At 34.4% G+C, this 57,671-nt stretch carries 57 protein-coding genes and 2 other annotated features (1 of these 59 running past the window's edge); of the genes, 9 read left to right on the top strand and 48 right to left on the bottom strand.

The annotated features are described in order from the left end of the window. The 10 genes from CQ058_RS12200 to CQ058_RS12155 all read right to left on the bottom strand — a co-directional run. On the bottom strand, positions 1-296 hold the 5' end (the start) of the coding sequence (locus tag CQ058_RS12200) for a sensor histidine kinase (RefSeq protein ID WP_002189312.1). Its footprint begins 1,066 nt before the window's first position; the window shows 296 of its 1,362 coding nt (coding positions 1-296); it begins with the start codon at positions 294-296; its stop codon lies off the left edge, out of view. After that, positions 293-982 (bottom strand): response regulator transcription factor, encoded by a 690-nt coding sequence (locus tag CQ058_RS12195; RefSeq protein ID WP_002189311.1) that lies wholly within the window; start codon positions 980-982, stop codon positions 293-295. The genes CQ058_RS12200 and CQ058_RS12195 overlap by 4 nt, the downstream gene beginning before the upstream one ends. A 13-nt stretch (positions 983-995) precedes the next feature. After that, positions 996-2,243 (bottom strand): hypothetical protein, encoded by a 1,248-nt coding sequence (locus CQ058_RS12190; RefSeq protein WP_002189310.1) that lies wholly within the window; start codon positions 2,241-2,243, stop codon positions 996-998. A 162-nt stretch (positions 2,244-2,405) separates the two neighbouring features. Next, positions 2,406-3,407 carry an LCP family protein gene (locus CQ058_RS12185; protein WP_002189306.1) on the bottom strand — a complete coding sequence of 334 codons (1,002 nt, stop codon included), beginning with the start codon at positions 3,405-3,407 and terminating at the stop codon, positions 2,406-2,408. A gap of 358 nt (positions 3,408-3,765) precedes the next feature. Beyond that, positions 3,766-6,069: a glycoside hydrolase gene (locus CQ058_RS12180; RefSeq protein WP_105589715.1), complete on the bottom strand. Its 2,304-nt coding sequence runs from the start codon at positions 6,067-6,069 to the stop codon at positions 3,766-3,768. Positions 6,070-6,286: 217 nt separating this feature from the next. Further along, entirely contained in the window at positions 6,287-6,499 is a 213-nt protein-coding gene (locus CQ058_RS12175; protein WP_002031378.1) for a DUF6366 family protein, read from the bottom strand. Between the two features lie 92 nt (positions 6,500-6,591). Further along, positions 6,592-7,485 (bottom strand): homoserine kinase, encoded by an 894-nt coding sequence (gene thrB / locus CQ058_RS12170; RefSeq protein WP_002189304.1) that lies wholly within the window; start codon positions 7,483-7,485, stop codon positions 6,592-6,594. Then, positions 7,482-8,540 carry a threonine synthase gene (gene thrC / locus CQ058_RS12165; RefSeq protein ID WP_105589714.1) on the bottom strand — a complete coding sequence of 353 codons (1,059 nt, stop codon included), beginning with the start codon at positions 8,538-8,540 and terminating at the stop codon, positions 7,482-7,484. Before thrC ends, thrB begins: the two co-directional genes overlap by 4 nt. Beyond that, positions 8,533-9,828, bottom strand: coding sequence for a homoserine dehydrogenase (locus CQ058_RS12160; protein WP_002031370.1), 1,296 nt, complete (start codon positions 9,826-9,828; stop codon positions 8,533-8,535). Before CQ058_RS12160 ends, thrC begins: the two co-directional genes overlap by 8 nt. 307 nt (positions 9,829-10,135) lie before the next feature. Further along, positions 10,136-10,367: a binding site (T-box leader), on the bottom strand. Positions 10,368-10,481: 114 nt separating this feature from the next. Then, positions 10,482-10,713, bottom strand: a binding site (T-box leader). A gap of 236 nt (positions 10,714-10,949) precedes the next feature. Continuing rightward, the gene (locus CQ058_RS12155; RefSeq protein ID WP_002012360.1) at positions 10,950-11,588 is read right to left on the bottom strand and encodes a pyridoxamine 5'-phosphate oxidase family protein; all 639 of its coding nucleotides are present in this window, start codon (positions 11,586-11,588) and stop codon (positions 10,950-10,952) included. An 81-nt stretch (positions 11,589-11,669) separates the two neighbouring features. On the opposite strand from CQ058_RS12155, the gene CQ058_RS12150 reads away from it, so the two are divergent. Next, positions 11,670-12,278: an NUDIX hydrolase gene (locus CQ058_RS12150; RefSeq protein ID WP_105589713.1), complete on the top strand. Its 609-nt coding sequence runs from the start codon at positions 11,670-11,672 to the stop codon at positions 12,276-12,278. A 44-nt stretch (positions 12,279-12,322) separates the two neighbouring features. Here CQ058_RS12150 and CQ058_RS12145 read toward each other — a convergent pair whose 3' ends face one another. From CQ058_RS12145 to CQ058_RS12110, 8 genes are all read right to left on the bottom strand, one after another. Further along, positions 12,323-12,661, bottom strand: coding sequence for an SdpI family protein (locus tag CQ058_RS12145; RefSeq protein WP_002141354.1), 339 nt, complete (start codon positions 12,659-12,661; stop codon positions 12,323-12,325). 71 nt (positions 12,662-12,732) lie between these two features. Next, on the bottom strand, positions 12,733-13,563 hold the full coding sequence (locus CQ058_RS12140; protein ID WP_002141353.1) for a peptidoglycan-N-acetylglucosamine deacetylase: 831 nt from the start codon (positions 13,561-13,563) through the stop codon (positions 12,733-12,735). A 160-nt stretch (positions 13,564-13,723) separates the two neighbouring features. Further along, positions 13,724-14,602 carry an aminoglycoside 6-adenylyltransferase gene (locus CQ058_RS12135; RefSeq protein ID WP_002189293.1) on the bottom strand — a complete coding sequence of 293 codons (879 nt, stop codon included), beginning with the start codon at positions 14,600-14,602 and terminating at the stop codon, positions 13,724-13,726. Between the two features lie 133 nt (positions 14,603-14,735). Further along, complete coding sequence (locus tag CQ058_RS12130) at positions 14,736-15,407, bottom strand: O-methyltransferase (protein WP_033728224.1); 672 nt, start codon at positions 15,405-15,407, stop codon at positions 14,736-14,738. A 149-nt stretch (positions 15,408-15,556) separates the two neighbouring features. After that, entirely contained in the window at positions 15,557-16,276 is a 720-nt protein-coding gene (locus CQ058_RS12125; protein WP_000818985.1) for a 3-ketoacyl-ACP reductase, read from the bottom strand. Positions 16,277-16,374: 98 nt separating this feature from the next. Next, complete coding sequence (gene hitS / locus CQ058_RS12120; protein ID WP_002189290.1) at positions 16,375-17,475, bottom strand: envelope stress sensor histidine kinase HitS; 1,101 nt, start codon at positions 17,473-17,475, stop codon at positions 16,375-16,377. Then, a complete protein-coding gene (hitR, locus tag CQ058_RS12115) occupies positions 17,472-18,149 on the bottom strand; it encodes an envelope stress response regulator transcription factor HitR (RefSeq protein WP_002189289.1) in 678 nt (225 codons plus the stop codon). The genes hitS and hitR overlap by 4 nt, the downstream gene beginning before the upstream one ends. An 86-nt stretch (positions 18,150-18,235) precedes the next feature. Next, positions 18,236-19,996, bottom strand: coding sequence for an ABC transporter ATP-binding protein (locus CQ058_RS12110; protein ID WP_002189288.1), 1,761 nt, complete (start codon positions 19,994-19,996; stop codon positions 18,236-18,238). A 275-nt stretch (positions 19,997-20,271) separates the two neighbouring features. Between CQ058_RS12110 and CQ058_RS12105 the strand changes: the two genes are divergently transcribed. Then, complete coding sequence (locus tag CQ058_RS12105; RefSeq protein ID WP_002135756.1) at positions 20,272-21,036, top strand: alpha/beta fold hydrolase; 765 nt, start codon at positions 20,272-20,274, stop codon at positions 21,034-21,036. A gap of 168 nt (positions 21,037-21,204) precedes the next feature. Here the strand turns inward: CQ058_RS12105 and entFM are convergent, their stop codons facing one another. After that, positions 21,205-22,494, bottom strand: a complete 1,290-nt coding sequence (gene entFM / locus CQ058_RS12100; protein ID WP_002193092.1) for an enterotoxin EntFM — start codon at positions 22,492-22,494, stop codon at positions 21,205-21,207. Positions 22,495-23,210: 716 nt separating this feature from the next. Here entFM and CQ058_RS12095 point away from each other — a divergent pair. Further along, a complete protein-coding gene (locus tag CQ058_RS12095; RefSeq protein ID WP_002086168.1) occupies positions 23,211-23,381 on the top strand; it encodes a hypothetical protein in 171 nt (56 codons plus the stop codon). Positions 23,382-23,424: 43 nt separating this feature from the next. On the opposite strand, the gene CQ058_RS12090 is transcribed toward CQ058_RS12095, so the two are convergent. Continuing rightward, positions 23,425-24,024: a nitroreductase family protein gene (locus tag CQ058_RS12090; protein ID WP_002141347.1), complete on the bottom strand. Its 600-nt coding sequence runs from the start codon at positions 24,022-24,024 to the stop codon at positions 23,425-23,427. Positions 24,025-24,272: 248 nt separating this feature from the next. Beyond that, entirely contained in the window at positions 24,273-25,226 is a 954-nt protein-coding gene (locus CQ058_RS12085; RefSeq protein WP_002189284.1) for a D-alanyl-D-alanine carboxypeptidase family protein, read from the bottom strand. Positions 25,227-25,445: 219 nt separating this feature from the next. Between CQ058_RS12085 and CQ058_RS12080 the strand changes: the two genes are divergently transcribed. From CQ058_RS12080 to CQ058_RS12070, 3 genes are all read left to right on the top strand, one after another. Further along, positions 25,446-26,447 (top strand): S66 family peptidase, encoded by a 1,002-nt coding sequence (locus CQ058_RS12080; protein ID WP_002189282.1) that lies wholly within the window; start codon positions 25,446-25,448, stop codon positions 26,445-26,447. A 273-nt stretch (positions 26,448-26,720) separates the two neighbouring features. Then, positions 26,721-27,062, top strand: coding sequence for an EamA family transporter (locus CQ058_RS12075; protein WP_002168607.1), 342 nt, complete (start codon positions 26,721-26,723; stop codon positions 27,060-27,062). Then, positions 27,055-27,393, top strand: coding sequence for an EamA family transporter (locus CQ058_RS12070; protein ID WP_002189281.1), 339 nt, complete (start codon positions 27,055-27,057; stop codon positions 27,391-27,393). Before CQ058_RS12075 ends, CQ058_RS12070 begins: the two co-directional genes overlap by 8 nt. Before the next feature lie 35 nt (positions 27,394-27,428). Here CQ058_RS12070 and CQ058_RS12065 read toward each other — a convergent pair whose 3' ends face one another. From CQ058_RS12065 to CQ058_RS12010, 12 genes are all read right to left on the bottom strand, one after another. Next, a complete protein-coding gene (locus tag CQ058_RS12065; RefSeq protein WP_002189280.1) occupies positions 27,429-27,878 on the bottom strand; it encodes a DUF6376 family protein in 450 nt (149 codons plus the stop codon). Positions 27,879-28,122: 244 nt separating this feature from the next. Beyond that, positions 28,123-28,344 carry a hypothetical protein gene (locus CQ058_RS12060; RefSeq protein WP_002031341.1) on the bottom strand — a complete coding sequence of 74 codons (222 nt, stop codon included), beginning with the start codon at positions 28,342-28,344 and terminating at the stop codon, positions 28,123-28,125. A gap of 195 nt (positions 28,345-28,539) precedes the next feature. After that, positions 28,540-30,264, bottom strand: coding sequence for a thiol reductant ABC exporter subunit CydC (gene cydC / locus CQ058_RS12055; RefSeq protein ID WP_002189277.1), 1,725 nt, complete (start codon positions 30,262-30,264; stop codon positions 28,540-28,542). Beyond that, the gene (gene cydD / locus CQ058_RS12050) at positions 30,261-31,982 is read right to left on the bottom strand and encodes a thiol reductant ABC exporter subunit CydD (RefSeq protein ID WP_002189276.1); all 1,722 of its coding nucleotides are present in this window, start codon (positions 31,980-31,982) and stop codon (positions 30,261-30,263) included. The genes cydC and cydD overlap by 4 nt, the downstream gene beginning before the upstream one ends. After that, positions 31,982-32,998 carry a cytochrome d ubiquinol oxidase subunit II gene (gene cydB, locus CQ058_RS12045; protein ID WP_002141342.1) on the bottom strand — a complete coding sequence of 339 codons (1,017 nt, stop codon included), beginning with the start codon at positions 32,996-32,998 and terminating at the stop codon, positions 31,982-31,984. Before cydB ends, cydD begins: the two co-directional genes overlap by 1 nt. Further along, positions 32,985-34,388 carry a cytochrome ubiquinol oxidase subunit I gene (cydA, locus tag CQ058_RS12040; RefSeq protein WP_002012335.1) on the bottom strand — a complete coding sequence of 468 codons (1,404 nt, stop codon included), beginning with the start codon at positions 34,386-34,388 and terminating at the stop codon, positions 32,985-32,987. Before cydA ends, cydB begins: the two co-directional genes overlap by 14 nt. A 625-nt stretch (positions 34,389-35,013) precedes the next feature. Continuing rightward, positions 35,014-36,069, bottom strand: a complete 1,056-nt coding sequence (locus tag CQ058_RS12035) for an LLM class flavin-dependent oxidoreductase (protein ID WP_105589712.1) — start codon at positions 36,067-36,069, stop codon at positions 35,014-35,016. A 16-nt stretch (positions 36,070-36,085) separates the two neighbouring features. After that, positions 36,086-37,027, bottom strand: coding sequence for a ring-cleaving dioxygenase (locus tag CQ058_RS12030; protein ID WP_002189274.1), 942 nt, complete (start codon positions 37,025-37,027; stop codon positions 36,086-36,088). Positions 37,028-37,079: 52 nt separating this feature from the next. Then, positions 37,080-37,523 carry a MarR family winged helix-turn-helix transcriptional regulator gene (locus tag CQ058_RS12025; RefSeq protein ID WP_002012331.1) on the bottom strand — a complete coding sequence of 148 codons (444 nt, stop codon included), beginning with the start codon at positions 37,521-37,523 and terminating at the stop codon, positions 37,080-37,082. 101 nt (positions 37,524-37,624) lie between these two features. Beyond that, positions 37,625-37,948 (bottom strand): carboxymuconolactone decarboxylase family protein, encoded by a 324-nt coding sequence (locus CQ058_RS12020; RefSeq protein WP_033709001.1) that lies wholly within the window; start codon positions 37,946-37,948, stop codon positions 37,625-37,627. Then, entirely contained in the window at positions 37,945-38,355 is a 411-nt protein-coding gene (locus CQ058_RS12015) for a tautomerase family protein (RefSeq protein WP_002031325.1), read from the bottom strand. The genes CQ058_RS12020 and CQ058_RS12015 overlap by 4 nt, the downstream gene beginning before the upstream one ends. 24 nt (positions 38,356-38,379) lie before the next feature. Further along, positions 38,380-38,946 carry a DUF4865 family protein gene (locus tag CQ058_RS12010; protein ID WP_002012326.1) on the bottom strand — a complete coding sequence of 189 codons (567 nt, stop codon included), beginning with the start codon at positions 38,944-38,946 and terminating at the stop codon, positions 38,380-38,382. 120 nt (positions 38,947-39,066) lie between these two features. Here CQ058_RS12010 and CQ058_RS12005 point away from each other — a divergent pair, with 120 nt between their 5' ends. Further along, the gene (locus tag CQ058_RS12005; protein WP_002031321.1) at positions 39,067-39,855 is read left to right on the top strand and encodes a LysR family transcriptional regulator; all 789 of its coding nucleotides are present in this window, start codon (positions 39,067-39,069) and stop codon (positions 39,853-39,855) included. A 165-nt stretch (positions 39,856-40,020) separates the two neighbouring features. Here CQ058_RS12005 and CQ058_RS12000 read toward each other — a convergent pair whose 3' ends face one another. From CQ058_RS12000 to CQ058_RS11945, 12 genes are all read right to left on the bottom strand, one after another. After that, positions 40,021-40,974: a branched-chain amino acid ABC transporter permease gene (locus CQ058_RS12000; RefSeq protein WP_002126891.1), complete on the bottom strand. Its 954-nt coding sequence runs from the start codon at positions 40,972-40,974 to the stop codon at positions 40,021-40,023. A gap of 49 nt (positions 40,975-41,023) precedes the next feature. Beyond that, the gene (locus tag CQ058_RS11995; RefSeq protein WP_000382784.1) at positions 41,024-41,884 is read right to left on the bottom strand and encodes a branched-chain amino acid ABC transporter permease; all 861 of its coding nucleotides are present in this window, start codon (positions 41,882-41,884) and stop codon (positions 41,024-41,026) included. Positions 41,885-41,905: 21 nt separating this feature from the next. Next, positions 41,906-42,607 (bottom strand): branched-chain amino acid ABC transporter ATP-binding protein, encoded by a 702-nt coding sequence (locus CQ058_RS11990; RefSeq protein ID WP_105589711.1) that lies wholly within the window; start codon positions 42,605-42,607, stop codon positions 41,906-41,908. Next, positions 42,585-43,358: an ABC transporter ATP-binding protein gene (locus CQ058_RS11985; RefSeq protein WP_000149306.1), complete on the bottom strand. Its 774-nt coding sequence runs from the start codon at positions 43,356-43,358 to the stop codon at positions 42,585-42,587. Before CQ058_RS11985 ends, CQ058_RS11990 begins: the two co-directional genes overlap by 23 nt. A 91-nt stretch (positions 43,359-43,449) precedes the next feature. Beyond that, positions 43,450-44,667, bottom strand: coding sequence for a substrate-binding domain-containing protein (locus CQ058_RS11980; RefSeq protein ID WP_002189273.1), 1,218 nt, complete (start codon positions 44,665-44,667; stop codon positions 43,450-43,452). A gap of 234 nt (positions 44,668-44,901) precedes the next feature. Continuing rightward, positions 44,902-46,698 (bottom strand): 6-bladed beta-propeller, encoded by a 1,797-nt coding sequence (locus CQ058_RS11975; RefSeq protein WP_105589743.1) that lies wholly within the window; start codon positions 46,696-46,698, stop codon positions 44,902-44,904. Positions 46,699-46,760: 62 nt separating this feature from the next. Continuing rightward, positions 46,761-47,756: a 3-oxoacyl-ACP synthase gene (locus CQ058_RS11970; RefSeq protein WP_002189269.1), complete on the bottom strand. Its 996-nt coding sequence runs from the start codon at positions 47,754-47,756 to the stop codon at positions 46,761-46,763. Further along, complete coding sequence (locus CQ058_RS11965; RefSeq protein ID WP_000606188.1) at positions 47,756-48,172, bottom strand: MaoC family dehydratase; 417 nt, start codon at positions 48,170-48,172, stop codon at positions 47,756-47,758. Before CQ058_RS11965 ends, CQ058_RS11970 begins: the two co-directional genes overlap by 1 nt. Positions 48,173-48,176: 4 nt before the next feature. After that, the gene (locus tag CQ058_RS11960; protein ID WP_002189266.1) at positions 48,177-49,667 is read right to left on the bottom strand and encodes an o-succinylbenzoate--CoA ligase; all 1,491 of its coding nucleotides are present in this window, start codon (positions 49,665-49,667) and stop codon (positions 48,177-48,179) included. A gap of 15 nt (positions 49,668-49,682) precedes the next feature. Next, the gene (locus CQ058_RS11955; protein WP_001290796.1) at positions 49,683-50,288 is read right to left on the bottom strand and encodes a TetR/AcrR family transcriptional regulator; all 606 of its coding nucleotides are present in this window, start codon (positions 50,286-50,288) and stop codon (positions 49,683-49,685) included. Positions 50,289-50,418: 130 nt separating this feature from the next. Beyond that, positions 50,419-51,342 carry a CobW family GTP-binding protein gene (locus tag CQ058_RS11950; protein WP_181150763.1) on the bottom strand — a complete coding sequence of 308 codons (924 nt, stop codon included), beginning with the start codon at positions 51,340-51,342 and terminating at the stop codon, positions 50,419-50,421. Between the two features lie 104 nt (positions 51,343-51,446). Continuing rightward, the gene (locus tag CQ058_RS11945; RefSeq protein WP_002189263.1) at positions 51,447-52,895 is read right to left on the bottom strand and encodes a flavin monoamine oxidase family protein; all 1,449 of its coding nucleotides are present in this window, start codon (positions 52,893-52,895) and stop codon (positions 51,447-51,449) included. 200 nt (positions 52,896-53,095) lie between these two features. On the opposite strand from CQ058_RS11945, the gene CQ058_RS11940 reads away from it, so the two are divergent. Next, entirely contained in the window at positions 53,096-54,040 is a 945-nt protein-coding gene (locus CQ058_RS11940) for an L-lactate dehydrogenase (protein WP_002012312.1), read from the top strand. A gap of 112 nt (positions 54,041-54,152) precedes the next feature. After that, entirely contained in the window at positions 54,153-54,437 is a 285-nt protein-coding gene (locus CQ058_RS11935; protein ID WP_002189262.1) for a YesK family protein, read from the top strand. Between the two features lie 46 nt (positions 54,438-54,483). Here CQ058_RS11935 and CQ058_RS11930 read toward each other — a convergent pair whose 3' ends face one another. The 3 genes from CQ058_RS11930 to CQ058_RS11915 form a co-directional block, all read right to left on the bottom strand. Then, entirely contained in the window at positions 54,484-55,503 is a 1,020-nt protein-coding gene (locus tag CQ058_RS11930) for an AI-2E family transporter (protein ID WP_002031308.1), read from the bottom strand. Positions 55,504-55,778: 275 nt separating this feature from the next. Next, positions 55,779-55,913: a hypothetical protein gene (locus CQ058_RS32285; RefSeq protein WP_002086208.1), complete on the bottom strand. Its 135-nt coding sequence runs from the start codon at positions 55,911-55,913 to the stop codon at positions 55,779-55,781. A 342-nt stretch (positions 55,914-56,255) separates the two neighbouring features. Further along, entirely contained in the window at positions 56,256-57,611 is a 1,356-nt protein-coding gene (locus CQ058_RS11915; protein ID WP_002193096.1) for an RNA-guided endonuclease TnpB family protein, read from the bottom strand. Positions 57,612-57,671 lie beyond the last annotated feature (60 nt).

The following is a 57,671-nucleotide window of genomic DNA, read 5'->3' as shown; positions in this document are numbered from 1 at the left end:
TCAACCTTTTGCCCACTTGACGATTGTATAATTGTACCGTGACGATCAATCAATTGTAATTCCGTTCCTTCTAATTGGAAACTCTCAATTATTTCTCCGCTATATTCTTGCAAACGAATAAAATATAGTGAATTGTATTCCGAGAAAAAACGTGTACTGGTCTTTGCATGAGATTCAACATATTGCACAATGCCGTTATAATAATATCGATAAATAGAAACTGAAAATGCTACTTCAAATAATACAAGCATTAGTGTAATGACCGTCATAAAATATAAAGTCACTTTCCGTCTCATCTTATAGTTTCCTTCCACACATATCCTTTTCCCCACACAGTATGGATAAACTCTGGTTCTGACGGATTACATTCTATCTTTTGACGTAATCGTCTCATATTTACATCGACTACTTTCGTCTCGCCTACGTAATTGGTTCCCCAAATCATATTTAGAATTTCATCACGCGAGACTGGCTTTGAAGCCTGATTCATTAAATACTGTAATATCATGTACTCTGTAGGGGTTAAATCAACTAATTGTCCACCTTTATATAATCTTTCTTCTATAATATTTAACGAAAACGGACCAGACGTGATTGTATTCGTTTTTTCTTCATGTACTTCTATTCTTCTTAATAAAGATTGTATACGTGCAGTTAACTCTACTGGACTAAACGGCTTTGCGATATAATCATCTGCACCAATTCCTAACCCTTGTACTTTATCTTCATCTTGTACACGTGCGGTTAACATAATAATACCCATTTTTTTATTTTCTTCTCGGATAGCTTTACAAACTTGAAAACCATCAATCCCTGGTAACATAACATCAAGTAACGCTACATCAACAATATGTTCACTTAAAATCTGTAACGCTTCTTCTCCAGTACTAGCTTCTAATACATAAAATCCAGCATGTTTCAAATTTAAGACAATAAAGCTACGGATTGGTATTTCATCTTCTAAAACTAAAATTGTTGACATAATTCCCACCTCCCTACTCTTGTTGATAATCCGCTAGCGGTTTTATATATGCTTTTACCTTTTCAAATTTTGATTGCTTCGGTACTGCATATACATGAGAAGCCGTTTTAACTGCTGCCTCGTATCCTTTTATTTTGAACCATTCTTTCCGCTTAAAAATATGGACTTCAAGCCATGTTTCATTTGTAGTTGCATCTATAAATTTTTGAACATCCGGTGCTTCTTGCTGAACTGGGACAGTTATTTTTCCAATTAGCGCTTGAGGGATTTTGACAAAATAACCTTTCTCTATATTGACATATCTTTCTTCTATCAGTTTAATTCCCTCTTCACTCCACTGTATATAACGCTCAAACATCGTGCTCTCTCCGTACGATACCTCCTCCCAACCTTTTGGACGCACAGTACGAACAAATTCAATAATGCCGTCTTCATTAACGTCTTTACTTTCCACAACATAATCATTGAATAAATCTTCTTTCCCGTCTATAGGCAGCCCCTCATAATGATCCTGATCAAATTTTGCTACATATGTTATACCTGAATGAGCCCCAACTCCTGCATCAATTACAACTGCCTTTGACTTGTTAGAAATACGTCCCATTTGTATTCGTTGGATACTATTTATATATGGATCAAATGTAACTTCAGACATAGTGTTAAACTGTTCAATGAACTCAACTTTCAATTGCTCATCTTTTTTATAAGTAACAAGGCTTATATCATTAAGGCCATTTTTATTTAAATCCTCTATAAATAACTTCGTATATTGCCGATTATAAATCTCCTTCATATCATCATTTTCTTCCGAAAAGACATACATTACATGTTCTAAAGATTCACGACTTACAGAGATTCCAATTAATAACTCTCGCTTCCCGTTCCCTGTAAAATCACCGACTTTAACGATATCTATATTCTCACCATCAAATGTATGAGTGGACTTTAATTTCCAGCCATTGCTGCTTTCCGCATAAATAGCTAAATATATACTCCGATCTTCATTCGGTACTTTATAAAATACGATCGCTTCTTTCTTATTATCTTGTTTAAAATCCATTGACCAAATCATCTGTTTATCTTTATTAGACATTGGAGTAAGCAACCGATAATTAACTGGCAAATCTTTATCTATTTGCTCTTTTAATTCATTAATCCACTTTTCATTTGCAGGAGCTCCCATTAAACTTGTTGGAGCTTCAGACATTTTACATCCAGTCAATATAAAAATGATTCCCAAAATGCTTATCCATTTCTGCATATGATATCTTTCCTTACTACAAATTTTAAGTATTTTTTATACTATGTGCCTCTCCAATATTCTCATACATATGAGTATAGTTTTTCTAATATAAAAAATCGTTACAGAAAAGTTACAACTATATTTCCATAAAAAAAGATTGGCAAAGGCCAATCTTTTTTACTATTCGTTTCGAGCTGGTTTTGGTGTTATACCCAAATGATCATTTAATTTTTTTGAAATATCTTTTACATTTTTTTCGTTTGGACTGTAATAATAAATACCACCAATACGTTTATCAGTACCTTCAATTTGCATTTTTTCCATTTGCAGGTCAGATCCAGCCATATTTTTCGTAATAGCAAGCATATCATCAAACGTTAAGTTTGTTTTCATGTTGTTATCCACTGCATCAAGTAAAGAGCCCATTTTACTAATTGATTGAACAGACATTGCTTTTTTCGCAATTGCTTCAATTACAAGTTGTTGCCTTTGACCACGCATTGCGTCACTATCAATTTTACGCGTTCTAGCAAGTGCAAGGGCTTGTTCACCATTTAAATGTTGGTAACCTTTTTCTAAATGGATCATACCTGCTTGGTCTTTACTATCTTGTTCTGTGAAAGTAACCGGTACATCAATATCAATACCACCAATTGAATCTACAATTTGTACAAATGACTCAAAGTTAAACTTCACATAATAATCAACTGGAACATTTAAAAATCTTTCCACTGTATCTCTTGTACTTTCAACACCGCCAAATACGTGTGCGTGTGTAATTTTATCTAATTTCTTTCTAGATGGAATATAAACGCGTGAATCACGCGGAATACTTACTAATTTAACGGATTTATCATCTTTATTAATTGTCGCTAATAAAAGTGCATCTGTCCGAACTGCTTCGCCGTATTGGCTTTTTCTCATTTCACTTCCGTCTACACCCATGATTAAAATCGAAATATTATCCTTTAAAGGTTCCACTTCTTTGTCCCTTTTTGATGACTTATCAATTTTTGCATATGCATCACTTACAACCGCTTTTGCTTTGTTATATATAAACGATCCATATCCTACTCCTCCAAAAATAAGTAGGAAAAATGGAATTAAAATGAACCATTTTATTGACTTTCGTTTAGAACGTTTTTTATTGCTTCTCGTATTTTGTTCTAATTCAGAGCTCATACCCATTCGCCTCTCTTTCTCTTTCCCTAGTATAATGTAAGTCTATTAATCTTCATATTGAATTTCCTTTCAATTACCTTACATTTTTGTAAGGTTACTTCATGAATCCAACATGTATTCCATTTCACATTATACTCTTGTGCTTATTTTTGGCAAGTCACTATTTATCAACTTAAAAAATCCAATACTTCGGAATATTAGAATTTACATATTTATTATTCTGTTATTTGCAGGTAGTAAGATTTTCACCTCACAATTTAGCAAGAATAAAGAGTCAAGTTTGTGCCGTACCATCTTGATTGGTGATGACTAATAATCAGTGAGGGATAAATCCCCCACTGATTAAAGTTTCACTTTATTATTTCTCATTTGGTGTGTATATCATTTGCTTCCCATTATTATTAATTAAAGCTGACTTTGCTTTTATTTTCGTTTTTTCTATTTCTACATCTTTATTTGAGAAATTCACAATGATTTTAATATCTTTTCCATATGAAGTAGATTGTACTAGCTTATCTTCTGACAGATATGCAAAGTTCGTCATTTCTTCTTTTACTGCCTTTTCATGAACTTCATTCCAAACTTTCAGATGCTCTGTAATTTCTTTTTTATGCTTATTCCACTCTACTTCATCTAAATGGTACAACGGAGGAACATTATACAATAACTCATATAACATACGATTTCCAACCTCGTCCTTTACCTTCAAACTTCCCCATTCCCAGTGGTGCGTTGTAATAACCGAATCATTGTATACTAGTTTATATAATGGCACCGAATATACTGGATTTAAATATACTTGCTTATATTCTTCTTTTAACGGTACTTGTTTTGCATATTTTTCTGGAACATTTTGATTTGGTGACCAATATCCACCGACATAATACGGGCTTGTTTTATTTTTTCTCATATCTTCATCGTCCCACTTAATAACTGGTGTTTCAATTCCATGAGCAAATGCAATCGTACTACTTGCAAAATCATTTCCGCCCTCAGAGCCAACTACCATACCTTTTTCTTGTGCAATATAATCCATTCGTTTTAATCTTGCTTGTAAATCTTGTTCTTGTGTCGTTAAATGTTTTGTTGAATAATCATCATAAATTTCGCCCGTCGCGTCACAATCAATAAACCATGAATTATATTTAGGGCCATTTTGTAATATATCGTTCATTCGTTCTTTTACACTAGGAAGTGATAATGTCGGATTTAATTTTCGGCCTCTCCCTAAAAACCCTTGCACTTTCTCACCATTTTTCTTCGTTACAGTGGCTTCTTCATATAACGATGGGTCATTAAAAGAAGCTGTGTTCCAATTTTTATCACCTTTTTCGTGAATAGAATGGTAAGAATCATACGGACCAACTAAATATCCCATTTCCTTAGCTTCTGTAACGAAATTAGGCTGCATAAATCCTTGTTCCCAGTTCGGTAGACCAATCCACGCTTTGTCTATCCCTACTTTTTTCATTTCCTTTATTATATCCGTTCCATCTGCTTTACCCCATTTACTTACTTCTTCAACTGCATCACCGAGTACTGACTTTAATAAATGTTTATTTAAGCTATACAGCTCTGTCTTCGATAAGTGATCTACACCTTTCTTTAATAACACACTAGCTTCCTGATTAACTTTCGGGAAAATATCCTCTTTATACAATTCCTTCATAGATAATACTTCGTTTGTATAGCGTAAAATAACATTTTTTTGGTACTTATCGATAAAGTCTTGTTTACTCACCTGCTCAAATACATTCAATTCCCCAGGCTCTGAACTATTCTTTTGAATAAGGTCTTTTATATGGCTAAACACCGGGCTATTTATTTGCTCTCTTAGCTTCGGCCAATTCACGTTACTTTCTGATAAACCATTTTGATTCCAAAAGTAAAATTGAGCTGCCCCGTAAAGTTTTTCGATTTCTTTATTTTTTCTTGCCTTTTCTTGTAATGTTTTAAATTCACCTTTTCGAGCAATATTATCCTTATACAGTTTAGCAATACTTACTGCATCATTATTTGTCACATATAATTGAAATCCATATGTTTTATTTTTATTTATACTCGGGAATTCATGTGTAAAATCAAACCCTATTTTCGGATCTGAATGAAATTTCAATTCATTATTAAACATATTGTTCGCAATATATACGATCGAATATTTAGAACCATTTAATGCAAAAAACTTCATAGAAAATGATTCAGCAAATGAATATGCATCATCCTTTAAAAACTTCTTCCAATTCTCATCATTACTCGGAATTTGCTTACCTTCCCATAACGGAAGTGTATAATTTTCAGCTTGCACTTTTGGCCATGTAAAACTTTCTGCACCAGTCGATTCCACTTCAATATTTAAGTGGTCTTTTTTCTTTTCTAAATTTACTTTTACTTTTTGATCCGGATATTCCCATGATGTATGATCCTTGTCTTTTTTCAAATTCGATACCTTCATTTTTGGTAACGGTTGTGATGCCTGTTCTTTTACATCATCATGTTCTACAGTTAACGTAAAAGTCTCAGGATTTACATCGTAAGTAAAATCTTTATACGTCGCTTTCTTTATTTTAGACTCTTGTAAAGCATCATTACCTTTTACATCACACCCGACTAAAGTCGAAAGTGACAATGTTGTAAGAAGACATATCGCTATCATTTTTTTCATCTTCTGCACCTCCACCACTGAATATACAGGAGGTTTGTTACAGGAATATGGCAAAAAATAATAGAGCTAGCATTATGCTAGCTCTATTATGAGCAAAAAAAATTTACGTATTACTATAATCTGTTTAAAGAAAATATGTAATACAGGGGGACTTTAATCCTTTTTTTATTCTCACTAATAATTAGATCAAGCAAATCTAAATTCCATCAAGCTTTCCTTAACTGAAAAAGTAACTATATATAATATATCCTAAAACTAACACTAAAATTAATATCCCTGTACCTTTCCAATTCATACCACCTGTCATATCAGCGGGGCTACCTGATTCCGCCCTGTTGAGTCCATCATTCAAAGAACCGGTAGGATTATTTTTCAATTCACTTTGTCTCATGCGTTCTCTTTTTTCTTCTGGTGACTCTTTTGAACTCATATAATCACCTCTAAAATTAATGTTTATTCCGAAAAATCCCCTTTAAAATAGATTCTCCATAACGTAAAGAAAGCTAGCGATGCTAGCTTTCTTTATAATCCAATATGTTCTTCCTTATTTACAGTAATCCCTTTATGATCAATTTCAAGCTCACATACTTTCATAGCTGCAAATACTCTCGCTAATTGGTCAGCTATTTCTTTACGCTTCTCGTACGGAGTTAAAATAAAAATGGATGGTCCCGCACCACTAAGCGCTGTTCCATATGCTCCGAATTCTTTTGCACATTTACGAATTGATGGTAATAACGGTACAAGTTCTAAACGATATGGCTCGTGGAAATGATCTCTTTCCATCATTTCACCTACAACTTCCCACTTCTTTTGACATAACGCAGCTACTAATACGTTACTTATCGCACTAGCCTTAACCGCTTCATGAAACGGAAACATCTCTGGTAATACAGATCGACTTTCATCCGTATTTAGCTCTTCATTCGGAATAAGAGAAATTACGCCTAATTCCTTACTTTCAATCCTTACAACCGAAACATTTTTTCCATCAAGTGCTCCGATTACAGTTCCACCTAAAATAGAAGCAGCGACATTATCTGGATGTCCTTCAAAGTTTGTAGCAATTTGAACCTTTTGATCAGTTGTTAAATATAAATTTCCAAGTTGATTCGCAAGCTCTATTCCTGCTACAATCGCTGATGCGCTACTTCCTAGCCCTCTTGTCAGCGGAATATTACTAGTAACTTCTATTATATGGGGTGATAAAGAAGGACATACTTTACATGCCGTGCTAACAATTAAATTTTTATCGTCTTTTGGAATTGAATCGTCAAAAGAATGTATCACTTGCCACTTATCAGCTTCTTCCTTTACACTTACTTCTAAATATAATGACAAAGCTATTCCAACAGAATCAAATCCTGGTCCAACATTCGCTGTACTAGCAGGAACACGAACTCTTAATGGTATCACGACATAATCACCCCTTTAATATGATCTTTAATTTGTTCTATATCATTTGACACACTTGCAATATCAAATTTATTAGAAGAAATTGCGATATCAGGATCTTTTAAACCATTTCCAGTTAAAACTGCAACAACTGTTTCGCCTTTTTTAATTTTTCCAGATTGAACATGTTTAATTACACCCGCTAATGAAGCATTTGATCCTGGCTCTGCGAAAACTCCTTCAGTTTTTGCTAACAATCTATACGCATGTAAAATCTCCTCATCTGACACCATATCTATTTCACCATTAGACTGTTCGGCAGCCTCTACTGCATACGACCAACTTGCCGGATTACCGATGCGAATCGCTGTTGCAATCGTTTCAGGTGCCTCAATGACATGTCCTTTTACAATTGCCGCCGCTCCTTCCGCTTCAAAGCCGTGAATTCTGGGCTTCTTATAGCCTTTTTCTTTCTCGTATTCACAGAACCCTTTCCAATATGCTGTAATATTCCCAGCATTTCCAACAGGGATAGCTAGAACATCTGGTGCGTTTTGCAACTGGTCACAAATTTCAAATGCCGCTGTTTTTTGCCCTTCAATTCGGTAAGGATTTACTGAGTTTACTAATGTAATCGGCTCTTCTGCAGCAATATTTCTTACAGCCTTAAGTCCATCATCGAAATTCCCTTCTATTGAAATGATCTCCGCTCCATAAGCAACTGCTTGCGCTAATTTCCCATGCGCAATCTTTCCTTCTGGTATTACGATAATACATTTCATTCCGAGGCGTGCCGCATATGCGGCAGCTGATGCCGATGTATTACCTGTAGATGCACAAATAATTGCCTCTGCCCCTTCTTCTTTCGCCTTTGCAACTGCCATTACCATGCCACGGTCTTTAAAAGAACCTGTTGGATTCGCTCCTTCATATTTCCCGTATAACTGAATTCCTAATTGCTTTGATATATTTAATAATGGAATCAGAGGTGTATTCCCTTCCATTAAGCTGACATCAGGTGTGTTTTCATTCACTGGTAAATAAGAAGCATACTGTTTTAATAGTCCTTTATACATATTGTTTTTCCTCCTCAATAATGTAGTAACTGTTTATTTCACTTGCGACATCTTCTATCGCCCCTAAAACTTGTTCGAATTGATATTTTGAAGTTCGATGCGTCACAACAACGACTTCTGCAAGTTCGCGATTTAAAGGTAATTGAATAACTTCTTTTAAACTTACAGAGTAATTAACGAAACATTCCGTTACTTTTTGCAACATCCCTGGCTCATCTCGTAATGAAATACGTAAGAAATATTTCGAAACTACTTCTTCATCTCCTTGTAATTCGTAAGGCTCTGGTTCTTTTAACGCACTTTTATTTTTCGGAACTTGATTCATATTTTTAACGATTGAAATAATATCACTTACTACAGCAGAACCAGTTGGTAACTTCCCAGCTCCAGGTCCGTAAAACATCACTTCCCCTACTGCTTGACCGTGAACATACACCGCATTGAATTCATTATTTACATTCGATAACGGATGATGCCTTGGTAATAAAGTCGGTTCTACACTTAAATGAATGGCTGATCCTTGTTTCTCTGCTTTACCAATTAATTTCATTGTAAATCCTAATTTTTCGGCCATCTCTAAATCTTCTTTTTCAACCTTTCGAATACCTCTAACTTGAACATCATCTAAAGAAACATTCATCGAAAAACCTAAGTTTGCAAGAATTGCTACCTTTCTCGCAGCGTCTAGTCCATCTACATCCGCTGTCGGATCTGATTCTGCAAACCCTAATTTTTGCGCTTCCTGTAAAGCCTCTTCATACGACCATCCATTTTGACTCATCTTTGTTAACATATAATTTGTTGTTCCATTTACGATTCCCATTATTTTTTCAATTTGATCTGAAGCTAGCCCGTCTGATAATCCTCTTAATATTGGAATCCCACCGGCTACACTCGCTTCGTAACATAGGTCACATTCATTTTTATTTGCCAGTTGCAAAAGCTCCGCACCGTATACGGCCATTAAATCTTTATTTGCTGTTACAACATGTTTTTTATTTTGTAAAGCCGTAACAATATGCTGTTTTGCTTCTTCAATTCCGCCCATTACCTCTACTACAATATCAATATTTGAATCATTTAGAACTTCATCTACATTACTTGTTACTACGATTCCATCAATGCAAACATCACGTTCCTTTTCCAAATCACGTACAACGACTGTCTTTACCTTTACTTCATATCCTGTATCAAGAGCGATCTTTCGATAATGTTCTTTCAAAATATGGACAACACCACTTCCGACAGTACCTAATCCTAATACCCCAACATTAATAACGTTATTCATTTTCTAATCTCCTCCTAAATAGTTTAATTGTTACACCTGTGAATCACCTTACTCTGCTTTTTAATCATGCAGGTGGTGGTTATTTCCGTACGTACTAATCGTTTCATGTTACCGCACCTCCTTTCAAAGTAATAAAGTGAAACTTTAATCAGTGGGGATTTTGTCCATTCCTCACTGATTATTAGTTGAACCAATCGGGCTTTTACGGACAGTTGATCTCCCGTCTTACTCCCTCGCATCCGCCAAATTTTGAGATGGGAATCTTACTGACCGTTAATGCGGGATAAAAAAACACACTCATCCCTAGGAAAGGGACGAATGTGTTTTCGTGGTTCCACCCTTGTTCCAACCTAGACTTACTTTCTTCTAGATTGCTCAAGTTCAGATAACGGCTGATACCGTCAATAATTACTAGATTACTCGTTCACTATTGAAGTTCAAAGGTGGTAAGATCATTTCTCGTGTTAGGAAGCTCACAGCCTTGGCCTCCCTCTCTGTAAACCGTAAAAATGTTCTCATGTCCTTATCGTTACTTTTTCGCTCATGTTTATTTGTTAACTCATTATACTCGCATAAAAAACAAAATCAATGCTGTTTTTTAATTATTTTAAATTTTCAATCTTAAAAACTATAAAAAACACACTCATCCCTAGGAAAGGGACGAATGTGTTTTCGTGGTTCCACCCTTGTTCCAACCTAGACTTACTTTCTTCTAGATTGCTCAAGTTCAGATAACGGCTGATACCGTCAATAATTACTAGATTACTCGTTCACTATTGAAGTTCAAAGGTGGTAAGATCATTTTTCGTGTTAGGAAGCTCACAGCCTTGTCTTCCCTCTCTGTAAACCGTAAAAATCATCTCATGTCCTTATCGTTACTTTTTCGTTCATGTCTATTTGTTAACTTATTATAGTTATCAACTTTTTAAAAAGCAAGCCTATTTTTCTTCACAATTTTTAAGAATATGAATAATTATATTTTAAAATAATAAATCATCTAATACAGATGTATTCTCTTGCACATATATTCATCACATACAAATTAACAATATTCATAGTTAAAGTCTCACTCTAAAACGTTTAGAGTTTCATACTTCAACACTATATTTAAAAAATAATTTTTAATACAATCTTTCCCTATAACTTTCTTCTAAAGAACGTGCAACTTCCTCTTCTGAAGCATTCACTTTCGCATGCTCCATTAACATTTTCGGTGCTGAAGGTAGCTCTGTTTTATTTAACCATGACTCTGGATCCCACATTTTTGAACGAATAAAAGCTTTTGCACAATGAATATAGCATTCTTCTATTTCAACAACAATTCCAAGTAACGGATTGCGTCCATTCGCCTGCATTTCTTTCAAAATTTCTTCATCGTTCGTAATATATGCTTTACCGTTTATTCGGAGTGTTTCCCCAAGGCCCGGAATAAAAAAGATTAACCCTACGTGCGAATTTGAAATTATATTTAAAATAGAGTCTATACGACGATTACCCGGTCTTTCTGGGATGATAATTTTATTTTCATTTAATACATATACAAATCCAGGTGCGTCTCCCCTCGGCGAAGCATCACACTCTCCGAATTTATTTGCAGTAGATAATACTAGAAAAGGCGATTTAGACAGGAAATCTACACAATGGTGATCAAGTGATGAAATAACTTTTTTCAAAGCCCGTTCACTTGGTTGCCCCAATATTTGTCGTAATTCTTCCTCAGTTGAAATTATTGATTTTATTTCCTTATTCTCTATCTTCACTAATAATCACTCCTTTTTCTTTATTTTCCCAAAATTCAATACAAATATTGTATAATAAAATTTGCAGAAAGGGGAATTAAAATGACAGAGTGGTTAACAATATTTGATCCTGAAAGAAATACACTTGGAAAGAAATTACGTGATGACGTGCATCGTGACGGTGATTGGCACGAAACATTTCATTGCTGGTTTGTAGAAAAAGATGCTGGGGATATGTTCTTATATTTCCAATTACGCTCTAATAATAAAAAAGAAGCTCCGGGTATATGGGATATTACATCCGCCGGACATATTATGCATGATGAAGATGTACTAATTGGCGGTCTACGTGAAATTGAGGAAGAACTGGGTCTTTCCTTCCAAACGAATGATTTAACATACAAAGGAATCTATAAAATAGATTATGAAATTTCAAGCCTTACTGATCGTGAGTTTTGTCATATGTATTTCCACAATGTAATAAAACCACTTCCATTTGCACCAGGTGAAGAAGTAGACGATATGATGAAAGTACATGCGACTTCTTTTCTACAACTATTAAGAAGAGAGATTTCATCTTTAACGACTAATTCTGTTTTAAACAATAATCCGATAACGATAGCATTTGAAGATATTTATCCTTATGATCTTGAATACTATGAATTTGTTATAGTGCAAGGACAAGAATCGCTAAACAAAAATAGTTTATAAAAAAATAGGACTCCCAGCTTACTTTATTCGGGAGTCTTATTTTTTTATTGCTCAAGTATCTTTAATTTTTTCTCTACTCGTATAAATAATCGTATAATTAACAACAGCATAACAATCATAATCGCTATCATTGTATGTGGATATCTAAACAGTATACTAATAACACTTCCAATTAACATCATAATGAATCCATTTTGTTTCATCACTTCTGCACTATACTTGTTACCTGCATCCCATAATTCCTTATTTTCCATAGACCGTTTCGTACGGTAACCATATGCTGCGTTAATATCCGTCGGTGGATTTTTTTGAAGAATAAGTGCCGCAAGTATAAATATAATACCAATCAATATGCTCATTCCTACGTTTACTAGTGCATCCATCAATTATATCCCCCCCTAACTTACACCTTCATTATACTATACAACTTTTAAAATTCCAATTATTAACATTTTTATTTTCTCTCTTTAGATGTCTGGAACATACTTGGAAGTGTTACAAAACGTGCCCCTTTCGTTTTTAACTGTGGAATGATTTTGTCTAGCGCATCTACAGATCCTTGTAAGTGTCCACCTGGAGTTGAATGCTGAAGTATGACACTTCCTGGAAATGAATTCCCTAGCACATTATTTGTAATCGTATCCGCACTTACCCCTTTCCAATCAACTGTATCAACACTCCACTGTACAATCATAAAATTTTGCTCCGTCGCCCACTTCAATTGATTTTCAAGTATTTCACCATACGGTGGACGTATAAATTTAGGAGCATAACCAGCTAAACGATTTAATATTTCTTCCGTTTTTATAATTTGATTACGGTACTCAGCCTCATTTACTTTCGCTAAATTCGGATGATTATACGTATGATTACCAATTACATGCCCTTCATTCGCGATACGCTTTACTACATTCGGAAACTTTTCTGCATTTTCACCAAGTAAGAAAAAAGTAGCTTTTACATTATATTGTTTTAACTTATCTAAAATTTTTGGCGTAAATACTAAATCTGGTCCATCATCAAATGTAAGAGCTACTTCCGCTTTATTGTATGGTCCTGAAAATGCATACGCATATTTTTCAACCCATGAAAAAGGTGTCCATGACCCCCGATTCTCTTCCTTCACTTTGACTTGATCATTTTGCGGAACATTTAATACATACGGCACTGCGTCTATATAGTTTCCATAATAAAATGAATGATATGGCATATAAGCATACGAAACATTTCGTTCTAGTCCCCAATGAAATGGAACGAACATTTCTGGTGCGTAAAAATAATACATGATAAAAACCTCCCTAAAATTTCATATGTGATTCATCTGTACTTTGTTAGAGAAATTCTTATTCATGAACAAAAATAAGACTGTCCGTAATTAGGACAGTCTTACTGCTTTATACAATTAATAAAGTGAAACTTTAATCAGTGGGGGTTTTACTGCCCGTTTATGCGGGATAAATCGATGTACTACCTTTCGGCAAAACTTTCACATGTTTTAAATAGCTTGTCACTTTGTCATCATCATCTTGCGGGTATTGATATCCATATGTGTTAGCAATTTCGTTCGCAACTTCCCTAAACAGATCTCCCATTACAAAAAATGACTGCCATATATTTTCATATTCTGCATTTGAAAATGTCTTTCTAAATTGCTCCCACGTATCTTTTTCAACATATTGCTCGAAATGCTTACCAAACTTTCCGGTATTCACTGTAAAATTTGTTTTCATGCCAATATGCCATTCTATCATTACGATTAACATATCTCGCATTGGGCCTTCAAGCATTCCTTTCGCATAAGAAAGTTCCTCTCTCCATAACCCTTTCCCTACATTTGTGCTGCACCACCAAAATTCATTACAGCAATCGAAAAACTCTTTTTCTGTAGGATTTTTTATAACGTAATCTTTATCACTTGCTGGCGGAAATTCTCCAATACAATTGTCTTTATCCAGTAGTAATTTACTTAAACTATCCTGTCCAATAAATTTATTTATTAAATCAACTGGAACTAGCATTAAATCAATTCGATTCCCATCCATGAACTGCATTAAATACGGAAATTTCCCGTCTTTATCAGCTGGAAGTAACGACATTTCTTCCGGCATTTGCACAATCATTATTTCTCCAAATCTATTAATCCAACTATGATTACACGTAAAAGATTGTATATCTTTTACAACATAAATAATATCATAGTCTTGAAAACAATCTTTTTTCACATTTGGATTCACACGTGACCCATTCATGATGACAGCTCGAATTCTTTCATCCTCTTTTGCTGTATTTATAATTAAGTCTAACATTTCTTTTTCAGTTCTCATCTTCTTATAGCCTCCAATTTTTTAATATATAATATAAAGCTATGTAAATTGGAGGTCCACGAGCTAAATTCGTTGTACAAGATACACGTTATAATTTTTGAAACTTCTTTTTCATCCCTTTTTCCTCCTTACATTACTCTGTTACGACTGCCATTACAAACCCATCGTACCCTTTACTTCCTACAGTTTGAAGCGCAGTAGCACTTACACGTGGCTCAGTAGCTATTAATTCATAGAATCGGCGTATCCCTTGCACACGAGGGTCGCTACTAGTATTGTCAATAACTTCTCCTTCACGTACTACATTATCCCCAATAATTACAGTACCCGGTCGTGATAGTTTCAGTGCCCATTCAAAATAAGCAGGGTTATTTTGTTTATCAGCATCTATGAAAATAAAATCAAATGGTTCATACTTCTCATTTTCTATTTGTTTTAAAGAATCTAACGCTAATCCTAATCGTATTTCAATTTTATCATTCAAATTGGCACGCTCAATATTGCTACGTGCAATTTCAGCATGCTTTTCACTTGCTTCTAATGTAACAACTCGGCCTCCCGATGGCAATGCTCTTGCAAGCCATATAGTGCTATATCCGCCTAGAGTGCCAATCTCTAAAATGTTACGCGCTCCTTGAATTTGTACTAATAGTTGTAAAAACTTCCCTTGAGTTGGCGATACATCATGTGCCGGCAAATTAGCTGAAGCATTTGCTTGAAGAACTTCTTCTAATGTAGAGTCTTTCGGTATTAATACATCACTCATATATTGATCAACAGCCGTCCATTTCTCAATCATACTCATGGAAATACCATCCCCTTCAAGTTTTTCATGATTTTCTACCATTCACTTCTCATTATACCGACAATTCTGCTTTACATACAAAAAAATAAAAAAGGGACACCCATTCCATTACAGAATAGATGTCCCTTCTTTGTTTATAAATTTATCCCTTACGGATTAGTAGACCAAAGTCCTGCTGATTTAATAAATGTACGTTTATTTAATTTCAGCTGCGCTACGATAAACTCTGCAATATCTTCTGCTTGCATTACTTTATCAGGATTTCCATCAGTTAATCCTAAATCTACAGCCATGTCAGTTGCTACTGTACTTGGAGTTAAAGCTGTTACACGAATGTTATGTTTACGAACTTCCATCGCTAACGATTCTGTTAAACCAAGAACACCAAATTTAGACGCACTATATGCACTTGTTACAGGTGCGCCTTTTTGTCCTGCTGTAGATGAAATATTAATAATATCACCAGATTGTTGTTCAATCATACTTGGTAAAGCTGCACGAGTTGCATAGTATACACCCATTAAGTTTACTTGAATGATTTTTTCCCAATCAGCAACGTCTAATTCTAAAAACTTACCGAATTTAGAAATACCAGCGTTATTAATTAAAATATCGATAGATCCTAAACCGTTTTTTAATGTTTCAATTGCAGTAGTTACCTCTTCATATGAAGATACGTCAGCAGTCGCAATAACAGCTTTTACGCCTTCTGCTTCTACTTCTTTCGCAACTGCTTTTAAGTTTTCTTCTGAACGAGCTAAAAGACCAACATTTACGCCTTCTTTCGCTAATGCGATCGCTACAGCGCGACCAATCCCTCTACCTGCTCCTGTAATTAAAGCATTTTTTCCTTGTAATAATTCTGCCAAGTGTAACACTCCTTAATCTTCTCAGTTGTTTATTATATTAAAAGTGTATCTATGTTTATGTAAAAAGGCAATGATGCACTTTTATGTGCGTAGGTTACTTATAGGTAACTATAGTAATGGTAAATGCATTTTTCTTCATGATTTGGAATACGCACAATAAATTCTGTACCATTTCCTTCTACACTCTCAACTTTTATTTTTCCTTGATGAAGGTCGAGTACTTTTTTTACAATTGCTAGACCTAATCCACTTCCTCCATAAGCACGGTTTCGTGAAGAATCCGCTTTATAAAAACGTTCAAAAATATGTTGTTTCTGTTCTTCGGATATACCAATTCCCGTATCATGAATACTTACTTCCAGGAATTCCTTATGTTCTTTTAAATGAATTGTAATCGTGCCACCATTTGGTGTGAATTTAATACTGTTATGAATTAAATTAATCCATACTTGACTCATACTTTCTTTGTCTGCAGTAACACACACTTTATCCATATCAAGATCTAGCTCAAGTCCTTTTTCATCCCAAAGAGGCTCACTATTTAACACAATTTGTTTCAACTGTTGATCTAATCGATAAGTAGCTCTTTCTGGTGAATACTCCTCTGACTCTAAAAGTGTTAGCTTCAATAAATTTTGACTCAATTTAGATAATCGCGTTGTTTCAGTTTCAATAATAGTAAGATAATGTTTTCTTTTTTCAACTGGTAGATTATCATCTTGTAGCGCTCGAGCAAATCCCTTAATAGATGTTAATGGCGACTGTATTTCATGAGAAACATTCGATACAAATTCTTGTCTCATTTTCTCCATTGCATTAAGTTCATCCGTCATATCGTTAATACTTTTTACAAGCACACCAATTTCGCCATCATACTTTTCTTCATTCCGTATTTTTACAGAGAAGTCCCCTTTTGCAATTTTTTGTATCGGTTCAATGATCGTCCAAATCATCGCCTCTCGCTTCGGTCTCATTAAAATTCCGATTAATGTCCAAATAAGAACGATAAAAACAAAGCCGACCATATCACTAATTAGAAAACTAATAAAAGGCGATACGTTTATTTCAAAAGCTTTCATTACACTAGACGATACAAAAAAGGCTATTGACCAAATTATAGTAAGAAAAGCAAAGAGCGCTACTATCGCCCCTATTACTTTTAACACCTTCATCTTACTCATTCTTTCTCTTTTTCTCATTTACTTACCTCTAAGCGATACCCTAAGCCCCTTATCGTCCTTATACTAAACTTTGATAGCTCTTCTTGAAACTTTTCACGCAACCGATTAATATGAACGTCTAGCGTGCGTTCATTCCCTTCAAAATCATATCCCCATACGTCTTCTATTAATTGCTCTCTTGAACAAGTTCTCCCCGCTTTAGATCCTAATGTAAAGAGCAACTCAAATTCTTTTAGCGGCAGCGTCACCGTTTGTTCTCCAACGTTAACTTCAAATGTTTTACGATTTAACAGTACATTCCCAACTTGAATAGATTGCGATACTGTAATTTGGTAACGTTTCAATAATGCCTTCACTCTCACAACTAATTCTAAAGGATCAAATGGTTTTACAAGATAATCATCTGTTCCGAGGTGAAATCCTTTTACTTTTTGAGATGTTTCACCTTTAGCAGTCAGCATAAGAATTGGGATATCATAGTATTTTCTTAATTCATAACATAAATCAAACCCATCCATATTTGGCATCATAATATCAATAATCGACATATCGACTTTCACTTCTTCTATTTTTCGAAGAGCATCTAATCCATCAACGGCCTCATATGTTTGAAAACCTTCTCGTTCCAAAAATACAGAAACAAGTTCTCTAATGTGCGGATCATCATCTACAATTAAAATTTTGGGTATCAAGGAATCATATCCTTTCTGCTTAACATACTTTTTAGCACTCTAAAATCAACAATCAGTGAAGTGCCCCTTCACTGATTGTTTTCATTCTATAATGCTCCTTCTTTAATTTTCAATTGTTGCATTGCAAATTCACGGTACATGTCATGTGTCCGTAATAACTCATCATGTGAGCCACTTCCTGTAAGATTCCCTTTTTCAATAAAGATAATTTTATCTGCATCTACAACAGTAGAAAGTCTATGCGCAATAACTAAAGTTGTTCTACCTTTCATTAAGTTATTTAACGCCTTCTGAACAACCGATTCCGATTTACTATCAAGACTTGACGTCGCTTCATCTAACATAAGGATTTGCGGGTTTCGTAGTAACGCTCGAGCAATCGCAATTCGTTGTCTTTGCCCTCCAGAAAGCTTCACACCACGCTCTCCAACTTCTGTTGCGTATCCACTTGGTAAATCATGAATAAACGCATCCACATACGCCATCGCTGCTACTTTTTCAATTTCTTCATCCGTCACTTCACCCTCAACACCGTAGCAAATATTATCACGAATCGTTCCATCAATTAACGGACTATCTTGTGAAACGTAACCAATTTGACGTCGCCATGATTGTAATGAATATGCTGTAATTGGTTCTTTCCCTAATTTTATGAAACCACTAGTTGGCTCATAAAAACGTTCTAACAGCGAGAATAAAGTTGTTTTTCCACTACCACTTGGTCCTACAATCGCTGTTACTTTTCCAGATTCAATCGTAAAGTCGATATTTTTCAACACTTTCTCTTCTTCGTTATACTCAAAATGTACATTTTCAATAACGATCGACTGCTTCGCATTTGTAACATTCATACCTGTCTCATGATCTTCTACTTCATATTCTAAAATCGTATTAATTCTTTCGGTTGCACCAATTGCTTTTTGGAACTGAGTAAAGAACATTGATAACTGACTCATTGGCATAATAATTTGAACCAAATACAAAATAAATGCTACAAGTTCACCTGTTGTTAATGCACCGCTAGAAACTCGCATTCCACCATACCCTACGATAATAACAAGCAATGCCATTAAAACAAACGACATAACAGGTGAAATTAATGCTTGCACTTTTCCTTCTTTCAAACCAAATTGCAATAATTTTTGGATACCTGTATTACCTGTTTCATATTCTTTTTTTTCCGTATTTGAAGATTTTACTAAACGAATTTCTGATAGTACTTGTGTTAATACACTAGTAAAAGAAGCCGTTTCATCTTGAAGTGCTTTTGAAATCTTATACATTTTCCGTCCAAGTGGAACTAAAATTAGTACCGATAATGGAATAACCGTTAAAAGTAAAATTGTCATTTTCCAGTCTAAAACAAATAATACAATTAATGACCCAATAATTGAGATACCGCCTGTTAATAAGTTTGACAAATGCTCAGAAATTAATGTTTTAACAACACCTGTATCATTTGTCATACGACTAATTGTATCTCCCGTTCTGTTTTGATCATAATAAGACACTGGTAAAATAAGTACCTTTTTCCACAATCGTTCCCTAAGTCCAGCCACAATTTTTTGTCCAATATAATTCAGTAAATAAATTGACAATCCCGCAGCAATTGTTTGAATAATAAAGAATGCAATTAATCCAACAATTTGTCCCGTACTAATTGAAGAAAGTGAAAAATTATCAACTAAACCTTTTGTCAGCATTGGAATAAACAAACTCGCTCCAGTAGAAAGTAAGCTCATTATTAATGCAAAAATAAGAATGCCTTTCGGTGGATTTGTATCTTGAATGAGACGTAAAAACTGCCTCCAATTCCCTTTTTTCTTTTCTGTATTCCTAACTTCCATTGTCGTTCATCTCCTCGTTATAAACAAAACTATTCTTTCTAAAACTAGAATACGCTATAAATGTAAACTGAATGTAAACACACTTTTTTCTAATTTTACAAAATATACATATAAACTCATCTTTACAACAAGTATAAATATCTGATATTATTACCTGGTACTTATTATTATTCTATGTAAATTATAGACTACGCATAGAAAATATATAACTAATTTTATCAATTAGCTAATTTAAAACACTATATAAATCTCCAGCATTGAAAGGAGTATCCTTTTTGCAAACAAATAAACATTCCGAAAAGGAAACAATCATTTTTATTCATGGATTAGTTGGAAATCGCCGCGCCTTCAAAAAAGAGCATAAACGATTTTCTGCCTCCTACAACATTATAACTTATGATTTATTAGGTCACGGCGACGATAAAGGAGAAGCTATCGACTTTTCAATACAGCGCCTCGTAGATCAATTATTGAACTTGTATGAAAAAGAGGGAATTAAAAAGGCTCATATTTGTGCTCTAAGCTATGGCTGTTATATCTCTACGACATTTGCACAAATGCACCCAGAAAAAGTATTGAGTATTTGTCATATTGGTGGACATTATAATAACCCTTCCCGTTTATATAATGTTTTTCAGAATTTTTGGGAAAAACGCGGTGATGAATATTCATCTTGGCTTTCTCAGTATGCTAGTACTATTTTTCCAAGTGGAATACTAAGGGCAAATCCGTTCGCTGTTATTTCACGAAATATTTATTACCGTTTCGGATTACAATTACACTCGTCCATTATTGCTGAGTCATTACGACACCGCTTAGAATTCGACTTAAAATCTAAATTAAAAGCACTTCCCCATCCTATATTATGGGTGATGGGAGAACATGATCATCTCTATAAATCTTGTCTTTTTGATTTGAAGTCCATTCTTCCTAACGTTTTATATAAAGAAATCCCATTAGCAGGTCATGCAGCAAACTTATTCCGTCCAAACTATTTTCATGATTTATATGCTAAGTTTTTGCATGGAAAATTGACATAAAGTGAAACTTTAATCAGCGGGGGATTTGTCCATCCCCCGCTGATTATTATCCCGCAAATAGCAGGATAAATACTACTATACTGTTAGTTTATCCAACTATGAAAAAGGCTTCCCAAGTTTCCCTGGAAAGCCTTTTCTCTATACGAATAGTATATAAAATACTTCTTCTTAGTATGCTTTTGTGTAACCTAATAGGTGCTTACTCCAGTAAGAGTTGCTTACAGAGCTAATGCGTACGCCAGTTGCGTCATTTTCTGCACTGATGAACTGTCCATTACCTAAGTAAACGCCCATGTGAGAAGGACCTGATTTATAAGTATTTTGGAAGTATACTAAATCACCTGGTTGTGGACTGTTAGTCTTTGTTTTAGAGCTCCAGTATCCAGCAACTGTTTGACGAGCGCCTTTATGACCAGTTTGATTTAATACGTAGTGAATGAATCCACTGCAGTCAAAACCAGCAGGTGTTGTACCAGCAGTTCTGTATGGTGAACCATTTAAAGATCTAGCGAATCCAGCGATTGAAGATGTATCTCCACCTGTTGGTGCTGTTGGTTTTTGTACTTGGTTCGTACCTTGGTTCGTACCTTGGTTACCACCAGTAACTACATTATTCACTCCGCCTTTTACAAACTTAACAAAGTCTGCACTTACGTAACCAGTGCGGCCATTATGGTTAATTTTATACCAACCATTTTCAGCGCCAGTAACGTTTAATACTGTACCATTTGTTACCCCACCAATTACAGGGTTATATGTAGCTGGACCTGTACGTACTTTTAAAGCACCTGTGTTAACAACATAAGATCCACCAGTTTGAACTGTAGTAGTATTGTTGTTGTTTGTAGTTGGTTGCTGAGTTTGGTTTGATACAGCTGAACCACCTTTTGTTACGAAGTCTTTACTTACGTATCCAGTTCCACCATTGAAGTTAATTTTAAACCAATCTTGAACTTCACCTACAACTTGAACTGTTTTCCCTTTATTTACAGAACCTAAAACAGTATGAGATGCACTTGGGCCTGTACGTACGTTTAATGAAGAAACGTTTACTGTGTAAGTACCTGTTCCTTGCTGAACAGTAGTAGTAGTTCCTTTGTTGCCACCAGTTGTTACGAAGTCCCCACTTACATAACCTGTTTGACCGTTTACACTAACTTTGAACCAACCGTTTTCTTGTCCAATTACTTGAAGTACTTGACCTGATTTCACTTTAGAAATAACGTTATGTCCTGTACCAGCACCTGAACGTACATTTAATACATCAGCTGTTACTGTGTATTTTAATTCAGAAGTTGTTTCTACCGTTTTTGTTTCAGTTACAGTCGTTTGAGTTTGAGTTTGTCCATTAATTTCTTTTAGCGCATCATTTGAAACTTGTGCATGAGCAGAATCCATTCCAGGAACTGCTACACCTACTACAGATGCTGCTGCTAAACCTGCGATTACTTTTTTCATAAGTTGTCTTTACTTCCTTTCCCTACTATCCTCTTGAGAAAACTATAAACTTAGTACTTTACAATATTATCAAAGTAAAATATTCATCCAGTTCCATTTTTTAGCAAGAGTTTTATTTTTCACACATCGTTTATTTTAAACGATTGAAGTGAATTTAGTGTGAACTTCATGTGAACTTTATCATTAAACAGTGTGTTTTTGCAATGCTTTTTTCAAATTTCTTATGTATTTCATTGAAAATTCGACATTCCATTCATTATCTTAATATATATTTTTCTTTTGCTATCCACTTTAAAAAACTCTATTAATCTAATACAATGCAAAGAATGTATTTTCTAGTAAAGTCCCTTCCATGAAGCATACTCTTATCATGACAAAAAATGCTTTTTTATCAATAGTATAATATTTTTAGAAAACTATTTTTGATATTATCCATCGTTTTTAAAAGATTTGACGATTTGTAAGATTTAACTCCAAAAATTCTGTTCTAATTTGACGAAAATACACATTCCACTATCTATTTTTCACTATCCATGGAATTTTCAGGATATTTATATTATCATATATAAAGTAGGATTTTAATCCATACAAATTTTATTCACCCCACACTGAAACCAATCGAACTTTTACAGGTCGGTATTCTATACGTATCATTGAATTTTGATATGGAAGCCTTACTGCCCGCAAATAGTGAGATAAAAAAAGGAGATATATTTATGAAAAACATAATAGATGATCCTATAAATAAAAATATAGAACTGTACTATGCTTTTTTTCAATTCGTTTCAATTATAACATTACAAAAAGTATCGACTATTGAAACACGTAAAAACAAATTAAAAAATCAGATGAAAAATTCCTACAAAAAAAATCCTTACTACTTATAAAAGGTGAACAGATTATATCTCTGTTCACCTTTTATTTTTTATTTTATTTGTAAATTTTCACACGAGTTTCTAATGGCTGATATTCTTTATCTCCTGCCGAAACTACCGGTTTACCAAATGGCATTTGCGCAGTTAACTTCCAGTTTTCAGGTACATCCCATTCTTTTTTTACTTCCTCATCAATCAACGGATTATAATGCTGTAGTGTAGCACCAAAACCTTCAATCTCTAATGCTGTCCAAATCGCAAATTGCAACATTCCAGAAGATTGCTGAGACCATGTAGGAAAATTATCTTTATATAGTGCAAAGTTCTCTTGCAAACTTTCTACTACTTTACTATCTTCGAAATACAAAACTGTTCCATAGCCACTTTTAAATGCATTCATTTTCTCTTCAGTAGGTGCAAAATTATTTTCAGGCACAATTTTTCGTAACGTTTCTTTCGTAACATTCCATAATTTGTCGTGTTGTTCACCTAGTAATACAACAACTCTTGCACTTTGAGAATTAAAAGCCGAAGGTGTATGTTTCACAGCATGATAAATCACTTCTTGAATTCTTTCATCAGAAACTACTTGCTCTTTACTAATCGCGTAAATAGATCTTCTGTCTTCAATTGCTGAGTAAAAATCTTTTGCCATTACAATTCCCTCCAATTTTCATTTGAGGCAATATCATATGTACGAAGCATATAATGCCTCTCGAACTTATTATTAATAAGTTCTTAACTTAATAATATCAACAAACAAAAACAAACTCAAATGATATCACTTGAGTTTTCACTTCCTATACGTCAAAAAATAAAAAAACAGTTTATTGTCACCAAAATCAAGGTTCAATAAACTGTCTGTCTTATTTTTATAACAATCTAAATTACTTCTTTCTTCACCTAATTAAGCAATTGAAATGCATAGGACATTAATTTATTTGTTTCTGTAAAACGTTTTGTTTTACTTTTTGTCCCCATAACAACTGTAATAACACGATTATCGCCTTGTTTTGCAGTACCTGTAAAACAATACCCTGCGCTATCTGTAAACCCTGTTTTTAAACCGTCTATTCCTTCTATATATAAAGCTTCATTATTTTTGTTTAACATCTCATTTGTGTTTGTAACATTAATATTATTAAATGCTAACTGACTTTGACGTAAGTGAGTCACTTCTAATATCTCTGGGTAATCTTTTATAAGATGGTACGCTAATTTCGATACGTCAGCTGCTGTCATTTTTGTTTCACTTCCGTCGGGCTCCTGCAATCCGGAAGCATTCGCGAATTTAGCTTTATCTGACATTTCTAACTGCGTTGCTTTTGCATTCATAAGTTGAACAAAGTTTTTTTCTGTCTTAGCTACATGTTCCGCTAAAGCGACAGCCGAATTATTAGCCGATTCAATCATTAACGCATGATATAAGTCCTTAACAGTTAATGTATCATTTGCTTGCATCGGGATTTTTGCACCCTCTGTTTGTGCCGACTTTGCACTTATTTTCACTGGATCTTCCCAGTGGACTTTCCCATTATGTATACTCTCTAAAACGAGATATGCTGTCATCATTTTTGACATACTAGCAGGGGCAACAGCTTCATTTTCATTATTTTGATAAATAACTTCTCCATTACTCGCATCGATAATAATAGCTGCTTTTGCATCAATTTCTGGTGGTATATATTTTGGTGGAACTACTTTTTCAGATAGCCCTGTTTTAGGTAGCTCTGCCACTTGTAAAGGCTGAGTATCTACATTTGTTTCACTCTTTTGAACCCCTTGGAAAAAGAACCAACATATACCCAGAATTACTACTAATAGGATTGTTAATCTTCCCCATTTTAACCACTTCATTCTAAAACTCCTTTAGCAAACCTTTTATACACTCATGTTTAACCATAACAACAATTACTTTATATCGTCAAGGTAAAAAGTATATTTATTCATCTACAGCAATTATAATTTCAACCTCGTTCTCTTTTTCATATGTGTTACACTAAAAACAACAAAATATAAGAATATTCAATAATACCGAACCACAAAAACACTATATAATAGAAAGGATTTATACAAATGATACTTCCAAAAGCATTAAAATATGGCGATACAATTGGCATCTACTCTCCCTCTTCACCAGTAACCTATACTTCTCCAAAGAGATTTGAGCGAGCAAAATTATACTTAGAACAGAAAGGTTTTCATATATTAGAAGGTTCACTAACAGGTCAATATGATTATTATCGCTCCGGGAGCATTAAAGAACGTGCTGATGAATTAAATGACTTGATTAGAAACCCTAACGTCTCTTGTATCATGTCGACAATTGGGGGACTGAATTCAAATTCATTACTACCTTATATTGATTATGAGACTTTTCAAAAGAATCCTAAATTAATGATTGGCTATTCAGACACAACAGCATTATTACTAGGAATTTATGCAAAAACAGGAATTCCTACATTTTATGGTCCAGCACTTGTTCCTTCTTTTGGTGAATTTGAGCCTTTCGTAGATTGCACGTACAAATATTTTGCGGATACTTTATTAACTGATCAACACCTTCCTTACAACATAAACCAGCCGTTATTTTGGTCAGATGAATTTATTAATTGGGAAGAAAAAACGAAAGAAAAAGATCTTCGACCGAACAATTGGATTTCAGTAATTGGTGGGAAAGCTACTGGACGTATTATTGGTGGGAATTTAAATACTATACAAGGTATTTGGGGTAGCCCCTATATGCCACTTATTCAAGATGGTGACATTCTCTTTATTGAAGATAGCTCAAAAGATGCAGCTACTATCGAAAGAAGTTTTTCATTACTTAAAATTAACGGCGTTTTTGATAAAGTTTCAGGTATCATCCTTGGAAAACATGAGCAATTTGATGATTGTGGTACAAATAGAAAACCTTACGAAATATTATTAGAAGTATTACAAAATCAAAGACTTCCTTTTCTAGCCGATTTTGATTGTTGTCATACTCATCCAATGATTACTTTGCCAATAGGTATTCAAGTAGAGATGGATGCAACAAATAAAACGATACAAATTATAGAGCGATGGAGAGACTAACGACACTTATTCCACTATCTTGTAATGCTTAAAAATACAATTACATTTTTAATAGAAGGAAGTGGATATCACTCATAACAAATAGTGCCTAATGTCTTCTGTTGTTTTACAATAGAAGACATGTTACTATATATTTTGGAATGTGAAATGATAAGCAACAATCTATGATATGTACTGAAAAAACAATTTCAATGTACATTATGTAATAAGAAACTATTGATTACATACATTCATTTCAAATGTATGTATTTATATGTAAAAGAGAGTGAATATATGAAACCAACTATTAAAAACTATGTATTTCTACATGTAGCCTTCTTGATATATTCTATCATTATGGTTTACATGAAATGGGCAGCTCAATTCCCTGTTGCATCAATCTCATTTTTTATTGCTTACTTCGGACTTGTTGTACTTTTATTCGGATATGCAATTCTATGGCAACAAGTCATTAAGAATTTTGAAATTTCTAGAGCATATTCACACCGTGGGATTATCATACTATGGTCCATGCTTTGGTCAGTATTCCTATTTGGAGATACGATACAGTGGAATCACATACTTGGCGCAGCTATTATTATCGTCGGAATTGTGGTGGTGACAAAAGATGAATAGTTATATGTTATTATTTATTTTTGGGATAATTTTAGCCAATTACTCACAAATATTATTAAAAAAGGCTACTTTACAACAATACGATTCTAGAATAAAAGAATATGCGAATCCTTATGTTATCATCGGCTACTTTTTATTTGTAATTAATGCCGGATTAAATGTGATCGCCTTAAAGGGCTTGGCGTTAAAGCAAGCATCTGCATTAGAATCATTAAGTTATATCATCATTTTAATTTTCAGTTGGTACTTCCTAGGGGAGAAAATCACGAAACGAAAAATCATTGGCAACATTATTATTGTCATTGGTGTAATCATCTATTGTATACAATAACAAAAAGATCCGTTTATGATAAACGGATCTTTTTGTTATTGCCCTAAATTTTGAACCTTATCTTTCAAATCACGAACTTGTTCTATCGTCTGCATAAGCTCAGAGTTTTTAAACTGCTCTACATTCATTTTCCCTTCCTCTATCTTTGTCATAGATGTATCAATTAATGTATTTAACTTTTCATTATACCCGACGATTTGCTGGTGAAGATCCTTCGCTACATCTGGTGGTGTTAATTCATTAAAAGCTGGTATATCTTGTTTAATTTCAGTAAGCTTCGTTTCTAGTTCTTTCCGGGCTTTCCCATCATTAACGGCCTTTTCTGCTAATGCTGGCGCTTCATTTGCAAATGCACTTATTTCATTTACATAGTCTGTCGCTTTTTGAGCGTAATCTATGGAGTTCTTCCCTTCCTCTACTAGCGAACATCCCATCAAACCAATTGAAACTACAATTGAAAGTAACATTGTTTTTGTAAACTTCATTTTTACCTCCTAAATAATTGCCATACTTTTATTCATTTATAAACACTTTATTTTCTTCTTATACACTTTATCACATCATATCTTATTTTTTTAATCTTCCTCTTATACATTCTAGAAAAATCATTATTATCCTGTTCAACATGTACCTCGAAACTATCTTCATTTAAATATAAAAACAGACATACTTATTTTAAGTACGTCTGTTTTCCAAGTACGTATAGCTCTCACTAATTAAAGTTTCTCTTTATCCTCTCACATGCCCTATTACTGTTATAATATCTATGTCTATATGTACACTAATAATATCTTCTATAATGTCCGTATATCCTTGACCTAAAGGTGTTCCGTAATGTAATAAAATTTCTTTTTTTTCATAAACTGACTTCGGTACTGTAAAAATAAATTTCCTCATATTCCGCTCATCAGCAGGCTCCAGTATTAAAACAATGCCATCCTCTTCAAACATATAATCACGCCTTCCAACAATCCATTCACTATGGCTCAAGTATTGCCTTGAAAGGATAGGTTTTAAACACCCTTTCTAACAATATATAACCATTTCATGATCAAATAGCTTATACGGCTTATATGATTTCACCACAAATACAAAAAAACTCAAACCTTGAACTACCAAGAATTTGTGTTTTTTTGCATTTCATTCCTATATACCTTTATCAAGCTCATATAACCTACGATATTTCTCATTTTCTTTCAGTAGCTGTTCGTGACTACCTTGCATAGCGATTTGGCCACTATCAAGGAAAATAACTTCATCTACATGTTCAATTCCTACAAGATGATGTGTAATCCAAATAACAGTCTTTTCTTCTGTTGCAGAAAACATTGTTTCTATTAAGGCTAATTCCGTTTTAGGGTCTAAACCGATAGTCGGTTCATCAAGCACAATAATCGATGCTTCTTGCATAAGAGTTCTTGCAAATGCTACCCTTTGCCTTTCTCCGCCAGAAAACCTCTTTCCCATTTCATGCATTTTTGTTTGTAATCCATCAGGAAGAGCAGCAATGTGTGGTGCTAGCTGTGCTTTCTCTAAAGCTCTCCATATCTCTTCATCATTAGCCTCTGGTTTACCGATCCGCACATTATTTCCAATTGTCGTATCGAATAAATGTGGTTTTTGGTTTAAGACAGAAATATATTTTGACAAAAAATCCGTATGAGCTTGTTCACCATTCAATATAACTTGCCCACTCACCGGACGTAGCGCCCCAGTTAACAGTTTTAGTAAAGTAGATTTTCCTGTTCCACTTCTACCTAAAATAGCAATTTTCTTTCCTGCCTTTATTTGCAATGATACATCTTTTAATACAGGTTCATTACTATCCGGATAATTATACGACACATTACTCAGTTCAATATCTATATGTTTTAGTGCAACGTAATCTTTATCTCCAGGTAACTCATTTCCATCTTGCAAAATGCTATCACTTTCTACGCTTTTAAGCCTATGAGCAGATTCTACATAAGATGGAATTCGATCAATAGCATCTGATATAGGGATAAGCGCATTTGTCACAGATAATGTCATTAATACGAACGCTGCAATAACTGTAGGTGCAATCTGTTCACTTGCTGCTTGATTTCCAGTCCACATAATCATTGAAATAACTACAATGCCGACTATTAAATGAATGATACTGTCTCGAATATGGTACCAGCGTTTCACTCTCTTTTCTGTCTTTAACAGCTGGACATTTTGCTCTACATACGCATTAATAAATTCATCTTTTCTACCACTCGCCTGCCAATCAGATAACCCAAATACAGCATCTGTCAATTGTTGATACAAACGATTTCTTCCTCGCTTCAAAGCAACATGATGTCGTTTCATCAAAAGTAGTGATACGAATGGGAGAAGAAAAACAATAACAGCTAACATACAAGCTGCGATAAGTGCAAATACTAAGTCAAATGCACCGATAACAATTACGAAAATGCTATATACAACTAACGCTAATATACTAGGGAATATTGTACGTAAATATAGATTCTGTAAATGTTCTATATCATCAGACAATACACCTAGTACATCACCAGTTTGAAATCGAGAGCGTAAAAATAACGCCTGTGGTTCTACAATTCTATATAGTTTTGTTCTCATTTTTTCTAAAATTCGTAGAACGACGTCATGCCCTACTAAACGCTCTAAATAATGAAAGACAGCTTGCCCTATACTAAACGCACGCGTTGCAACTATAGGAACATATACAGCCATTACATTTTCTGGTCTGAGAGCAGATTTAGAAATTAAATAACCTGAAATGAAAAGTAGCATCGCACCTGAACTAACTCCAAGAAGCCCGAGGAAAATAGTCAACGTCATTCTACCTTTATTTTGCTGTATATAAGGTTTAATCCAATTACTCATCGCTCTCCCCTCTCTTCCCTATGAAAATGTAATGTCTCATTCTTTAAAAGTTCTTCATATGTTCCACTTTCTTTAATTTCCCCTTTATTTAAAATAAGAATATGATCCATTTGCTTCATCCAATTCAGACGATGCGTTGCAAGAAATACTAACTTACCTTCAAACAGACGTAACATCGATTGCTTTATTTCAAATTCAGTTTCAATATCAAGATGTGCTGTAGGTTCATCTAATAAAATGATTGGCTTTTTACTTAAAAGTGCACGTGCCATAGCGACACGTTGTTCTTGTCCGCCACTAAGCATACGTCCACCTTCTCCAATTCTTTCGTACATCCCATGTGGTAATGATGCAACGAGCGAACGAAGACCAACTTCATTAATAACTCTCTCAACTTCTTCATCAATTGTATTCGTTTCATAGAAACAAATATTATCTTTTAATGAAAGCGGAAAAATATAAGGTTGCTGCGGAATATAAGCAATATTTTTTTGCCAATCTTCTCGAGTAGATTCACCAATTTCCACACCATTTACTAACATCTTCCCACCCGAAGGCGGTAGAAATCCTGCTAACACATCGATTAACGTTGATTTCCCTGCCCCACTTTCACCAATAATGCCTATAGCACCGTTACCTTGCCAAGTAAAATCAATTCCCTCTAATATAGCCTTTTCAGATTCATCATTATTTACTTTTACATCTTGTAATTTCAAACTACTAGAAGAATTCCATACTATATCTACATTTGAATCTTTCTTTTCTATTTCTTTTTGTTTCTGTAAAATTTCTTCTATTTGCTCCATTGCAAGTTGTCCATCTAATGTAGCATGATAATTCGCTCCAACTTGCTTAATCGGCAGAAAATATTCCGGCGCTAAAATTAAAATCGTAAGAGCTGGCAACAGTATAATTGTCCCATCTATTAACCGTATCCCTAATCCAACTGCTACAAATGCAATTGATAAACTCGTAAAGAAATCTAATGCAAAAGAAGAAAGAAAAGCAACTCGCAAAGTACGCATCGTTGCTTTTCTATATCGTTTACTTACTTTTTCAATCTTTCCTTCGTGCTGTTTACTTTTCCCTAAATACTTTAATGTTTCTAATCCTTTTAACGTATCTACAAAATGATTAGAAAGTACACGATATGTCTCATATTGGCTATCCGCCATTTTCTGCGCTGCTAATCCTAGAAGGATCATAAATATGATCACAATTGGAATCGTTACAACTAAAATGATTCCAGACTTAATGTCCAGTGTAAAAACATATAGAACAATTAGCCCTGGAACGATACTACTTCTAATCATTTTAGGAATTGTCAATTCAATATATGTTTTAAATTTCTCAATACCTTCTATCGATAAAGTAACCAGATGACCAGTCCCATTCGTTTGGACAAATCTCGGCCCTAACGTAAAATATGCTTCTATTAACTGTTTACGTAATGCAAATCCTGTTTTTTCAGCGAAACGCTCAACCAATATTTGCGATGTTCGCACTAACATTTGGCGTGCTGCAAACGTGATCCCAAAATAAACAGTTTCATTTAGCACAGCTTGCACTGTTTCTCCATGAAATAAAAATGTGATTGCTCGTGCTAAAAATACTGTCTGCGCAATGATGCTACACGCCTCTAAAATGCTAATAAGACTTAAAGTTACATATAAAACTCGGCTACCAGGATACGACGGAAGTCCTCTTTTTCTTTTCATTAGTACTCCAAATCTTTGTCTGACTTAACAGGTTGTCTAAATACATAGAAACTCCATATTTGACTACCGATAACAAACGGTAAAATAGCAAGAGAAAAATAGCTCATCAGTTTTAATGCATAAGGTCCTGATGCCGCATTATAAATTGTCAAATCATTTACCGCTCCTAATGAGCTAATCATGACACGCGGGAACATACCGATGAACACACTTGCACTTAACAAAATGATTGTTAAACTCGTCATAAAGAAAGCCCAACCATCTCTTCTTCTTTTATTTAATAAAGTAGAAACAAATAGCGCTACAAAAGCTCCAATTGGAACCATTAGCCACTCTGAACCATGTGCGGTGAAAATATCTGTTTTCCATAACCCTACAGCTGCAAAAACAAGAAGTGTTATTAATGCAAAAGGTGCAATCTTTGTCGCGGCAATACGTGCGCGTTCTCGTAATTTTCCTGTTGTACGTATAGTAAGGAATTGCAAACCATGAACAATACATAGAAGAAGAAACATAACTCCCCCAAGTAACGCAAATGGGTGAAGTAATTTCATAAATCCGCCTACCATATTTTTACTTCCATCAATTGGTACACCTGTCATAAAGTTCGCGATTGCAACTCCCCAAAGTATAGGAGGTAGCAAACTTCCAATAAACATGCCCCAATCCCAGAAACTCTTCCATTTATGATTTTCTATTTTCGCACGGAATTTAAAGGAAACACCTCTTATAATTAATGCAAGAAGCATAAACACAAATGGAATATAAAACCCACTAAATAAAGTTGCATACCAGTGCGGGAATGCCGCAAACATAGCGCCACCAGCACAAACAAGCCATACTTCATTTGCGTGCCAAAACGGCCCAATTGTATTTAAATATATACGTTTTTCCAAATCGTTTTTCCCTAAAAACCTTGAAACGATTCCTACACCAAAATCGAAACCTTCAAGTACAAAGAAGCCAACGAATAAGGTTGAGATAATTAGAAACCACAACTCATTAAGAGATAACATACTCTTCCTCCTTATCAAATGGATCATGGCTTTGATAATCCTTTTTCGTTTTCTTATTCGCATGTCCTTTAATGATACGAACGAATAAGTAAACAGTAATTCCTCCAACAATTAAATATAGTGATGTGAATGAAACAAGAGAGAATAATACTTCTCCAAATGAAACGTTTGGAGATACAGCATCTTCTGTTTTCATAACACCGAAGACAACCCAAGGCTGACGTCCCATTTCAGTCATAATCCAACCTACTGTATTACCGATAAACGGTAGTGCAATTGCATATACCATTATTTTTAAATACCAAGGGTTTTCAGTTAAGCGATCTTTTCTTGATAAGAACCAGCCGTACATTCCTAAAAGAAGCATGAATGTTCCACTCATTACCATCGCTCTAAAACTCCAGAACATAGTATGTACTGGCGGAATATAATCTCCAGGTCCATATTTTTCTTCATATTGTTTTTGAATTTGGTTCATCCCTTCAACTTGACCGCTAAATTTATCGTATGACAATAGACTTAGCATATAAGGGATTTGAATTTCAAACGAATTTTCTTTCTTCTCTGTATCAATTTTTGCAAATACTGTAAATGGCGCTGGATCCTCACTCGTATTCCATAATGCTTCAGCTGCTGCCATTTTCATCGGATGTGTCTTAATTAAATTTTGTGCTTGTGCATGACCGAAAAATAATACCAATGCAGTTGTAATTGTTCCAACAACGATAGAAACTCGGAACGATTTTTTAAACACCGCAGTTTCTTGACCTTTTGATATTTTCCATGCACTTACACCTGCAATAAAGAATGCACCAGTTGCAATTGCCGCTGTGATTGTATGTGGGAATTGCACCCATAATTGTGGATTTTGAATAATCGCCCAAAAATCATTCATCTGTGCACGTCCATCTGCTGCCATTTCATATCCTACTGGGGCATGCATAAATGCACTTGCAGTTAAAATCCAAAATGCTGATAACATTGTTCCTATTGAGAGGAGCCAAATACATAAAAGGTGAACTCGCTTCGGAAGTTTATCCTCACCGAATACCCATAAACCTAGGAATGTAGACTCAATGAAAAATGCTAATAAACCTTCAATTGCAAGTGATGGTCCGAAAACATCACCAACAAAACGTGAATACGTTGACCAGTTCATACCAAACTGAAATTCTTGTAAAATACCTGTTACAACACCTACCGCGAAGTTAACAAGGAATATTTGTGTCCAAAACTTAGTCATCTTTTTATAAATTTCTTGTCCCTTTACCACATACAACGTTTGCATTAACGCAATGATAAAAGCTAAACCTATAGACAGCGGAACGAAAAAGTAATGAAAAATCGTTGTTGATGCAAATTGTATTCGTGCCAATTCGAGCGTTTCCATGCTAAAGTCACTTCCTCCATATTTTTTTATATCGTAATATCGATTGAATTGTATGAATTCACTTCATAACGAACAATTCAATCATTTGGAAATACAAAAAGATAAATTCGTTTATGTACTTTCTGAAAATATAGATTGTCAGTTTTTTAGATAATTACAAAAGAACTTTCTTCATACGATTTACCTTTTCACTATTTCAGTAGTGTTTTATTCGTTAATCGAATTGTATAATATACTTACATAATAAATTCAGGTGATTTTTGACGTATTATTGACAGGATTTTGTCTGAAATATGTCTTTTGTAATTTTTTTGAATTAGATTTCTCACATTTTAAAAACGTACTTTTCAAACATACAACACACTCTTATATCAATTGTTATTATGTTTTTCTCTTCATACGCTTGACTTTCCCTTTGAAAAATGTCCTTGAACCAAACCTGAAAACACGTTAGATTTTTGTCAAGAGAAAAATGTATTTCCAAAATTCAAATCAACAATATTGTTATTCACAAATAGAAAAAAACTCCCCTTTCTCTAGACATAAAATTCGTTTTTTTGTCATTTTTCAAACTGACTAAATAAAAAAGTACCGAGAATAGATTATATTCCCGGTACTTTTTTCATTATTTCGTTGTATATTTTCTAACAGCCGGCATAATTTCAGTAGCAATTAATTCAATGTTTTTCTCAATCTTATCAAATGGTACACCGCCAAAATCAATCTGTGCCATAAAACGTTGCTGTCCAAATAATTCATATTGATAAAGCATTTTTTCAATAATTTGTTGCGGGCTACCAATCATTAACGCATCACGGTGATCTACTGCGTTAGTAAATTGTTGTTTTGGATACCCACCACCGCGTAGCGCAAGCATACCAGCATTAATATGAGGATAAAATTCACTAAGTGCATCTTGTGAATTTTCTTCTGTATAAAATAAACTTGTTGTCGCAATTGGTAATGTTGCTGGATCAAAACCACTTTGCTCAGCTGCTTCACGATATGCATCAACCGAAACTTTAAAATTAACAGCTGGGCCACCAAGTGTCGTAAGCATCATTGGTACACCTGCGCGTCCTGCCTTAATTGCACTAGCAGGTGGCCCTCCAACAGCACGCCAAATTGGCATATTGTTATTTTTAGCTCTCGGTATAATTGCCGCATGTTCAAGTGGCGTTCTAAACTGCCCTTTCCATGTTACACTTTCTTCTTTATTTATTTTTAATAAAAGATCCATCTTCTCTTCAAATAGTTCTTCATAATAATTTACATCGTAACCAAGTAAACTATATCCCCCAATACGAGATCCACGACCAGCAACGATTTCAGCACGACCATTAGAAATTAAATCAATTGTGGCAAAATCCTCATATACACGAACCGGATCTGACGTGCTTAATACTGTTGCAGAACTCGCGATTTTAATGTTTTTCGTAGCTTGTGCAATAGCTCCTAAAATAACTGTATGAGCTTGCGTTGTAAAATGCGCTTGATGACTTTCACCGACAGCAAACACATCAATTCCAGCTTCATCTGCTAACTTAGCTGTTTCAATTAGTTCATGAATTCTTTTTTCTGCACTTATTTTCGAACCATCATGCGGATTTAAAATATGATCTCCAATTGAATATAATCCAAATTCAATTCCCTTACTTGTATCAATACGGTATTTTTCCATAGTTGCTCTCTCCCTTTTAATAAAGCGGTATTAATTTCTCTTCAATCTCTTTTCTTCTCTCTTCTAAAAATGGTGGTAAATCCAGCTCTTTTCCTAATTCTTCAACTGTTGAATCTACTATAAATCCTGGTCCATCCGTCGCAATCTCAAATAAAATGCCATTTGACTCACGGAAATATAAACTTTTAAAATAAAAGCGATCGATAATCCCTGTTGATTGGAACCCTTTATCTTTCACCGCTTCATTCCAATAACTCAGTTCTTCATCATTTTTCACACGAATAGCTAAATGATGAATACTTCCTTTTCCTGGTCTTTCACTCTCTCCATCTTGCTGTTTCACCAAAATTTCTCCAAAAGATTGACCATCGATAGATTGATAAATCCCCTCATCGTCTGAACGAGATACTTCTTTATAACTAAACAAACCTGTTAATGTTTTTGATAATTTATTTAAACTGCGCACTGTCATTTCAACTGTTCCCATGCCTAAAATACGATGATTCTGCTCTACAGAAGATTCATCCCATGCAGTCCAATATTCAGGCACCTCTTCATCTTTATTATTTAACAGCACTAACCGTAGACCATCTGGATCTTCAAAGTGCAGTGCGTCTCTTCCGGCGTAAGTTGTAATTTCCCCATGCGCCACCTGGAGTGACTCAAAACGTCTCTTCCAAAATGTAAGACTTTCTATTGAAGGTACGAGCAAGCCTATTTGTGTTATTGCATTTGTACCACGGATTGTTCTACCTACATTCGGCATTTCAAAAAATGATAATTCAGTTCCGGCACTCCCTGTTAAATCACCATAAAACAAATGATACATAAATGGATTATCTTGATTGACTGTCTTTTTCACCCGGCGTAATCCTAAAACATCTCGATAAAAATTATTATTCGTTTTCGCATTTTTAGTCACCATAGAAATGTGGTGATGTCCTGGAATTGTATACATAAAACTTCCTCCTCTTTATCACTTGATTAGTCAATTGATTGAGTAAAAAAAATTACTCATTCGGTAATTCTTTTTTTTCACTATGCTTATGAACTTTTGACATCAACTCGTATAGTATTTTCTGCTCTTCTTCATTTAATACATCATCAAAAAATGATGATTGAAATGCAAGTTGCTCTGGCAATGCTCTTTCTAAAGCCGCTTCCCCTTGCTCTGTAAGACTAATTGTTTTCGTTTTCCAATCTTGTTTTCGTATAATATATCCTTCTTTTTCAAGACGTGTTAACATTCGAGAAATACCGCCTTGTGTAACGGTAACCTTTTCTGCTAACTCCATTTGTGTTAATGGCTGATAAGTCCGTATTTGCAAAAGCACATCAAATTGGGCTGTTGTTAAATCAAAACGTTTTAAAAACTCATTTGACATTTGATTACTTTGGTTCGTAAATCGTATTAAACGTAGCCATATTAACGATCCTATCGTATTTTCACGCATGTTTCATCACTTCCTAGCGTTGATCTTACTATCACTTTACCACTCAAGTGATAGTAATGCAAGTAGAAATATGTTAAAAATACCTCCCAAAATCATTATTCTTAACTTTCCATTTCATTCATTGCTATATTTAAAGCTGCCACAGCTTTTGGCCAACCAACGTAAAAAGCCATATGTGTTATTAATGCAACTAATTCATTCTCCATTATCCCATTTTGTTTAGCTAGCTTCAGATGAAATGGTAATTGTTCTGTATTACCAAGACTGATTAGTGCCGACAATGTACATAAGCTTCTTTCTCTTAATGTTAAAGCGGCATCCCGCCACACTTCCTCAAATAATATCTCTTCACTATAATGAGAAAATACAGGTGCTACTTCTCTCATTTTCTTTGGAATATAGAATTCAATTGGTTCATTCATCATTTTGCTCCCTTCATTTTTACCAATTGTGCCATCCCTTGACCAAATGACCAGTTTTCAGCAGCTATCTCATGTAATGTAATAAAAATGTCAGTAACTTTCACATTAGAACATGCTGAAATTTCAAAGGATATAGATTGATACAAACCTTTTTTCTGTTGCACTGTTCTTCCAGGTCCACATGTAATAGAAACATGAATCATATTCTCAGTTCTCATTTCTCCTCTTTCCAACAAATAATATGGATTATACAAAAATTGATTTTGTTGATAAGGTAAAAATATTTGAAAATAATCATTTTCAGGGATGTCGAAATGTTCAATTAATGAAAGATGGATACATTCACCTATCTTTTTCAACTCTTCTTTATTTAATATATCTTCATGATAATAAACGTTCACAAAAGGCATAGATTTTCATTCCTTTTTCTTAATTTAGCATTCAACAACATATCCTCGTGAAATATGTAAAATCTCATAAATAGTAACATCGTCCATTACATCTATTTCAGGCTTTTCCTTATAAAAACTGAATTGACTATATCCCCACTTATCCGGATTATAAACTATTACATTCCCTAAACATTTTTCTATGTTTTGCACATTTTCATTTACTTTATTTAATTGCGTCCCAATCAGCGATTTACTTTGAGAAATACTCCCTGCATATTCAACAGCATATCTACTTTTTCTAAAATCATTACTTAAATTAACAACTAATGGAACACCTATATTTATTTGTTGCCACCCAAACGATTGCAAAATATTATCGTAATACCCTTCAAAGATAAATTTATTCATCCCTTCATGACCATTCCAAATATATAAAGGTGCATAACAATTATGGAAACCCCCATCCTTACCTGCCTCAGCAATTAAATAAGCCTTAAAATTCAACCCTTGAAAACCATCCGTTTTATAACCATTCTTTTTCACCCTTTCTCTAATAGTCCCCATATCATAATCTTTTGGCAAAATGACCTTATATTGCATACCAATCATGTTTATCACTCACTTTCGATCTTATATATATAATGATAAACCGATGATCGGCTGACGTAAAATAGGTATAAATTATGTTTGATATCATTTATAATGATACCGTATAAGGGGCTGAAATGAATGGAAATAAATGATCTTATCATATTTAAAACTGTAGCTAACGAAGGATCTATTAGTAAAGCCGCTAAAGAGCTAGGCTATGTACAACCAAATGTAACTGAGCGAATCAAAAAATTAGAACAAGAATTAGAAACGCCTTTACTACATAGAGATAACAAAGGTGTCTCCCTGTTACCTTCTGGTGACATTTTATTAGACTACACGAATAAAATATTAGCTCTTTTAGAAGAAGCCAAAGATGAAATTAAAACAAGTGCATCTTCTTATGTAATAGCGACGTCACAATCTATTTTGACTAATTATTTAAGTATGCGTATTAAAGAAAATTTCAGGAATTATCAAATTTATATAGAAAGTAGTAGCCATTTACAAAAACTACTACAGCAACAAAAAGTTGATATGGTCATAACTTATGAGGATTATCCCGACGCAGCGTTTAAAAAAGTATTCACCACTTCAATTTCTGTAGGTTTATTAAAAGCGAAAGAACAGTGTAACATTGACTTTTCAAAAGAACTTTTCTTTGTTAGTAACGATAAAAAGTGCCCTTTTAGAAATATGACAATACAATTTCTAAAAGAAAACAATCTATCTCAGCATCAACTTCAACAGTTAGATTCTTATTCGCTTATTGAAGAGTTTATTGTTGAGGGAAATGGGATAGCTTTTTTACCGATTAGAAATGATAAATTAGTTCCAGTTGAAAATGTCGCGGTTGAAAAACTACCTATTAACTTCTTTACAACTCGAGACTTAGATAAAGTGATTCCAGGTGAACTATTTAATTAATAAAGAGGCTACACTTGTCGTATTTTACGGGTAAATAGATATCCCTTGTCGAATCGCTAATATAACTTCATATACTATCGTACGGCCTAATAAAATAAAAAGGGATGTCCTAGTAGTTAATATGTTTAACTACTAGGACATCCCTTTCCATCTTGAAGACTTATTTCACACGTTCTGCTCCACCCCTGTACTCTTCTCCTTCTTACTTCTTTTAAAATTCTTCAACTTCTTAACTGTTCCAACTAACCCTTTCGGAAAAACTAGTAGCACGATAATGTATAATAAACCAAGAATGATCGTCCATCGTTCAAAAATCGGATATTCCGTCGCTAATTCGGATAAATAATATTTCAATGATTCAATAATCCCAGCTCCAGCGATTGCTCCGATTAAAGTTCCAACTCCCCCAATCATTGTCATCAATAATGCATTTAATGTCATTTCAATTGAAAATACAGTTGTATTAACAAAGCGTAAAGTGATAACAAATAAACCACCGCTAATCGCTGCAACTACTCCTGCAACAACACTAGCAATAATTTTATAATGAAGAACTTTATAGCCAAGTGCTTCAACTCGTTGTTCATTTTGTGAAATCGCCTTTAACACTTTCCCAATTGAAGATTTTGTGAAAAGACGTAACAAAATGAAAATACTGATTAGACATATAAATGTTATATAATAAAATGTAAAACGATCACGGAATATATCTGGTACACGAAATGTAAATCCATCTCCTCCATGAGTCAGTGAACGCCATTTTTCAGCAAGTACAAAAAACAGCTGGGAAATAGCGAGCGTTAACATTGCATAAAAATGACTTTTCAGCCGTAAAGAAAGCAAACCGATTATATAACTAACGATGGCTGATACAATAATTGCGGCTGCTATTCCTATAAAAAAGTTTGTGATAGACACCCCTTGTCGATCAAATAAAAGTGCTACCCCATACGCCCCTATACCAAAGAACATACAATGACCGAATGAAACAATACCTGTATATCCAAGGAGAACATCAAAACTCATAGCGAAAATAGCAAAGATGAAGATTTGAGTGAACAAAATTAACAAGCTCCGTGAATCATTTACGAATGGAAATACACTTAAACAAATGAGCATAAATACTCCGAAGTATACTTTAATTCGATTCGATGTGCTGTTCACCATTTCACCCCTTTTCACCAACAAGTCCCGTTGGCTTCACTATTAAGAAAAATAGTAACATTAACATATTAATTGCAAGTGATAAATCCGGTATAAAATATGCTGTAAAAGCACCAGCTAATCCAACAATTAAAGAAGCGATTGCTGAACCTTGTACGCTTCCTAATCCTCCAATTATCACTACTATAAAAGCTAAAATCGCATACTGCATACCCATCTCGGCGAAAATAACACCTGAATACGGTGCTAATAAGAAGCCTCCCAAAGCCGCCATCCCTGCTCCTAATAAAAAGACGAAAGAAAATATCGCTTTTACATTAATACCGAGCGCTTGAACCATCTCTTTATCCATTACACCAGCGCGAATCATAAGTCCTATCTTTGTTTTTTTGAGCAATAATAGTAAGGCAATGTAAATGATGATCCCAATTAAAATAACGAATAGACGATATTTAATTAATATAACGCCTTCAAATGTATAACTACCTTGTAACCATAACGGTAATTTAGCACCAATTGGATTTGGCCCCCAAAATACTTTAATACATTCACTAAGTACAAGCATTCCTCCAAGCGTCACAAGAAGCTGGCGAACATGATTTCCATATACCGGTCTAATAAGGAATCTTTCTAAAATGAATCCAAGAAACATCCCCATAGCAATTGCTCCAATTAAAGCGAGTAAATAGCTTCCAGTTGTATTAAATATCCATACACCTGTAAAAGCTCCCCATGCAAATAACCCACCATGTGCGAAGTTTAGAACGCTCATTAAACCGAAAATAAGTGAAAGACCTGACGCTAATAAAAAAATGAGCATCCCTGTTGAAATCCCATTTACAAATAAATTGATTAACACATCCATCCTTCTCACCCCGGATTCATGTTAAGAGATTCCTAAATATTTGTGACACATTTCCTTATCCTCTTTTAATTCATGCATAAAACCGTTATGAACAATTCTTCCGTTATCCATAATATAAAAGTAATCACCAATTTGACTAGCCATCATAAAGTTTTGTTCAACGAGTAAAACTGTTGTTTTCTCTTTCATTTTCAAAATGGCTATCATTAATTTTTCTATCATAATGGGCGACAAGCCTTTACTCGGCTCATCAATAAGTAATAAACCATCACTATTAATAAATGCTCTTGAAATTGCTAGCATTTGCTTTTGCCCTCCGCTTAAGAGTCCGCTTTTTTTGTGCCAAAATTGCTTTAAATCTGGAAATAATTCAAGCATCCAGTCTATTTTTTCTTCCGCTTCTTCTCCCTTCCCCCTAGCAAGAGCGAATGTTTCTTCTACTGTCAGGTCGTGAAAAATACCTTGATTTTCTGGTACATACCCTATTCCTTTCCTTGAAATTAAATGTGTAGATAATCCATTTACTTGTGTACTATCATAATAAATTTCACCATGTGCGATATGGTGAAATCCCATAACCGAACGTAATGTCGTAGTCTTCCCTGCCCCATTTCTTCCAAACAGTACAGTAATCGTTCCTTTCTCAACAGTAAGAGATACCCCTTGTAAAATATGAAACTGCTCTAAATACGTCTCTATATTATTCACTTGTAATAGTGCCACTATATAATCCCCCTAAATAAGCACTTTGTACACGCTCATCTTTCATCATTTCTTCGGGCAAACCTTCAGCCAATAACTCTCCATGGAATAAAACGATAAGATGGTCTGACAAACCTAGTACCATATCCATTTTGTGTTCAATAAGTACAATTGTACTCTCTGGATGTTTCTTAATATTTTCAATCACTTGTAAAATAGCCGGTACCTCCTCAACTGATATACCTGCCGTCGGCTCATCAAGTAGTAACACATCCGTTTTTAAAGCTAATAACATCGCAAGCTCTAACTTTCGTTTTTCCCCATGCGCTAGATCTTTCGCTAATACATGTTCTTTCTCGTGAAGTAATACTGTTTTTAAGAAACGTCTCGCCTCTCCAACTTGTTGCTTAAATTTTGCCGAACTCGGAAAAAAACTATAGTAATCTTGCACAAATGATTGAACACTTAAACGAACATTTTCAAGTACCGTTAACTCTGGGAATATATTTGTAAGTTGAAAAGAACGACCAATTCCTAATCGAGTACGATCCGAAATTGATAAATTTGTAATCTCTTGTCCTTTAAAATATACTTCACCCTTTGTTGGAGAAATTTGTCCACTTAGTAAATTGAATAGCGTTGTCTTTCCTGCACCATTTGGTCCAATAATTGAAATGAGCTTTCCTTTTTGTACTGTTAAATTCACATCCTTAATAACATGATGCTCGCCAAAAGATACGCAAAGATTTTTCGTTTCTAGCAAATGTGTCACGAAATCCCTCCCTTTAAAGCTTTAAGTATGAAAGAAATACGTATAAAGAGGGTGTACTCCCTCTTTATACAAAAACAACAGAAAATTCAATCTATTTATTTTGAACTTGGGGTTCTGTCTCTTTCATCGTTAATTCTCGCTCTAATACTGGCACCGGATAATCAACACCATCTTGCTTTTTCAATGTGATAGAATAAAGTGTCTGCATCGCTTGATGATCCTTCTCTCTAAATTTCATCTTTCCTTTCGGTGTATCAAATTCCATTCCTTCCATTTTCTTAATCAATGTATCTACATCTGCATCACCTTTTGTTTTCTTTAAAGCTTCTACAATTGAAATTGCCGCTGACATTCCTCCTGCTGTAAATAAATCTGGCACCGCACCATTAAATCGTTTTTTATGTTCTTCAACTAACCAATCATTCACCTTATTTTTCGGAAGTGTGTGATAATAAACAGAAAAACCTTGCATTCCTACTAACGCATCCATCGTTTTTAATGCCGGTATATCTGGTGCACCGGTAGAAATTTTAATACCCTGCGCTTCCACATTCATATCTTTTAACTGTTTCCAAGGTGAATTCGCACCTGCCCAAACGATAAATAAATAATCTGGTTTTGAGCTAATAATATTTTGAATATTTGCAGTGAAGTCAGTCGAATTTGTATCAGCATATTGCTCGTTTACAATATTCGCACCTAATTTCTTCGCTCCAGCTTTAAATGCCGCAATTCCCTCACGGCCGTAAGCATTATCTTGTGCTAACGTTGCTATTTTTACATCTTTTTTAGCAATTGCCGCAGCACCAGCGACTGCATCTTGAGATGAATTTCTACCTGTTCTAAAAATATATTTATTCCAGTTCTTCCCGGTAATACTATCAGCTACTGCTGGTTCTACAACCATTATTTTTTCATATTCCTCTGCAAGTGGTAAAACCGCTAATGTATCACTTGAACTAGACGATCCGACTAAAAAATCGACTTTCTCTTCTTCTAATAACTTCGTAGCTTTTTTAACCGCTACATCAGCTTTCGTTTCCGTATCTTCTACAACAAACTTAATCTTCTTCCCTTCCACTTTCCCAGTTCCACCAGTTGCATAGTCTAACCCTAATTCAAATCCGTTCACTGTTTGTTTTCCATATGATTCTAATGGACCTGTTAATGAAGCAAGAACCCCTACCTTAATCGTCTTTTCATCCTCTGTACTTGTTTTCTTTCCTGAACAAGCTGCCGTTATTAATAACGAACCTAAAACACAACCAGCAGCCACCATTTTTAGCCATTTACGTTTTTTCATCGACATTGTGATCCTCCCCATACTTTACTTTCTGATAGAGTCAAACACGCCAAAGTTACCCATCCGTAATTATGACTTTTCCTTTGAATAATATAAACGAGATTGTTAGTATACATGTATCTTCTCCGATTTCCATTAAACACCTTTACAATTTCATATAAATATTTTATTCCTACCTATACCGCATTCCCAAACTATTAAACTTCTATCCTTTCTAACAAGCATTTTGAGTCTCCAATATTAATTAGCTTTCTTAAAAAATTGAATTCTTTGGAGTAAACCATCTGTAATAATGATATTCCCTTGACTATCCACATCTATTCCTTGTGGTGAGAAAAACTGCCCTGACATACCATTAAAACTTCCAAAAGACTCTAAAAAATTCCCATTTTCATTGTAAATATTCACACGATTATTAGAAGTATCTGTGACATATACCGTATTATTTATATCGATTTCAATTCCTATTGGCAAAAAAAGATCTCCTGGACCCTCTCTCCAATTTTCTAGTGGATCTAAGTTTCCAGCTCCATGATTTGTACCCCATTTTGTAAGAAAATTACCCTCATTATCAAATTTTTGAACCCTATTATTAATCCGATCAACAACATAAACATTATCTTTTGAATCAATTGCTAATTGCATAGGTTGAAAAAACTCTCCCTCTCTACTTCCTTTTCTCCCCCATTCTTTCATATATACAAAGAATGGATTAAATTTTTGAATACGATGATTTTCTGAATCAGCTATAAATATGTTTCCTTTACTATCAATAGCTATTCCAGATGGAAATTGAAAAAAACCTGGTAATACTCCAAATGAACCATATGAAGCAAGCGCTATCCCTGAATTGGTGAATTTTTGGATACGATGATTTACAGAATCAGATACATACACATTATTGTAACGATCCGTTGCAATCTGTCTTGGAACAAAAAACTGTCCTGGAAGACTTCCGAACCCAAGTGGCCCACCAGTACCAAATAAACTTCCCCACTTAGCAACAATCTTCCCAGATATATCATATTTCAAAATTCGATGATTAAAAGAATCAGATACAAAAACATTTCCATTCGTGTCTCTTTCGACATCATAAGGTCCTGCATATTGTGTATTTCCATTCCTTTCATTACCTATGGTTTTCTTCATTACCGCTGTTAGGCCTACCTCATTATATAAAAGTACACGATTATTTCCCGTATCTGTTATATAGATATTCCCTTTACCATCCGGAAAAACTTGATTAGGATAAACAAACTGAAAAAAGTTACCTACTGTATATAAAAATTGATCTTTATTTGTAAATTTCATTATCCGATTGTTATATGTATCTGCTACATATAGCGATCCAGATGTTGAGTCAAAATTTATTCCTCTTGGATGGTAGAATTGATATGGGCCTAAACCTGCAATTCCTGTTCCGATTACTCGCTGAAACTCCCCTTTTTTATCAAACACTTGAATACGATTGTTAAATGTGTCTGCAATATAGACCTCGTCTTGTTTATTTATCGCAATTCCTTGTGGTAAAGCCACTTCTCCATTCGCCTTTCCATAACTCCCTATTGTTTGAATATACTGCCCATCCGGGCTATATTTTTGAATACGATGATTGTATTCATCCGTAATATAGTAATTGTTATCGCTATCTACTGCAATTTCCCTAGGAAACGAGAACTGCTCACTTCCTTTACCTTTTGTGCCCCAACTTTTAATAAATTGAAACTCCTCATTAAATTTTTGAATACGATAATTCGCTGTATCCGCAACTAAAATGTTACCTTCTTTATCAACAGCAATACCAAATGGCATATTAAACTGTCCCGGACCTTCACCTAAAGTTCCTATAGCATCAACAACTTCTCCATTCTTATCTATTTTCAAAATCCTATTATTCCCCATATCAACAACATACAAAAATCCTTTTGCATCCCTTGCCATCGCCACTGGTGTCCTTAGTAACTTAGAAGTATCTAGCTCACTCCCCCATGATTTCACATATTTTACAGCAGAGGCACTTCCTACAGAAGCAAACATCCCTAGACTCACAATAACAATGAAAAAACAACATATAATTTTTTTGATAAAATCCATGCTTACTACCATCTAATCACAGTAGCTGCCCAAGTATACCCAGTACCTGCACTAACCACTACTGCAATATCTCCAGGCTGTAATTTCCCTTGCTCATTTGCAAAATGAAGACCTATACATGGGTCAAGTGCTGACATATGCCCATAATGATCTAAATATACAACTTGCTCTTCTACTAAGCCCAGTCCCTGTAACAATTCTATTAGCATAGAGCGTTTTGTATGCAGTGGTAACAATACTTTAATATCTTTAGGAGTAAATCCACTTTTTCTTAACGCCTCCCGAATAACCTTATCAAAATTAGGGGTTGAAATTGGATCTAAACGTTCTTTCATACTAATAGGATCTATTACATCAATATAATGTTGTCGATTCTCAACTGTATCATAGCTCGCAACCTGCTTCGATCCACCAGCTGGAATACGAACATCGTCATGAAATGAACCATCCGTTATAATCGCACTGCCTAATATTTCACCGTTGCTAGCTCCCTTTTTTACTAAAGCTGCACTTCCGCCATCAGCAAAATTAAACATAAAACGTGAGCGTGGATTATCATAATCTACAATTTGAGATTCTTTACATCCACCTACTAATAATATATTTTCAATTGATTTATCAGAGTAGAGCATATCCTTTGCGACTTTGAGAGCGATTGGAAAGCAAGAACTAACATTCATAATTTCAAAAGCATAAGCATTTTTCAATCCAAGTTCATGCTGAATTTTTGGGGCACTAGACCATACGTGGTAATCTTTATGTGGACTGCCAAAATAAATGACTACATCAATAGATTGAGGATCTACTTGTAATAATATTGGCTTTGCAGCAGCAATAGCTAAATCTGATGCATGCATCGTTTCGCCTGCGACATGTTTTTCATATAACCCAAACTTTTCTATAATAATATTCTCAGGAATACCTGTTTTTTTAGATAAATCTGCGGCCGTCTCTACGTCTTTTGGGAAGAAAACACCAGTTGCTTCAATCCCAATTCTCATTAGACAATTCCTCCTTTTTTTGGCACCATCATAGTCGCTACACCCGTTAACACTAAATCTCCTTTTTGGTTATGACACTCAGTTAACAATTTCAAAACTCTCTTTTCTATCATAAATTCTTGTACTGTTGCCGTAGCTGTAATCGTATCTCCTATAAAAACTGGCGCTGTAAATTTAATAGTTTGTTCCATATAAACGGAACCCTTTCCTGGTAAATGAACGCCTAACAATTGTGATAATAAACTAGAAGTTAATAAACCATGTGCGATTCTTTGATTAAATCTAGTTTGTTTTGCATACTCATGATCAATATGAATTGGATTAAAATCCCCGCTCAAACCCGCAAATAATACAAAATCCGTTTCTGTTATTGTTTTACTACATGATGCCTGTTGACCGGAACTATACATAATCATCCCTTCACCTACTTTTCAGTTGATTTGCTAACTGTGCTTTTTGAATTTTACCAGTTGCATTTTTAGGCAATTCCTCTAGAAACACAATTTCTTTTGGAACTTTATATTTGGCTAGAAATAAACGACAATGATCAATGACTTCCTTTTCAGTTAATACACTGCAACTCTTTTTCACAATAAAGGCGATTGGAATCTCTCCCCACTTTACATGTTGTGTACCAATTACTGCTACCTCACATACTTCTGATAGTTTATTAATAACTTGCTCTACTTCAAGGGGATAAATATTTTCACCACCGGAAATTATCATTTCTTTTTTTCTACCGACAATGTATACAAAACCCTCTTCATCAACTTTAGCTAAATCTCCCGTATATAACCAACCATCTTGAATCGTTTCTTCTGTTGCATCTGGACGATTCCAATACCCTTTCATTACATTTGGTCCTCTTATTAGTAACTCTCCAACTTCACCAATCTCAACTTTATTTTTGTTTTCATCAATAAGTACATAATCACAAAACAGAACAGGTTTTCCAATTGAGCCTACTTTACGTCTTGCCTCTTCTTCTGAAAGCATAAATACGGTTGGTGATGTTTCAGTCATACCAAAGCCTTGACCAAATAAAAATCCTCTATCTATAAATTCTCTCATCAACTCTTCTGGACATGGTGCACCACCGTTATAAAACCAGCGAACTGATTGTAAATTTGTAGTTTCAAACTTTGCGCAATTAATTAATGCTTGGTGAATTGTAGGTACTCCCATTACAACAGTCACTTTATATTTTTCTATCATAGAAAGAGCTATGGTTGGCTCAAATTTTCTCGGAACAATGATTATTCCACCTGCAAATAAAGTTGGAAATGCGAATAAACCAATCCCACCAATATGAAATAAAGGCAATAACACAATGGAGCGGTCATGAACAGTTAGGTCAATCGCAAATGTATTATTAAGCGCATTCCAAAACATATTCTCTTGTGTAAGTACAGCTCCTTTCGGTTGTCCTGTTGTCCCCGAGGTATAACATATAATAAAGGATGCGCTTTCATTTATCTCTTCAAAGTTGTCAATTTTTCTATCTTCTATTTCTTTTAAACTTTTAATCGAAATAACTCTTTGTACATATGTTACATTCTGCATTGACAGTGCCATATTTTGAAATGTTTCCTCTACAAATAAAACTGTAGCTCCACTATCTTTTAACTGAAATATAAGTTCATTTTCTGTTAACCGTATATTCAGTGGAACAGCAATACATTCTACCTTTGCTATAGCAAATAAAAGTACAATATATTCCAAGCTATTTTGTGATAAAATAGCTATCCTCTCTCCTTTTTGCACATTTAAGTCGTAAATTAAATATGCTGCTACTTTACTTACATACTCATGTAACTGTTTATATGTCATTTCCTCCTCTTCTGTAATAATGGCAATGCGATCTGGATGTAAATAGGCCCGTTTTTCAATCCAATAAGCAATGCCTTGCATATTTTCCCCACTCCCTTATCTCTTTCTCAATCCTTCAAATATTAATGACATCGCTGCTTCAAATACATCTTCCGGAACATCTTTCTCTTCCCAATAGCCCCATCGCATTCCTAAAAATTGACCAATTGACATAAGACAATACGCAATTGTTTCTTTATCAAGTTGTTTAAATTCTCCCGCTTCCATGCCAGCCGATAAACTTTTTAAAAATCCATTTGCTAGCTTTGCATAATACCATCTATATAAATTATCATCAACAACTACCGCCTGTTGTACAATGTTATATAGATTAGGACGATCTTTCACCCATCGAAAAAAGGCCTGAAAACCTCTTCTTTGTGCCTCTTCATAACTTGATATCCCCTTCATTTCTTCTTTAATAATTAAGCGTAACTCACGGTTCAATCTGCGAATCAATTCATCAAATATATCTTTTTTAGATGGAAAGTAATTATAGAAAGTTCCGTGCGCTACCGTTGCTTCTTGTGTAATATTCACGATAGAAGCTTCGTAATATCCTTTATTACCAAATACCTCTTCTGCAGCACACAATAATTTCTCTCTCGTTTCTAACCCTTTTGTTGTTAGGTTTTTTACATCCATTATTATTTTTTCTGACACCTGAATCACCTCTTAGATTTGATTATAAATATATTTCTGAATTTTTCAATTATTTTTATCAGACAAAATCCGCAAGCGTTTTTCTACATACAAAAAAGGACTAACTTATTTTGAAGTTAGTCCTTTAATCTTAATTAGAATTAAGTTCTACTTTCTCTAACCCCTCAACCAATTGCTTCTTATCTAATCCTTCCCCTATTACTACCAAGTTTGTCGGGAAACCGAAGTCTTGTTCCAGTAAAGTTGGTACGCCAAATGAATATTGGAATAAGTGAGGGTATTTATCTCCATGGAATTTCACAAATCCTTTTACACGATAAATACTATCTGGTAAATTCGAAAGCCATTCGTATAATTTATCTTGATCAATCGATTTCGTAAATTGATACGTCATCGTTTGTATATGTAAATGCTGTTTGACATGTAGTGTCTCATGTTCCCCATCATTCGTAAATTCAGCTTCTTCTATGTCTTCTAAAGATATATTACAATATTTTGTTTCAAACAATTTCGCATGATTATTTATTGCTTTCACGTCTTCAAGTACTTTGTTCTTATCCGAATCTGTTAATAAATCTGATTTATTAATAAGAATATGACTTCCATATTTCATTTGCTCATGTAATAGCTGTTGTACATTTGCACTTAATATACTTCGGTTTAACCATCTTACTGCATCTAAAACGACGACAATTGATTTCACTTCAAGGAAAGGAGCTAAAATTGGTGATACACATGCATCTAACACTTCAATTGGATGTGCGACACCTGTTGTTTCTATATAAATTACATCTGGTCTTTCTTGTTGATATAAAGAATGTAATTGAATTTCAAGCTCTTCTTTTAACGTACAACAAATACATCCTTTCAGAAGTTCCCTTAACACATTCTCTTTTCCAATAATATCTGTATCTACCGAGTATTCACCGATTTCATTCATCAAAACTGCAACTTTTCGATTTTTCTTCTTTTCTGCTAATAATAAATTTTGCAGCAATGTTGATTTTCCGCTACCTAAAAAACCACCTAATATATGAATTTCTACTTTACTCATTCGACCGACCATCCATTTCTCTACTTCAAATTTCTTCAAAGCGTAATTATTACGATTTATATTTATCATTTTATTAAAAGAATACCTATTTGTAAACAAAACTGCTAGATTATCGTTTCATTTCCATTCACTTCATGAGCAACTCTAATTCCAGACTCGATTGCCCCTTGCATCCATCCATGTGTTAATGTCGTATGTTCTCCTGCAAAGTGCACTCTACCCGCTGGCGGCGTAATATATGGAAACAATTCAAGCTCTTGCCCTGGTTCAAAAGCTGTAAATGCTCCGCAAGAATACGGATTTTGACTCCAGCTAAAAGATTCTCCCGCAACATACTCACTATAAACCACATTTCCATATATTTGCGCTAAATTTTTCAACGCATAACGAATACGTTCTCTATTCGAGAGACTATCCCACGTTAACGCCTCATCTGCCCACGTATAACTCACTAAAACGATAGCCGCCCCTGGTGTATGAATGCCGTAGCTCGGATAATATGTAAAGCGGATAGGTAAATCTGTAATTGACTTACCACCATATTGTCCTGCTCTTTCCCAAAATCTACTTTTAAACTCTATCGCAATTTTAGTTGAAGCAATATAATTTAATTCACGAATTGCCCGCCTTTTATAATAAGAGAATAAATGATATGGCTGAACTTCTACAAATCGCAAAGCTGAAAATGGAATTGTGACAATAGCGATGTCACCAGTTACTATAAATGAATTTAACGTTTGTTCATGTGTTACTTGCATCATTACTTTATTATCTTCCTGTATAATTTTTTCTACTTTATACGACATAAAAATATTATCCTTTAGCTCTGGTAAAAATGAATTTGGTAATTTATCCATTCCGCCCGTTATCTCATAATATTTCGTCGTTGAAGTGAAAAAGATCATTTCGCGTAATACTTCAATTAATGACATTCCCATGTATGCTTCCATATCAAGAAGTACTCCGATCATATCTATTGCCCCATCTGAATAATACTCGGTTAAAAATGAACCGAGCGAATATGTTTTATACTTTTTTTCAACAATAATCCAGTTTTTATTAGGAGTTTTCTTAATATAATTAAGTATCGGTTCCAATACCTCTAACATTAACCCTTCTGCTGTTTTCCCTCTTTCTTTATCTAAAACTGGATATCCAAGTACACTTGGATCCTTTTCAAACACATCCAATCTCGTTCTTTTGTTATTCGTATAAATTATATCTGAAGAAGTTTTATTAATAAAAAGGTTTAACGGTAGTTTAAATTTATGAATGTAGGCTAAAGTTAAATCATGAGTATCCGGAATACGCATAGGGCCTGCGTTAAAATATAACCCTGCGCTAAATGGTTCACGAATCGTATACACCCTGCCACCTATTCTGTTATTCGCTTCTATAATCGTTACCTCGTGTCCAGCCTCTTTTAATAAAGATGCTGCAACTAATCCAGACATCCCTGCACCGGCAATTGTAATCCGTTTGGGGTTATTTGTTTTGGCAAGCCCTTCATGAATAATTTGAAGCATTTCTTCCATCGATAATGGATTCCCCATGCCAATTCCCCTTTTATGAAGGATTTTAATGAATTATATTCGTTTAACAGGATTCCTATGTTTCATTCAAGTAATTGAGCGGATACATTTTCAATTACTTGAATATCTTTTATAAAATGTAATAAAATAGATATGAAACTATAGAAGTAAGACGTATTATCTTACATAATAAAATTAATGAAATTGCGAGGAATTTTGAAATGAAAAAAGGTATTAACCGTGTTGTATTAGTAGGAACAGGAGCAGTTGGGTGTAGTTATGCTTACTGCATGATTAACCAAGCTGTAGCTGAAGAATTTGTTTTAGTGGATGTAAATGAAGCAAAAGCTGAAGGAGAAGCAATGGACTTAAGCCATGCCGTTCCTTTCGCACCAGCTCCAACAAAAGTTTGGAAAGGTAGTTATGAAGATTGTAAAGACGCAGATCTTGTTGTAATTACAGCTGGATTGCCACAAAAGCCAGGTGAAACACGCTTAGATTTAGTTGAGAAAAACGCTAAAATTTTCAAGCAAATTGTTCGTAGCATTATGGATAGCGGCTTTGATGGCATCTTCTTAATCGCAACGAACCCTGTAGATATTTTAACTTACGTAACTTGGAAAGAATCTGGTTTACCGAAAGAACGCGTAATCGGTTCTGGTACAACTCTTGACTCAGCTCGTTTCCGCTATATGTTAGGTGAGTACTTCGATATTGGACCTCATAACATTCACGCTTATATTATCGGAGAGCATGGTGATACAGAACTTCCTGTGTGGAGTCACGTATCAATTGGTATTCAAAAACTACAAACGCTTCTTGAAAAAGACAACACATATAACCAAAAAGATTTAGATGATATTTTCGTAAACGTTCGTGATGCAGCTTATCACATTATTGAACGAAAAGGTGCTACATACTACGGCATCGGCATGTCACTTTTACGTGTTACGAAAGCAATCTTAAGCAATGAAAACAGCGTATTAACTGTATCAGCATATCTTGAAGGTCAATACGGCCAACAAGATGTTTATATCGGCGTACCTGCTGTTTTAAACCGCGGCGGTGTTCGTGAAATTTTAGAAGTTGAACTAAGTGAAGAGGAAGAATTAAAATTCGATCACTCTGTTCAAGTGTTGAAAGAAACAATGGCTCCTGTTCTTTAATCATATTTTTCAATCAAAAAAGCAATCCGATTTATATTGGATTGCTTTTTTATATTTTTATAGTTCCCCCTCAATTTAAACGGTAATATTATCTATAAAAAGGGGTGATTTCATGAATGATTCTTTGACGATTGCAATCCTCTTGCTAGCTGTAGCATCCTTAATACTTTTCCTCTTCTTAATCATCAGAACGCTATTTCCAACTAAAAAATATGATAAGAATCTCGGATTGATTCTAATTATTTTAAGCTTGTTAGCAATACCGATAAGTATCTTCCTTGTAGGAGGATGGGCAGGTATGGGAGTTAGTGTAATCGCAGTCTTTATTTTTGCTGCAGCTATTATAGCTTTAATTGCAAATACCTTCATTAAACTACCTCCTCCAAAGAAAAAATAATAAATGACCGATGTTTTCATCAAGAGAAAACATCGGTCATTTTCTATCACTTATTATCTTTAATCGGTTCATCATTATTTACATCAAGTACATCTAATAAAAAGATAAAGATTGGAATCCCAATAATAAGCCCCCATATTCCGAGGAAATGCTCTGAAAAGATAAGAATCATAAATGTATAAAAAACAGGTAAATTCGTTTTTGCAGACATAAATTTTGGATTTAATAAATAACTTTCAAGAGCGTGGATTACTGTAATGAACACTAGTATGTAAACAACATACACAACCCCGCCGACGTTATAGGCAATGATACAAAGTGGAAACAAGGAAATAATAACACCAGCAACCGGAATCAAACCGAGTAGAAAGACCATGACAGCCAATACAAGAAGCTGTGGAAATCCTAAAATGACAAGTGCAATTACAGTGAGTACACAATTTACAACCGCAATTAAAAACTGTGCTTCAATCACTTTTCCGAACGATCTTGCAAACCTTTCACCGAAATATGCAATCTCCTCATAAAAAATTTTCAGCTTACTATCTTTAAATTTCGAAGTAAATGCTATAATGCGTTCTTTTTCTAATAGGAAAAATAAGCTTAAAATAAGAGAAAGTAGTATTTGTAAACTGACTTTTCCTATGTTTGCTATCGATTGATAAATGACATCTACACCTTGTTCGATATATTTCGATACTTCCATTCCATTAATTGTCGAAAGTGCATATTTAATTATCTCGTTATCAGGTGGGTTTTGAAAAAACAATTTAAATTGATAAATTAATTGTGAAATTTGTATCGTTAATACAGGCAAATATTTATATAGTGTAGTTACAATAAACGTCACTAACACAATATATAAACCAGCAATAACCACTTTCCTATTTACTTTCAATTTTTTTGAAATAAACTTTTGAAATCGATCCATCAAAAACGTGAGAATAAACGTAATTAATATTAAATTAATCATACTTTTTAATCCATACAATACAAGCACTAATATTATTAAAACGAGAAACCGTTGAAACCCTCTGCTTCGAAAGAAATTTTTCACTTCATTCATTAAGAATTAACCTCTCCCTTCAATGGATGGAAATCGGATATATTACATTTTATGAACTTCTATAGACAATCTTTCTTACTAATTGGAAAGAATCCTTTTTTTCTTTTTTATTGTCGGATTTTTTTATCTAATACTTTTCTAAAAACTACTTTATCAACTCTATATTTTAGGAGATCTTCTATTTTTAGATTGTTGCTCCTTAGTAGATTTTTCATATCGAAAAAAGAGAGTTATCTATTACTTAACTCTCTCTAGAAAAATGCTAAATGAAAAGCTTAATTATTTCTTTTTTGCATTTGCTTCGCTAACAATTCCTTCACTTGGTTATACGTTAACCCTGAATTTTTGTTTAAACGCTTTACTTCCTCGACATCAGTACCTACCACTGTATATTTTTTCTCATCACTCATATTTCCACTTCCTTTTTCACCAGATCATTTCTTATATTTCTTCCCTAAACTCTTGTCAACTACCCCCACTGAGATGAAGCGTTTCAGTGGGGGCTTGAGTTAGAACGCTAGGTCTTTTCGTCTATCGCTAGACAGTTTGACGCTCTAGAATTCATGCCACCTTACAGTAACACCCCAAGTATGTTTTTGGTTGGTACTAGAAACGAACAATCGTTTCCCCACTTGCACCACCCTTTCGAAAAAGAGCAGTTCTTCCTTATAGAAGAAGCCACCACTCAGATGAATCCGGCGTGTGCTACAAGCCCCGACAAGTCGAGTACACATGGATGGTTGACGCACCCACTAAGCTATGCACAAAGCAACAGCCTTACGTTTTTGCACTTTTAATAGAATCGGCGTTTTTACTTTGAGATTGTCATCCAATTCTACAACTTTTGATTTTTGCAATGTATTCAACGCACCATTAATATCAGCGTGAATACATTTTCCTGATTTACTTTGATACATTCCACGAGTGATTCGTTTGCCACTAAAGCGATAATGCGTCCTGTCTTCCTTAGACCAAACTGGAACCCTATCTTTGTCAAGAAAACTAGCTTTTGAAGTATAGCTTTCTTCTTGTTTCAAAAATCGGATGCCTTCTTTTACACATTTATTCTCAATTGCTGCAATCAGTTTATGAAATGGGATTTGAACAAATTTTTGGTTATTCTTTTTTCCCATATCAGATTTTTGTTTCCAACCAGTGTTATACCCTACGACAACCGTATCTATACTGAATGCTTTCACTTTTTTGAACAAAAAACCTACAGTTTGTGAAATGTAACCATTTATTTGTCTTTCTCGTTTATGCCAAAGTGCAGCCATTTTGTTCGTTACAACTCGTTTTGAAAGTCCATTTTCCACATTTTTCAGTTGCAGATTACGTATCATTTTGTTGAAGTACTGGTTAATGGATTTAAGTTTTTTTCCATCAATTAAAAATGTGTCACCTGTATTTGTTACGCAACTTACTAATCTGTCTACACCTAAATCGCAACTCAAAGCGTTACTAGTAGTCGTGGATTGCTTCTTCATTTGAGAAACGTGCATTTCATATGTGTAATGCACCTCAAAGAACCGACCTTTTTGCTTCGGTACAATCTCAATGTAGGAGATTTTTTTATTTCTTACGTTTTTAGGCATACGTATTTTAATGGAACCGAATTTTTTTCTGAATGCCACATTCATCGGAATCATCCAATACCCGTTATCATCCACTTTTGGAACTTGATAGATTTCAATGATTCGTTTGTCCGTTGAACCAGAATAATTCGGAAACCTAGGACGGCCTGTGAATGTTTCCGGTTTTTTCTTCCACTGTTCCCATGCTTTAAAAAAGCTTTTTACTTCTGTAAATAAGGCTCTACGAATCGCTTGAACAGAGTTTGATTGGACGCCCGAGTAGTTCATATCGGCTTGCATGGCAGTGTCCACTTCTTTTACAGTAGCCATCTTGTTATTATTCAGATAACTTTGTTTAATCGTGTACAATCCAACATTTCGCAACGCTTTTGAACTATGTGACATGCGTTGCAGTAAACGAAATTCTTTCGCAGTAAGGCAAGCTCGTCCGATATTCTGTTTCTGTGTGAAGCGTTGCATGTTTTCTCTTTTCTTTTGTTTACGTAATACTTTCACTGCTTTCTTTCTAGCCATTGATTTCACCACCTCGTATGATTAAGTTAGGTTTTTTAGGAATGGGATTCACCTATAAAC

It is taken from the genome of Bacillus sp. MYb56 (genome assembly GCF_002976445.1).
Taxonomy (GTDB): Bacteria; Bacillota; Bacilli; order Bacillales; family Bacillaceae_G; genus Bacillus_A; species Bacillus_A mycoides.
Note: the sequence above shows the minus strand (reverse complement) of the source record. Positions and strands in the feature narration are given on the sequence as shown.

What these genes read in the sequence shown, in the direction of transcription:
- CQ058_RS12195 (WP_002189311.1), bottom strand. Translation starts at nt 982, where the DNA reads ATGTCAACAATTTTAGTTTTAGAAGATGAAATACCAATCCGTAGCTTT.
- CQ058_RS12190 (WP_002189310.1), bottom strand. Translation starts at nt 2,243, where the DNA reads ATGCAGAAATGGATAAGCATTTTGGGAATCATTTTTATATTGACTGGA.
- CQ058_RS12185 (WP_002189306.1), bottom strand. Translation starts at nt 3,407, where the DNA reads ATGAGCTCTGAATTAGAACAAAATACGAGAAGCAATAAAAAACGTTCT.
- CQ058_RS12180 (WP_105589715.1), bottom strand. Translation starts at nt 6,069, where the DNA reads ATGAAAAAAATGATAGCGATATGTCTTCTTACAACATTGTCACTTTCG.
- CQ058_RS12175 (WP_002031378.1), bottom strand. Translation starts at nt 6,499, where the DNA reads ATGAGTTCAAAAGAGTCACCAGAAGAAAAAAGAGAACGCATGAGACAA.
- thrC (WP_105589714.1), bottom strand. Translation starts at nt 8,540, where the DNA reads ATGTATAAAGGACTATTAAAACAGTATGCTTCTTATTTACCAGTGAAT.
- CQ058_RS12160 (WP_002031370.1), bottom strand. Translation starts at nt 9,828, where the DNA reads ATGAATAACGTTATTAATGTTGGGGTATTAGGATTAGGTACTGTCGGA.
- CQ058_RS12150 (WP_105589713.1), top strand. Translation starts at nt 11,670, where the DNA reads ATGACAGAGTGGTTAACAATATTTGATCCTGAAAGAAATACACTTGGA.
- CQ058_RS12145 (WP_002141354.1), bottom strand. Translation starts at nt 12,661, where the DNA reads ATGGATGCACTAGTAAACGTAGGAATGAGCATATTGATTGGTATTATA.
- CQ058_RS12140 (WP_002141353.1), bottom strand. Translation starts at nt 13,563, where the DNA reads ATGTATTATTTTTACGCACCAGAAATGTTCGTTCCATTTCATTGGGGA.
- CQ058_RS12135 (WP_002189293.1), bottom strand. Translation starts at nt 14,602, where the DNA reads ATGAGAACTGAAAAAGAAATGTTAGACTTAATTATAAATACAGCAAAA.
- CQ058_RS12130 (WP_033728224.1), bottom strand. Translation starts at nt 15,407, where the DNA reads ATGAGTATGATTGAGAAATGGACGGCTGTTGATCAATATATGAGTGAT.
- hitS (WP_002189290.1), bottom strand. Translation starts at nt 17,475, where the DNA reads ATGAGAAAAAGAGAAAGAATGAGTAAGATGAAGGTGTTAAAAGTAATA.
- CQ058_RS12110 (WP_002189288.1), bottom strand. Translation starts at nt 19,996, where the DNA reads ATGGAAGTTAGGAATACAGAAAAGAAAAAAGGGAATTGGAGGCAGTTT.
- entFM (WP_002193092.1), bottom strand. Translation starts at nt 22,494, where the DNA reads ATGAAAAAAGTAATCGCAGGTTTAGCAGCAGCATCTGTAGTAGGTGTA.
- CQ058_RS12095 (WP_002086168.1), top strand. Translation starts at nt 23,211, where the DNA reads ATGAAAAACATAATAGATGATCCTATAAATAAAAATATAGAACTGTAC.
- CQ058_RS12090 (WP_002141347.1), bottom strand. Translation starts at nt 24,024, where the DNA reads ATGGCAAAAGATTTTTACTCAGCAATTGAAGACAGAAGATCTATTTAC.
- CQ058_RS12085 (WP_002189284.1), bottom strand. Translation starts at nt 25,226, where the DNA reads ATGAAGTGGTTAAAATGGGGAAGATTAACAATCCTATTAGTAGTAATT.
- CQ058_RS12080 (WP_002189282.1), top strand. Translation starts at nt 25,446, where the DNA reads ATGATACTTCCAAAAGCATTAAAATATGGCGATACAATTGGCATCTAC.
- CQ058_RS12075 (WP_002168607.1), top strand. Translation starts at nt 26,721, where the DNA reads ATGAAACCAACTATTAAAAACTATGTATTTCTACATGTAGCCTTCTTG.
- CQ058_RS12070 (WP_002189281.1), top strand. Translation starts at nt 27,055, where the DNA reads ATGAATAGTTATATGTTATTATTTATTTTTGGGATAATTTTAGCCAAT.
- CQ058_RS12065 (WP_002189280.1), bottom strand. Translation starts at nt 27,878, where the DNA reads ATGAAGTTTACAAAAACAATGTTACTTTCAATTGTAGTTTCAATTGGT.
- CQ058_RS12060 (WP_002031341.1), bottom strand. Translation starts at nt 28,344, where the DNA reads ATGTTTGAAGAGGATGGCATTGTTTTAATACTGGAGCCTGCTGATGAG.
- cydC (WP_002189277.1), bottom strand. Translation starts at nt 30,264, where the DNA reads ATGAGTAATTGGATTAAACCTTATATACAGCAAAATAAAGGTAGAATG.
- cydD (WP_002189276.1), bottom strand. Translation starts at nt 31,982, where the DNA reads ATGAAAAGAAAAAGAGGACTTCCGTCGTATCCTGGTAGCCGAGTTTTA.
- cydB (WP_002141342.1), bottom strand. Translation starts at nt 32,998, where the DNA reads ATGTTATCTCTTAATGAGTTGTGGTTTCTAATTATCTCAACCTTATTC.
- cydA (WP_002012335.1), bottom strand. Translation starts at nt 34,388, where the DNA reads ATGGAAACGCTCGAATTGGCACGAATACAATTTGCATCAACAACGATT.
- CQ058_RS12035 (WP_105589712.1), bottom strand. Translation starts at nt 36,069, where the DNA reads ATGGAAAAATACCGTATTGATACAAGTAAGGGAATTGAATTTGGATTA.
- CQ058_RS12030 (WP_002189274.1), bottom strand. Translation starts at nt 37,027, where the DNA reads ATGTATACAATTCCAGGACATCACCACATTTCTATGGTGACTAAAAAT.
- CQ058_RS12025 (WP_002012331.1), bottom strand. Translation starts at nt 37,523, where the DNA reads ATGCGTGAAAATACGATAGGATCGTTAATATGGCTACGTTTAATACGA.
- CQ058_RS12020 (WP_033709001.1), bottom strand. Translation starts at nt 37,948, where the DNA reads ATGATGAATGAACCAATTGAATTCTATATTCCAAAGAAAATGAGAGAA.
- CQ058_RS12015 (WP_002031325.1), bottom strand. Translation starts at nt 38,355, where the DNA reads ATGCCTTTTGTGAACGTTTATTATCATGAAGATATATTAAATAAAGAA.
- CQ058_RS12010 (WP_002012326.1), bottom strand. Translation starts at nt 38,946, where the DNA reads ATGATTGGTATGCAATATAAGGTCATTTTGCCAAAAGATTATGATATG.
- CQ058_RS12005 (WP_002031321.1), top strand. Translation starts at nt 39,067, where the DNA reads ATGGAAATAAATGATCTTATCATATTTAAAACTGTAGCTAACGAAGGA.
- CQ058_RS12000 (WP_002126891.1), bottom strand. Translation starts at nt 40,974, where the DNA reads ATGCTCATTTGTTTAAGTGTATTTCCATTCGTAAATGATTCACGGAGC.
- CQ058_RS11995 (WP_000382784.1), bottom strand. Translation starts at nt 41,884, where the DNA reads ATGGATGTGTTAATCAATTTATTTGTAAATGGGATTTCAACAGGGATG.
- CQ058_RS11980 (WP_002189273.1), bottom strand. Translation starts at nt 44,667, where the DNA reads ATGTCGATGAAAAAACGTAAATGGCTAAAAATGGTGGCTGCTGGTTGT.
- CQ058_RS11975 (WP_105589743.1), bottom strand. Translation starts at nt 46,698, where the DNA reads ATGTTTGCTTCTGTAGGAAGTGCCTCTGCTGTAAAATATGTGAAATCA.
- CQ058_RS11970 (WP_002189269.1), bottom strand. Translation starts at nt 47,756, where the DNA reads ATGAGAATTGGGATTGAAGCAACTGGTGTTTTCTTCCCAAAAGACGTA.
- CQ058_RS11965 (WP_000606188.1), bottom strand. Translation starts at nt 48,172, where the DNA reads ATGATTATGTATAGTTCCGGTCAACAGGCATCATGTAGTAAAACAATA.
- CQ058_RS11960 (WP_002189266.1), bottom strand. Translation starts at nt 49,667, where the DNA reads ATGCAAGGCATTGCTTATTGGATTGAAAAACGGGCCTATTTACATCCA.
- CQ058_RS11950 (WP_181150763.1), bottom strand. Translation starts at nt 51,342, where the DNA reads ATGAGTAAAGTAGAAATTCATATATTAGGTGGTTTTTTAGGTAGCGGA.
- CQ058_RS11945 (WP_002189263.1), bottom strand. Translation starts at nt 52,895, where the DNA reads ATGGGGAATCCATTATCGATGGAAGAAATGCTTCAAATTATTCATGAA.
- CQ058_RS11940 (WP_002012312.1), top strand. Translation starts at nt 53,096, where the DNA reads ATGAAAAAAGGTATTAACCGTGTTGTATTAGTAGGAACAGGAGCAGTT.
- CQ058_RS11935 (WP_002189262.1), top strand. Translation starts at nt 54,153, where the DNA reads ATGAATGATTCTTTGACGATTGCAATCCTCTTGCTAGCTGTAGCATCC.
- CQ058_RS11930 (WP_002031308.1), bottom strand. Translation starts at nt 55,503, where the DNA reads ATGAATGAAGTGAAAAATTTCTTTCGAAGCAGAGGGTTTCAACGGTTT.
- CQ058_RS32285 (WP_002086208.1), bottom strand. Translation starts at nt 55,913, where the DNA reads ATGAGTGATGAGAAAAAATATACAGTGGTAGGTACTGATGTCGAGGAA.
- CQ058_RS11915 (WP_002193096.1), bottom strand. Translation starts at nt 57,611, where the DNA reads ATGGCTAGAAAGAAAGCAGTGAAAGTATTACGTAAACAAAAGAAAAGA.